51 protein-coding genes and 1 tRNA gene (2 of these 52 only partly in view) are annotated in these 57,671 nt (G+C 53.0%); 19 read left to right on the top strand and 33 right to left on the bottom strand.

Going from position 1 to position 57,671, the window contains the following annotated elements:
* The 5 genes in view from pafA to QP400_RS06055 are tightly spaced (at most 5 nt apart) and all read right to left on the bottom strand, a layout consistent with a single transcriptional unit that may run on beyond the window.
* On the bottom strand, positions 1 to 1,183 hold the 5' portion of the coding sequence (gene pafA / locus QP400_RS06035; RefSeq protein WP_004805392.1) for a Pup--protein ligase. It extends 170 nt beyond the left edge of the window; the window shows 1,183 of its 1,353 coding nt (coding positions 1-1,183); its start codon is at positions 1,181 to 1,183; its stop codon lies off the left edge, out of view.
* Positions 1,180 to 1,356, bottom strand: coding sequence for a ubiquitin-like protein Pup (locus QP400_RS06040; RefSeq protein WP_004805393.1), 177 nt, complete (start codon positions 1,354 to 1,356; stop codon positions 1,180 to 1,182). Before QP400_RS06040 ends, pafA begins: the two co-directional genes overlap by 4 nt.
* 5 nt (positions 1,357 to 1,361) lie before the next feature.
* Positions 1,362 to 2,912: a depupylase/deamidase Dop gene (gene dop / locus QP400_RS06045; protein ID WP_004805395.1), complete on the bottom strand. Its 1,551-nt coding sequence runs from the start codon at positions 2,910 to 2,912 to the stop codon at positions 1,362 to 1,364.
* Complete coding sequence (arc, locus tag QP400_RS06050; protein ID WP_004805397.1) at positions 2,909 to 4,396, bottom strand: proteasome ATPase; 1,488 nt, start codon at positions 4,394 to 4,396, stop codon at positions 2,909 to 2,911. The genes dop and arc overlap by 4 nt, the downstream gene beginning before the upstream one ends.
* Positions 4,389 to 5,399 carry a tRNA (adenine-N1)-methyltransferase gene (locus QP400_RS06055; RefSeq protein ID WP_285462581.1) on the bottom strand — a complete coding sequence of 337 codons (1,011 nt, stop codon included), beginning with the start codon at positions 5,397 to 5,399 and terminating at the stop codon, positions 4,389 to 4,391. The genes arc and QP400_RS06055 overlap by 8 nt, the downstream gene beginning before the upstream one ends.
* Positions 5,400 to 5,517: 118 nt before the next feature.
* Between QP400_RS06055 and QP400_RS06060 the strand changes: the two genes are divergently transcribed.
* Entirely contained in the window at positions 5,518 to 6,330 is an 813-nt protein-coding gene (locus tag QP400_RS06060) for a RecB family exonuclease (RefSeq protein ID WP_160309230.1), read from the top strand.
* Here the strand turns inward: QP400_RS06060 and QP400_RS06065 are convergent.
* Positions 6,310 to 6,990 carry an HAD family hydrolase gene (locus QP400_RS06065; RefSeq protein ID WP_004805403.1) on the bottom strand — a complete coding sequence of 227 codons (681 nt, stop codon included), beginning with the start codon at positions 6,988 to 6,990 and terminating at the stop codon, positions 6,310 to 6,312. The genes QP400_RS06060 and QP400_RS06065 overlap by 21 nt on opposite strands.
* Positions 6,991 to 7,026: 36 nt before the next feature.
* On the opposite strand from QP400_RS06065, the gene QP400_RS06070 reads away from it, so the two are divergent.
* Positions 7,027 to 7,944 carry an aldo/keto reductase gene (locus QP400_RS06070; RefSeq protein WP_040314831.1) on the top strand — a complete coding sequence of 306 codons (918 nt, stop codon included), beginning with the start codon at positions 7,027 to 7,029 and terminating at the stop codon, positions 7,942 to 7,944.
* Here QP400_RS06070 and QP400_RS06075 read toward each other — a convergent pair.
* The 8 genes from QP400_RS06075 to imuA' form a co-directional block, all read right to left on the bottom strand.
* Entirely contained in the window at positions 7,931 to 8,248 is a 318-nt protein-coding gene (locus QP400_RS06075) for a DNA primase (protein ID WP_285462583.1), read from the bottom strand. The genes QP400_RS06070 and QP400_RS06075 overlap by 14 nt on opposite strands.
* A 15-nt stretch (positions 8,249 to 8,263) precedes the next feature.
* Entirely contained in the window at positions 8,264 to 9,358 is a 1,095-nt protein-coding gene (locus QP400_RS06080; RefSeq protein ID WP_004805410.1) for an FAD-dependent oxidoreductase, read from the bottom strand.
* 86 nt (positions 9,359 to 9,444) lie between these two features.
* The gene (locus QP400_RS06085) at positions 9,445 to 10,461 is read right to left on the bottom strand and encodes a GNAT family N-acetyltransferase (RefSeq protein ID WP_004805412.1); all 1,017 of its coding nucleotides are present in this window, start codon (positions 10,459 to 10,461) and stop codon (positions 9,445 to 9,447) included.
* Between the two features lie 52 nt (positions 10,462 to 10,513).
* A tRNA-Leu gene (locus QP400_RS06090) sits at positions 10,514 to 10,601 on the bottom strand.
* A 46-nt stretch (positions 10,602 to 10,647) separates the two neighbouring features.
* Positions 10,648 to 13,788 carry an error-prone DNA polymerase gene (locus tag QP400_RS06095; protein ID WP_004805414.1) on the bottom strand — a complete coding sequence of 1,047 codons (3,141 nt, stop codon included), beginning with the start codon at positions 13,786 to 13,788 and terminating at the stop codon, positions 10,648 to 10,650.
* 32 nt (positions 13,789 to 13,820) lie between these two features.
* A complete protein-coding gene (locus QP400_RS06100; protein ID WP_040314685.1) occupies positions 13,821 to 16,001 on the bottom strand; it encodes a DEAD/DEAH box helicase in 2,181 nt (726 codons plus the stop codon).
* A gap of 847 nt (positions 16,002 to 16,848) precedes the next feature.
* The gene (locus tag QP400_RS06105) at positions 16,849 to 18,405 is read right to left on the bottom strand and encodes a DNA polymerase Y family protein (protein WP_004805417.1); all 1,557 of its coding nucleotides are present in this window, start codon (positions 18,403 to 18,405) and stop codon (positions 16,849 to 16,851) included.
* Entirely contained in the window at positions 18,402 to 18,818 is a 417-nt protein-coding gene (imuA', locus tag QP400_RS06110; protein WP_004805419.1) for a DnaE2-dependent mutagenesis accessory factor ImuA', read from the bottom strand. Before imuA' ends, QP400_RS06105 begins: the two co-directional genes overlap by 4 nt.
* Before the next feature lie 136 nt (positions 18,819 to 18,954).
* Between imuA' and QP400_RS06115 the strand changes: the two genes are divergently transcribed.
* On the top strand, positions 18,955 to 19,485 hold the full coding sequence (locus QP400_RS06115; protein ID WP_004805421.1) for a YbhB/YbcL family Raf kinase inhibitor-like protein: 531 nt from the start codon (positions 18,955 to 18,957) through the stop codon (positions 19,483 to 19,485).
* A 15-nt stretch (positions 19,486 to 19,500) separates the two neighbouring features.
* Complete coding sequence (locus tag QP400_RS06120) at positions 19,501 to 19,962, top strand: tRNA (cytidine(34)-2'-O)-methyltransferase (protein WP_040314687.1); 462 nt, start codon at positions 19,501 to 19,503, stop codon at positions 19,960 to 19,962.
* Here QP400_RS06120 and QP400_RS06125 read toward each other — a convergent pair.
* The gene (locus QP400_RS06125) at positions 19,959 to 20,381 is read right to left on the bottom strand and encodes a hypothetical protein (protein WP_004805424.1); all 423 of its coding nucleotides are present in this window, start codon (positions 20,379 to 20,381) and stop codon (positions 19,959 to 19,961) included. The two genes, QP400_RS06120 and QP400_RS06125, sit on opposite strands and share 4 nt — an antisense overlap.
* A 156-nt stretch (positions 20,382 to 20,537) precedes the next feature.
* Between QP400_RS06125 and lpdA the strand changes: the two genes are divergently transcribed.
* Together lpdA and sucB are read left to right on the top strand one after the other, a co-directional pair.
* Entirely contained in the window at positions 20,538 to 21,914 is a 1,377-nt protein-coding gene (lpdA, locus tag QP400_RS06130) for a dihydrolipoyl dehydrogenase (RefSeq protein ID WP_004805427.1), read from the top strand.
* A 17-nt stretch (positions 21,915 to 21,931) separates the two neighbouring features.
* Positions 21,932 to 24,043 (top strand): 2-oxoglutarate dehydrogenase, E2 component, dihydrolipoamide succinyltransferase, encoded by a 2,112-nt coding sequence (gene sucB, locus QP400_RS06135; protein ID WP_101485679.1) that lies wholly within the window; start codon positions 21,932 to 21,934, stop codon positions 24,041 to 24,043.
* A 44-nt stretch (positions 24,044 to 24,087) separates the two neighbouring features.
* On the opposite strand, the gene QP400_RS06140 is transcribed toward sucB, so the two are convergent.
* Entirely contained in the window at positions 24,088 to 25,320 is a 1,233-nt protein-coding gene (locus tag QP400_RS06140; RefSeq protein WP_004805433.1) for a protein kinase domain-containing protein, read from the bottom strand.
* 123 nt (positions 25,321 to 25,443) lie between these two features.
* Between QP400_RS06140 and QP400_RS06145 the strand changes: the two genes are divergently transcribed.
* The 5 genes from QP400_RS06145 (at position 25,444) to QP400_RS06165 (ending at position 29,316) form a co-directional block, all read left to right on the top strand.
* Complete coding sequence (locus tag QP400_RS06145; RefSeq protein ID WP_004805434.1) at positions 25,444 to 26,136, top strand: DUF4191 domain-containing protein; 693 nt, start codon at positions 25,444 to 25,446, stop codon at positions 26,134 to 26,136.
* Between the two features lie 107 nt (positions 26,137 to 26,243).
* Positions 26,244 to 27,158, top strand: a complete 915-nt coding sequence (locus QP400_RS06150) for a transporter substrate-binding domain-containing protein (RefSeq protein WP_004805436.1) — start codon at positions 26,244 to 26,246, stop codon at positions 27,156 to 27,158.
* Positions 27,159 to 27,176: 18 nt separating this feature from the next.
* Positions 27,177 to 27,572 carry a hypothetical protein gene (locus QP400_RS06155; RefSeq protein WP_004805438.1) on the top strand — a complete coding sequence of 132 codons (396 nt, stop codon included), beginning with the start codon at positions 27,177 to 27,179 and terminating at the stop codon, positions 27,570 to 27,572.
* Positions 27,573 to 27,574: 2 nt separating this feature from the next.
* Positions 27,575 to 28,486: an amino acid ABC transporter permease gene (locus tag QP400_RS06160; RefSeq protein WP_004805440.1), complete on the top strand. Its 912-nt coding sequence runs from the start codon at positions 27,575 to 27,577 to the stop codon at positions 28,484 to 28,486.
* Positions 28,483 to 29,316 (top strand): amino acid ABC transporter ATP-binding protein, encoded by an 834-nt coding sequence (locus QP400_RS06165; protein ID WP_004805442.1) that lies wholly within the window; start codon positions 28,483 to 28,485, stop codon positions 29,314 to 29,316. Before QP400_RS06160 ends, QP400_RS06165 begins: the two co-directional genes overlap by 4 nt.
* A 37-nt stretch (positions 29,317 to 29,353) precedes the next feature.
* Here the strand turns inward: QP400_RS06165 and QP400_RS06170 are convergent, their stop codons facing one another.
* The 7 genes from QP400_RS06170 to glgA are packed head-to-tail and all read right to left on the bottom strand — an operon-like array spanning position 29,354 to position 37,680.
* Positions 29,354 to 30,043: a histidine phosphatase family protein gene (locus tag QP400_RS06170; RefSeq protein ID WP_004805446.1), complete on the bottom strand. Its 690-nt coding sequence runs from the start codon at positions 30,041 to 30,043 to the stop codon at positions 29,354 to 29,356.
* Between the two features lie 3 nt (positions 30,044 to 30,046).
* Positions 30,047 to 32,998 carry a bifunctional [glutamine synthetase] adenylyltransferase/[glutamine synthetase]-adenylyl-L-tyrosine phosphorylase gene (locus QP400_RS06175; RefSeq protein ID WP_004805447.1) on the bottom strand — a complete coding sequence of 984 codons (2,952 nt, stop codon included), beginning with the start codon at positions 32,996 to 32,998 and terminating at the stop codon, positions 30,047 to 30,049.
* Positions 32,995 to 34,326: a glutamine synthetase family protein gene (locus tag QP400_RS06180; protein WP_004805449.1), complete on the bottom strand. Its 1,332-nt coding sequence runs from the start codon at positions 34,324 to 34,326 to the stop codon at positions 32,995 to 32,997. The genes QP400_RS06175 and QP400_RS06180 overlap by 4 nt, the downstream gene beginning before the upstream one ends.
* Positions 34,323 to 35,222 (bottom strand): SPFH domain-containing protein, encoded by a 900-nt coding sequence (locus tag QP400_RS06185; RefSeq protein ID WP_004805451.1) that lies wholly within the window; start codon positions 35,220 to 35,222, stop codon positions 34,323 to 34,325. The genes QP400_RS06180 and QP400_RS06185 overlap by 4 nt, the downstream gene beginning before the upstream one ends.
* Positions 35,223 to 35,232: 10 nt before the next feature.
* Positions 35,233 to 35,661, bottom strand: a complete 429-nt coding sequence (locus tag QP400_RS06190; protein WP_004805453.1) for an NfeD family protein — start codon at positions 35,659 to 35,661, stop codon at positions 35,233 to 35,235.
* Positions 35,658 to 36,449 carry an ABC transporter ATP-binding protein gene (locus QP400_RS06195; protein ID WP_004805456.1) on the bottom strand — a complete coding sequence of 264 codons (792 nt, stop codon included), beginning with the start codon at positions 36,447 to 36,449 and terminating at the stop codon, positions 35,658 to 35,660. Before QP400_RS06195 ends, QP400_RS06190 begins: the two co-directional genes overlap by 4 nt.
* Positions 36,450 to 36,483: 34 nt before the next feature.
* Positions 36,484 to 37,680 carry a glycogen synthase gene (glgA, locus tag QP400_RS06200; protein WP_004805458.1) on the bottom strand — a complete coding sequence of 399 codons (1,197 nt, stop codon included), beginning with the start codon at positions 37,678 to 37,680 and terminating at the stop codon, positions 36,484 to 36,486.
* A 98-nt stretch (positions 37,681 to 37,778) separates the two neighbouring features.
* On the opposite strand from glgA, the gene glgC reads away from it, so the two are divergent.
* Both glgC and serB read left to right on the top strand, forming a co-directional pair.
* Positions 37,779 to 39,014 carry a glucose-1-phosphate adenylyltransferase gene (gene glgC / locus QP400_RS06205; protein ID WP_040314688.1) on the top strand — a complete coding sequence of 412 codons (1,236 nt, stop codon included), beginning with the start codon at positions 37,779 to 37,781 and terminating at the stop codon, positions 39,012 to 39,014.
* Between the two features lie 125 nt (positions 39,015 to 39,139).
* Positions 39,140 to 39,844 (top strand): phosphoserine phosphatase SerB, encoded by a 705-nt coding sequence (gene serB, locus QP400_RS06210; protein ID WP_486389514.1) that lies wholly within the window; start codon positions 39,140 to 39,142, stop codon positions 39,842 to 39,844.
* Positions 39,845 to 40,013: 169 nt separating this feature from the next.
* On the opposite strand, the gene QP400_RS06215 is transcribed toward serB, so the two are convergent.
* Positions 40,014 to 41,627 (bottom strand): ABC-F family ATP-binding cassette domain-containing protein, encoded by a 1,614-nt coding sequence (locus QP400_RS06215; protein WP_004805465.1) that lies wholly within the window; start codon positions 41,625 to 41,627, stop codon positions 40,014 to 40,016.
* Positions 41,628 to 41,702: 75 nt separating this feature from the next.
* Between QP400_RS06215 and ypfJ the strand changes: the two genes are divergently transcribed.
* Positions 41,703 to 42,611 (top strand): KPN_02809 family neutral zinc metallopeptidase, encoded by a 909-nt coding sequence (ypfJ, locus tag QP400_RS06220; protein ID WP_048706583.1) that lies wholly within the window; start codon positions 41,703 to 41,705, stop codon positions 42,609 to 42,611.
* Positions 42,612 to 42,679: 68 nt separating this feature from the next.
* Here ypfJ and QP400_RS06225 read toward each other — a convergent pair whose 3' ends face one another.
* Positions 42,680 to 44,050: an aspartate aminotransferase family protein gene (locus QP400_RS06225; protein ID WP_004805468.1), complete on the bottom strand. Its 1,371-nt coding sequence runs from the start codon at positions 44,048 to 44,050 to the stop codon at positions 42,680 to 42,682.
* A 289-nt stretch (positions 44,051 to 44,339) separates the two neighbouring features.
* Between QP400_RS06225 and QP400_RS06230 the strand changes: the two genes are divergently transcribed.
* Positions 44,340 to 45,230, top strand: coding sequence for a universal stress protein (locus QP400_RS06230; protein WP_004805470.1), 891 nt, complete (start codon positions 44,340 to 44,342; stop codon positions 45,228 to 45,230).
* Positions 45,220 to 46,767 (top strand): APC family permease, encoded by a 1,548-nt coding sequence (locus QP400_RS06235; RefSeq protein ID WP_004805471.1) that lies wholly within the window; start codon positions 45,220 to 45,222, stop codon positions 46,765 to 46,767. Before QP400_RS06230 ends, QP400_RS06235 begins: the two co-directional genes overlap by 11 nt.
* A 47-nt stretch (positions 46,768 to 46,814) precedes the next feature.
* On the opposite strand, the gene QP400_RS06240 is transcribed toward QP400_RS06235, so the two are convergent.
* Genes QP400_RS06240 through gabT form a run of 3 tightly spaced genes read right to left on the bottom strand, consistent with a single transcriptional unit; the run spans position 46,815 to position 50,884 of the window.
* Complete coding sequence (locus QP400_RS06240) at positions 46,815 to 48,290, bottom strand: NAD-dependent succinate-semialdehyde dehydrogenase (RefSeq protein ID WP_004805472.1); 1,476 nt, start codon at positions 48,288 to 48,290, stop codon at positions 46,815 to 46,817.
* 16 nt (positions 48,291 to 48,306) lie between these two features.
* On the bottom strand, positions 48,307 to 49,560 hold the full coding sequence (locus tag QP400_RS06245; RefSeq protein ID WP_048706598.1) for a Glu/Leu/Phe/Val family dehydrogenase: 1,254 nt from the start codon (positions 49,558 to 49,560) through the stop codon (positions 48,307 to 48,309).
* Between the two features lies 1 nt (position 49,561).
* Entirely contained in the window at positions 49,562 to 50,884 is a 1,323-nt protein-coding gene (gene gabT, locus QP400_RS06250; protein WP_004805474.1) for a 4-aminobutyrate--2-oxoglutarate transaminase, read from the bottom strand.
* A gap of 113 nt (positions 50,885 to 50,997) precedes the next feature.
* Between gabT and QP400_RS06255 the strand changes: the two genes are divergently transcribed.
* The 3 genes from QP400_RS06255 to tgt are packed head-to-tail and all read left to right on the top strand — an operon-like array spanning position 50,998 to position 54,364.
* A complete protein-coding gene (locus tag QP400_RS06255; RefSeq protein WP_081499151.1) occupies positions 50,998 to 52,455 on the top strand; it encodes a PucR family transcriptional regulator in 1,458 nt (485 codons plus the stop codon).
* Between the two features lie 13 nt (positions 52,456 to 52,468).
* Entirely contained in the window at positions 52,469 to 53,149 is a 681-nt protein-coding gene (locus tag QP400_RS06260) for a queuosine precursor transporter (RefSeq protein WP_004805476.1), read from the top strand.
* Positions 53,150 to 54,364 carry a tRNA guanosine(34) transglycosylase Tgt gene (gene tgt / locus QP400_RS06265; protein ID WP_004805478.1) on the top strand — a complete coding sequence of 405 codons (1,215 nt, stop codon included), beginning with the start codon at positions 53,150 to 53,152 and terminating at the stop codon, positions 54,362 to 54,364.
* A gap of 49 nt (positions 54,365 to 54,413) precedes the next feature.
* Here the strand turns inward: tgt and QP400_RS06270 are convergent, their stop codons facing one another.
* The 5 genes in view from QP400_RS06270 to QP400_RS06290 are tightly spaced (at most 10 nt apart) and all read right to left on the bottom strand, a layout consistent with a single transcriptional unit that may run on beyond the window.
* Entirely contained in the window at positions 54,414 to 54,872 is a 459-nt protein-coding gene (locus QP400_RS06270; RefSeq protein WP_004805480.1) for a metal-sulfur cluster assembly factor, read from the bottom strand.
* On the bottom strand, positions 54,865 to 55,377 hold the full coding sequence (gene sufU, locus QP400_RS06275) for a Fe-S cluster assembly sulfur transfer protein SufU (RefSeq protein ID WP_004805482.1): 513 nt from the start codon (positions 55,375 to 55,377) through the stop codon (positions 54,865 to 54,867). Before sufU ends, QP400_RS06270 begins: the two co-directional genes overlap by 8 nt.
* On the bottom strand, positions 55,378 to 56,673 hold the full coding sequence (locus QP400_RS06280; protein WP_004805484.1) for an aminotransferase class V-fold PLP-dependent enzyme: 1,296 nt from the start codon (positions 56,671 to 56,673) through the stop codon (positions 55,378 to 55,380).
* The gene (gene sufC / locus QP400_RS06285) at positions 56,673 to 57,425 is read right to left on the bottom strand and encodes a Fe-S cluster assembly ATPase SufC (RefSeq protein ID WP_004805486.1); all 753 of its coding nucleotides are present in this window, start codon (positions 57,423 to 57,425) and stop codon (positions 56,673 to 56,675) included. Before sufC ends, QP400_RS06280 begins: the two co-directional genes overlap by 1 nt.
* 10 nt (positions 57,426 to 57,435) lie before the next feature.
* On the bottom strand, positions 57,436 to 57,671 hold the 3' portion of the coding sequence (locus tag QP400_RS06290; protein ID WP_004805488.1) for a non-heme iron oxygenase ferredoxin subunit. 97 nt of this gene lie beyond the right edge of the window; only the last 236 of its 333 coding nucleotides appear in the window; the start codon falls outside the window, past its right edge — the gene reads right to left on this strand; it ends in the stop codon at positions 57,436 to 57,438.

A 57,671-nucleotide genomic window follows, 5' to 3' on the forward strand; every position in this document is an offset into this window, starting at 1 on the left:
AAGCTCGGGTAGTTTTCGGAGGAGCCACCTTCGCTGCCTGCACTTTTTCTTCAGTCACAACCTGACTAAGCAATCCTTTTCGCACCATTACCTGCCCGATTCCAGCATCAGTTATGTCATGGTATGCCAAATCTAATCTGGCAATGACTGGTGAAGACAACGGTAATTTGTGGCGAGTGCTGGCCCGCTCAAGGAGTGCTTTCTTGGCTACCCAATCTATGTGGGTGCGCAGAGGTTCCAAATCTGACTTTGCAAGGCAGGTCAGCACCTTGTCCCATAACGTCAGAATATCCCTAGCTTCTGGGGTATCAGACTGATCCGCCGCAGCCGCATAGTCAAGGAAGGAACGCTGCACATCGAGGGCGTTCATTGCCTTACCGGTACTCATTTCAAACTTTTCAGTTGCCGTTAGGTCATGGTTTATCTGTCTGATTGCGCGCATGGGATCAGAGATCTCGAGAGCATCAATCTTCACCCCTTGATCAATCGCATTTAGGAGCAAGTGAGTCATGCCTACTTTTAGCCAAGTAGTTGTCTGACACACATTCGAGTCTCCAACAATGACATGCATGCGTCGATATAGGTCAGAATCGGCAAGAGGCTCATCACGGGTATTAATTATTGGTCTAGACCTGGTAGAAGCAGATGACACAGCATCCCACATGATGTCTGATCTCTGCGAAAACGCGTATTGCCCCTCGGGACTCACCCAGCCTGCCCCGGTAAGAATCTGTCTGGTTACAAAAAACGCAACTAACGAATCGGCCATCGCTCGAAAATCGGCGCGCCTGTGCAACATATAGTTTTCGTGGCACCCACACGAGTTGCCCTCAGAATCCAGATTGTTCTTGAACAGGTGGATTCGACCAGGGATACCTTCGCTAGCAAATTTCTTATTCGCTGCCGCGGCCAAATCGGACAGCATACTAGTGCCCGCTTGATCCTGAGCGACCAGATCGGCCAACCGATCACACTCAGCAGTGGCATACTCAGGATGCGCACCTACATCTAGGTAGAGTCTTCCTCCATTTTCCAAGAACAGATTGGTGGATCTGCCCTTCTCCATTAAAGGAGCGAAGAGTTCTCTTGCAGCGTGTTCAGCGTCAAGAGGTGGTCTGCCGCCCTCAGTGGAAGCACAAGTAATGCCATACTCGGTTTCTATACCGATAACTCTGCGAGTCACTGTCCGCCCTTTTGCACAAACCCCTGGACGAAGGACTGGGCATCAGTAGCCAGTACGGAGTCGATTTCGTCTAGCAGATCATCGATCCCCTGGTCATTTTGCTGTGCGGAGACATGAATCTGTCCGCCCTCTTCTGCGTTTTCGTCTTTGCCACCGTAAATCTGTTCTTGCATCGAAACTATTTTTCCTTCCTCATTTTGGCAATGAATCCCTCAGCTTCACCCCGGCGAGCAGCTTCTACTGCTTCTTCGTTGTCTCGCTCATCTGGTTCGGGTAGCCGCATGCGCAGTAGCTGTTTTCCACCGGGATCTATTACAAGACTGCCCCAAGATCCTTTTATAACTTGCACTAGGCCGCGCACAGCATGGCCCCGCAACCTAGCTCGTCCCTCGCTCGGCGGCTTAATGGCAGCTTCTTCAATCTGCGACTCAGTGAATAGGTGGTCAACTCTCTTGCTCATCTTGTGGGCAAGAGACATTCCCGGCCTCAAATCGGACCACTGCAAATCCATCGCCGCTAAGACGGGATCATCCCAGTCAGTGTTTCTGCGCTTGCGCATTGCCTCCATTAGGTTGTATTTGGCCACCCATTCGACTCGTCTGCCAGCAAGTTTTCGGTCAGAGCGAAGATCTTCAAGGGTCTCAACCCAGAGGTCGTGTATTTGCTTATTTTCGCCCTCCAGCAGTCCGCGCTTAGAGAGTGCCTCCCCTATTAGTTCGGCAAGAGTTAGCTGGTGTTCAACCGGGGTCAACTCCGCACCAGACCGAACTGGGATTCGCATGTCCAAACCCAAGTTATGCGAAATTGCAGCAGCATACGGAACCGGGTCGCCGCTGATCCCTATTGCTTCAAGCTCTAGGCCGCCTCCCCCGCTTTCAAGATAGCTCAAGACTAGAGAGGTAGTTCCTAGCTTCAACAAGATGGAGTAGTCCAGCATGTTGGCATCTCCTACAATTACGTGCAGGCGACGCCACTTATCAGCGCTAGCATGTGGCTCGTCACGAGTATTAATAAGCGGCCGATTAAAAGTAGTTTCCAAGCCAACATCGTTCTCTATGTAGTCTGCCCTCTGAGAGATCTGGAAACCAGGCTTGCTAGAGCGTTGCCCAATCCCCACTCTTCCAGCACCGCAAATGATCTGGCGCGTCAAGAAATGCGGTAGCAGCACCTCAATTACGTCTTCGAACGGGACTTCTCGTTTCAGACAGTAGTTCTCATGGGAGCCATAGGAGGCACCTTTACCATCTACGTTGTTCTTGTAAAGAGCAAGGTTCTGTCCGTCTCGTTCAGCCTGGAGTATGGCCTTGCGAGCTACCGCTTCCCCTGCTCGGTCATACAGAACCGCCTCCCTTACAGTGGTAGTTTCTGGGGAGGAATATTCGGGATGGGCATGGTCAACATACATTCTTCCGCCATTTCCCATCGCGAGGGCGGGCGCCCTCACTAACTTCCTCTCGGCCTCTGAAGGCCGTGCCAGGTATTCAAAATCTCCGCTGGGAGCTGGCCGAAGCGGATCGTCAGTTAGTTGAGAGGGGTGGGCACTAGCTCTATCTAGCCGCATTCCTCTCATGTCATTTAGAGGATCTTCTCCGGCATAGTCCCAATCAACGCCAACTCGCGAAGCCTCACGGTAAGCATTTACGGCCGCAGCTGAAAGAGCGATGGCGCCAGCATGCGGATCCGTTGGATCACTTACCCCATATTCGGTCTCTGTTCCGATTAGCCTCATTGGCCCTCCCACGGAATTATCTTAGTGACCTTTGCACCGAACATACCCATCCATTCTTCGGCTAGTGCAGCTCCTCCCATCTCACGGGCAGAAGATACTTGCTCTTGGACGGCTGCTCGAATGTGAGCGGCGGTCATTGCCTGCCCTTTACCGGCCAACGCGTCTTTAATTGCCAACCGTTTGGCTGCTTCGACAACGGCAGCGATGGTTGCTCCCGTTACGGTATCCGCCAAATAAATCTGTTTACGAGGTGCAGACGAGGTCTCCACGGCAAATATTTCTGTACGCTCAGACTTGTCGTAGAGCAGTTCCATAGCGAGCTCTCGCAACTTAGCGACGGGCTCTTGCGATGGCAGCGAGTCGGGAAGATGGATCCGCAAAATCTCGCTGGCACCCTGCTCGCTGGGTCGATCAATCCGAATATGGACGTCCAATCTACCAGGGCGTAGAACTGCCGGATCAATCATGTCTTCCCGGTTCGAGGCCCCGATAATAATGACATTATCGAGCGATTCCATCCCATCCATCTCGGCGAGCAGCTGGGGCACGATCATAGTTTCTACGTCAGAAGAGATACCGCTACCTCTGGTTCTGAATAGTGCCTCCATTTCGTCAAAGAAGATCACCACAACTCGACCGGAGTCCGCAAGAGAGCGAGCCCTGGCAAACAATGCTCTGATCTGCCGTTCAGTTTCACCTACAAACTTGTTCAGCAATTCTGGACCTTTGACCGACAAGAAGCAGGCTGGCTCCTTAGCACTGCCAAGTGAATTAGCCACGGCTTTCGCGATCAGAGTTTTACCGCATCCCGGAGGACCGTACAGCAAAATTCCTCTGGGTGCCCTAAGCCCGAAAGACGTGTACAGCTGGGGATGCTTGAAAGGCAGTTCGACGGCATCTCTCACCCGCTCAATTTGATCGTCTAATCCCCCAATATCGGCGTAGGTAACGTCTGGAATTGAAGGAGTTAGCAGCTGCTCTACGTCCTCTCGAATCAACTTCTCGAACACTGTACCTGCGTTCGCGTCGACGAGCACGGAGTCTCCTGAGGTAATTCCTCCATGCCGCAAACGGCCTGCCAAGACCAGAGTTTTTTCTCCCCCAGTGCTTGTGGCAACCACAACTCGAGAGCTTGGCAAGGTTTCGCGAACCGTAGCCACTTCGCCCTCGGCTGGATAGCCAAGCGACCCCAGCACGATAAGATCCTCGCTCAATCGGACTCTCATCCCCACGCTCAGCTCCGTTGGGTCTACTGTGGGCGCATATCCGACACGCAGTTGCTTTGCTCCTAAACGCACTTCCAACTCATCAGATTCTATTGCCACCAACGTCGCAATCTGAGCCGGGGGCTTCGTTATCTGCTCCAGCTGGCTACGCATCATTGCGAGCTGCCCCCTGGCAGCATGTAGCGCTTTGGAAAGACGACCGTTCTTTTCGGTTAGCGAAACGATCTGCCTATGCGTATCACTTTCAGCCTCACTCATGCGGATCCTCCAATCCCGCCAGCTCTGCTCGGCGCATTAGGTCTCGCGTTACCTTCCGGACTTTCTTATCTGCAATGGTGCGTTCCCCAAGATCCTTAGCTTCCCAGGTGTCAACGTGGTCCCACTGGCCCCCCTGTCCTTTCGCAGCTGGTGCTGGCCGTAGTCCCCGACGTGGTAGCTTCTGTCCTTGCGCCAACGTGCGAGCGGTAATTAGGAAACCGGTGTGTCCCACCATGGAATGCTCCGGACGTACTGACAGCCCTTCGACATGCCATTGCCTCTCCGTCGTTTCCCAAGCGTGCACCGCAACCCACTTCTGCTGATTCTTCATCGCTTCTATGGTGCGTGACATCTGTGTAACAGTAGCTATGTAAATACAAAGAACTCCGCCAAAAACCAGCGCATCGTAAGCGGCAGGTAAGCACTCCCACGGTGCCAGCATGTCCAATACGACCCGGTCCCAACAGTGACTTCCCAAAGTGGGGGCAACCTGTTCAAAATCTCCTACTTGAACGTCCCACGCCGGATGACGGTAACCAAACCACATATCCGCATTAGCTTTCGCGATGGTGGCAAAATCCTGACGACGTTCGATAGAGGTTAGCTTGCCGTCAGCCCCAATGGCGCTCAACAGTGACATTGACAGCCCGCCCGAACCTACACCGGCCTCTAGCACGCGGGCACCCGGAAAGATGTCAGCGTATTGCACAATCTGAGCGCAATCTTTCGGATAAATGATGGTAGCCCCACGCGGCATAGAAAGAACGTAGTCCTTCAATAGAGGGCGAAGGGCCAGAAATTCGGTTCCCTCTCGTGCCGTAACTACTGTGCCTTCAGGCTTTCCGATTAGGGCAGAATGCGGGAAGGAGCCCCGAGAGGAATTGAAGAAACCCTTCTCACTAAGTTGAATCGTGTGCAGCCGACCCTTCGGATCGGTCAGCTGGACAAGTTCCCCAACCTTAAATTGTGCACGGGCTCTGTGCTGCACCTTCTTTGACTCCATTGCCCCATCGTATCTGTGGTCGGTAAACCTTTCGAATTAGGAACGCCCAATATTGTTTTTTATAGGGGCTAAGGCGGCCCGAACGCCATATGACATACAGCTGCGCTAATTTATGACCATGAGTTCTTTTGCCCTATCTCCTTCGCGCGCATTGGATTTCGTATCTTGTCCTCTGAAGTTCCGCTATCGAGCAATCGACAAGCTGCCTGATCCACCTTCTGAAGCAGCTTTGCGTGGCACCCTGGTACACGCAGTGCTCGAGCAGATGTATAAGCAGGCTCCAGAGGGGCGTACCCAGGAGCATGCGTTTTCTTTACTGGGACCGGAATGGGAAAAACTGTCTCAGGAGGAGTATGCAAGGCAAGTGGTGCCTACCGAGGCAGCTGAACAAGAACTGCTAGAAGTATCCAGAAGCCTGTTACAAAGCTACTTCCGCATTGAAAATCCACAATTGCTGGCGCCAGCAGCCATGGAGCAGTTCATCCGCACAAAAATTGGCAATCTTAACGTCTGCGGATTCATAGACCGTGTCGATTTATCGCCCACTGGGCAGGTGCGGATTGTAGACTACAAAACCGGCAAATCGCCCTCTGTTCGCTTCCAAGACGACAAGATCTTCCAGATGCTTTTCTACGCCATGATGTGGCAATCAGATCGAGGGGCACTGCCTGCTAGGTTGCAGCTAATCTTCCTAAAAGATGGCAAGGTACTTACCATCGATCCCACCCCTCAGCAGGTCGAGCAGATGCAAGAACGCGTCCTTGGAATCTGGAACCAGATAGAAACAGCTGCAAGACAACATGCATTTCGGCCTCGTAGATCACCGCTGTGTAGATGGTGTGCTTTTAAAGATTATTGCCCCGCCTTCGGAGGAACGGAGCCACCTCAGCCCGAGGACGCAACCGCGCACCTACTCAGCGCTGCTGATTAAAGCTCGTGCTGCGTCCAGATCAAGACTGCTTAGCGAATCTAGATATGTGATCCCCTCGTAGTCGTCGATCTTCGCGACTCCTTTGACAGCCACGACCTTCGCGCCCGAGGCAATTCCAGCCTGCAAACCCGAATTAGAGTCCTCAACAACGATGCACTTCTTAATATCAATCCCTAGTTTTTTTGCAGCCGTCAAATACGGTTCCGGGTCCGGCTTACAAGACTGCACCTCATCGCCTGCCACCGTGGCAACAATCGTCTTGTCCGGCGCATCCTTGGCAACTGCCTCTACCAAAACAGCCGGGCTAGACGAAACGATACAGATTGGCACTCCAGCGGCAGCGAACTCCCGGAGTCTCTCGCGAACTCCTGCGATCCATGGAGCACCTGAGCGTTCGTAGTGTCGTTCCATGTTCGAAATTATCTGATTGGATACTTCCTCGGCAGAAGCCTCAATCCCCGTCTGATCGATCATTATCTGGGAGGCCACACGGATTGCTTTTCCAACTAGCTGCTGTCCGTCGCGGTCTTGCCACACCTTTCCATAGGCATTCATAGTTTCCCGTTCCGAGGCTATCCAGTAGGGTTCCGAATCAACTATCGTGCCGTCCATGTCTAAGAGCAGACCTGCAATTTCAGTGGTGTTCGCCTTCTGTGTCATGGCCCTATGGTATCGATCTCGCGTAAGCTTGCAGATATGGACTATCGGTTTGTAGGTAAATCCGGGCTGCGCGTTTCCACCCTTGGACTCGGAACACTGAATTGGGGCCGAGACACCGACGCCGCCGATGCTGCCAGCTGCTATGACCTTTTCCGGGAAGCCGGGGGAAACTTTTTCGATACCTCACCCGGATACGGCGCCGGGCTTGCTGAAAAAACATTAGCCCCGTTAATAGCTGGGGAACGGGACGAGGTAGTAGTTGCTACAAAGGTCGGAGTAAATGCTGGGAGAGTTGATGCCTCTCGCGGATCTATTTTCTCTTCGTTGCGCGCTTCGCTGAAACGTCTTGAGACCGATTATGTTGACCTGTTGCTCGTACAATCTTGGGATGATTGTGTACCAATTAGCGAGACTCTAAGTGCACTCGCAACTATCCAGCAGACAGGGCTGGCTAGATATGTCGGTTGGTGCAATCTACGTGCCTGGCAGTTCGCCTACCTTGCCGCCCGTAGCCCAATTCCACTTGTGTGTCTACAGAATGAGTATTCACTTCTCAATCGCGATATAGAGGACGCAGCCATCGATGCGCTCGATTTCTCAGGCGCCTCCCTACTGGCTTGGGCACCGCTGGGAAGAGGAGTATTAACTGGCAAGTATGCTACCTCTACCCCTCCCGATTCGCGGGCTGCTGCAAAACATCTTGCTGGTTATGTCGCTCCTTACTTAGATGAGGCTTCACGCCGCAAAGTTGATGCCGTTATCACTGCAGCAAATGGACTAGAGAGGTCGCCAGCCGAAGTCGCTCTAGCCTGGGTACGCGACCGCCCGCAGGTATCATCTGCGATTGTGGGGGCACGAACCCCCGCTCAGCTACAGATAGATCTGCGGGCGGACACTTTGACGCTGCCAAGACAAATAGAAGAAGCCCTGGCAGACGCCACTAGTCATCTATAGAAAACTCTTCGAACTCGTTTTCATCGTCGTCGAAGTAGTCCTCTTCGTCCTCTTCGTCATCGTCGAGCTCATCATCTAAGCCGTCATCATCTTCATCGTCGTCTTCTTCATCATCAACGATGTCCAATGTCAGCTCTGCCTCGTAGGCAGTGAAGAGCGCGTTGTCGTAACGGAAAAACGCATCTTCAAGAGCGCTCTCGGCTTCATAGACCTGATCCGAATCGGGATCGTTGTCACGGGCAGCATTGAAGTGCACCCTCAAAGCATCAATCAGGCGTTCCAATTCCAATGACGGATCGGGCATGATAACTCCTTAGTTTTACTGCAGATGCAATTGATTACGGACCATAGAAACCATCAAGTCAGTACCCTTGATGTCAGCCGTTTCGCGGGGACCGACCACTTCTATGGTCCCATCCCTTGTGACCAACTGACTTGCACCACCATCAGGACCTAACGGCAGAATAACCCATTCCTTGCCAGGCTCGTAAGACGTAGTCATGTTCTGCCCAGCGATCAAATCACGAATATTGGAAATAACTACCCGTGCGTGAGCCCTTGCAGCATCTGCACGTTTGGATTCCTTCACATCCGTAATGTCACCGACCGCGAAAATGCCCGGATGATCTTTTACCTGCAAGTGCTTATCCACATTGATCTGCCCATTGGGTCGCATCACATTGCCGAAGCTCGAAACCAAGTAATCGGAGTTAGTGCGAGCCCCGTAACACAAGAACCAGATGTCGCCCTCGATCTTCTGGCCATCGACGGTTTCAACCTCGAATGGCGATAGAACACCCACGTCAGAACCAGGCATATACGCCAACGGAGATCCCAATACCAGACGCACGCCACGTTCGCGCAGCTGACCAGTAATGGTGTCGCGGAGTTCGTCGACATAGCCCGGAGTGCCTAGGATCGTGTCAGCCTTGTCTACCATGACGATTTCGGTATCGGGGAAGTTAGACGAGATTTCCCCGGCAAATTCCACGCCTACGGTGCCGGCGCCAACCAGCATCACGCGACGTGCTCGGGCCAAATTTTCGCGTGTCTGGCTGAGGCGCGCCTTTGCAACCTCGGATTCAGTCACGTTGTATTTGGCTGGGTATGGGTAAGACGTACCCGTAGCCAGTACCAAATAATCCGCCTCAATCGGCTCATGACCCGAAACGTACACCGTATGCCCATCGACACGCTGCACGGTACCGTGCACGACATTCCCGTTAGACACAAGCTTCGAGTACGGCATGAAGATGGTATGTCCCCACCCCGAATCAACAGCAGCCCTGAGGGCAGCCGCGTGATGGACGAACTGATCCCTCTTCTCGATTAGTGTGACGTCAGCTACGTCATCAAGACCACCAGCAACAGTGATGCCGCCGTAGCCACCACCAATCACCACAACTTTGGCCATAACCCCTCCAAATATGTATCTAACTCGCCTACAAGTTTAGCGAACAAGATGCCGCACAGGCACCCGGAAGTCCTATGTTTTTGTGCCTAGAGCTCGGCAGAAAGTCCTTGTGCCAGGCCACGCGCGATATTTGGTACGAAAAATCCCGGCCCTTTAAGTACTTTTCCGTCCTCTCGGTAGATAGGTTTGCCGTCCTCGCCCAACTTAGACATGTTGGAAGACTGCACCTCAGCTAAGACTGCAGGGAGGTTGATACCGCATTCCAGCGCCATGCCGTAGATGACATACACCAAGTCAGCCAAAGCATCAGCGCTCTCGATGATGTCACGCTCGCCATCGTCTGCCGCTACTGCTTCTTTCACAGCATTTTCAAGAATTTTTCCAGCGGACTTGCCATAAACCGCAGTAACGAGCTCCGTTGCCTCTTCCAGAATGAGGGACATCCTCATATGCACTCGCGAAGGTCGATCCACCGAAGGAGTGTCAGTTTGAATTGGGAGTCCGTATACCTGATGGAATTGGCGAACCAACGCCTCCGGATCCCTGGAATCGGGAAGAGCCTGAGCGCCGGAGCCGCTCCAGGGCGCGACCGGGGTACGTGCATCATCAGCAAGTAGGGAATATACCCATACACCATCCGCTTTCCCAACTCCCCGGCGAATTCCCTCGTAGGTGAATCCGTTACGCCAAGCGACTTTACGGGATGCCCAATTCCCCTTCTCTGCCTTCCACTCGACGCGCCTTGCGCCAGTTGCGAATATCTCATCTAATGTCAGATCCAGAGCTTTATCTATGTAGCCATTGCCTCGTACACTTTTAGCTAGCCACGTGCCGGCTTCATAGCCATCGGCAGTTTTTCGATACTCGAAAGATCCCACAATCGGGCCATCTGCATGCTCACGAATGACCCAGGAGGCCCCACCCTCCTGCCACACCCTTGGGATGTAAGTGTTAATCCAATACCGGGCGTCGGCCTCGCCATATCCTTCAGGCACGGTGGTCCATTTACTAATGGAAGGATCAGAAAGAACCTGCACAAGTTGGGGAATATCTGCCTCGCTAGGCTGATTTAGAACAATTTTGCCAAAGATCTCTGACTGCATCCTGCTCTCCCGGTAATACAAGAAAACCCCGGCGAACCGGGGTTATTCCTAGTGCGCGGAGGGGGACTTGAACCCCCACGACCGTTTAAATGGTCACTAGCACCTCAAGCTAGCGCGTCTGCCTATTCCGCCACCCGCGCAACAAGGAAAAACTTAGCACACATTCGACGCCTCACACCAATCCGCTCACCTAAAATCCCGCGAATGGACTGGAACAACATCTAAAATCTGTACCAACTTATTCGCTACCACCGCTACTACTCCATCTCCTTTTTCTATTACTCCCCTCACAACTAGAGCGTGCGAAGTAGTCGCTACCTGCCGATATCTTTCCCAAAGCCCTGGCGAGCAGACCACGTTAGCAAGTCCGGTTTCATCTTCTAAAGATAAAAATGTGGTTCCTCTCGCAGTATGGGGTCTTTGCCGATGAGTGACCAATCCCCCAACCCAAACTTGATCGCCATCTGCACGCTCCGACAACTCTGCAATTGGATAAACACCCCGCTTCGTCATTTCTTGGCGCAAAGGACTGAAGGGATGAGTAGACAGCGAAATGCCCATAGTCGACATGTCTGCAACCATGCGTTCTTCAATCCCCATTCTTTTCAACTCCGGCACCGATACCACTGGAGTTGTTCCCGGCAAATACGGCTGATACTGGCCTTTCCTTGAAATTGGGTTAGCCACAGCAGCGGCGGCCCACATAACCTCGCGCCTAGAAAGTCCCGTAAAAGACAACGCTCCTGCCTGCCCCAACGCCTCAATTACACTTGCCGGAGCTCCGCTACGCTCAGCAAAATCCCGCAGAGATAAGTAAGGACCAAAAAGGTCTCTCTCACTCACGATCCGGTTGGCCCAGAAACTCCCCACCCCTTTGACTGCTTCAAGGCCCAGGCGTACTAGTCGATCTGTGCGCACATCCAGTTTGACTGGTGACGTATGCAGATCACGACCTATAGAACCTTTTTGCACTGTAGGACCGGTTTGAGACACGTTGCAGTCTGGCCCGCCCACAGCTACCCCATGTCTTCTTGCATCAGAGATCAGCGACTCCGGAGAATAAAAGCCCATTGGCTGGGCACCCAAGATTCCAGCGTAAAAGTATTCTGGATAGTGCACCTTGAGCCAAGCGGAAGCATACACAATATAGGCAAAGGAAAAAGCATGCGATTCGGGAAAACCAAACTCGGCAAATCCGCGTAACTGAGAAAAAATTTTTTTAGCTACGTCCTCGCTAATGCCCCGCTGTTCCATCCCCGAAAGAAGTTCTGGTTCCAGAAGTTCCATTTTTTCTACAGATCTTTTTGCCCCCATAGCCTTTCGCAGCTCGTCAGCACGAGCGGGACTAAGACCTGCAGCATCTACCGCGATCTGCATCAACTGCTCCTGAAATAGCGGCACCCCCAACGTCTTTTCCAAGGCTGGTTTCAAAAGAGGATGAAGGTAAGTCACCTCTTCTCTACCATTCCGCCTATTTATGTAGGGATTGACGGCCTGTCCCTGAATAGGTCCGGGCCGAATGAGGGCCACCTCCACGACTATGTCGTAAAAATTGCGCGGCTTCAGTCGGGGCAAGGTGTTCATCTGCGCTCTAGACTCAACTTGAAACACGCCCACGGTGTCAGCACGCTGCAGGAGCTCATAAACGCGCGGATCTTCGGCAGGCATATTGTGGAGCGCAAGCGGTTTCTCCCTTTGCTCGTCCTCTTGAATTGCGTCAAAAGCTAGCCGCAAAGCAGTAAGCATGCCGAGCCCAAGTAGATCAAATTTAACCAAGCCAGCATCCGCACAATCATCCTTATCCCACTGCAACACAGACCGATCTTTCATTGCAGCCCACTGCACAGGACATACCGAGGTTAAGGGCTGGCGAGTAAGAACCATCCCTCCAGAATGAAGCCCCAGATGTCTAGGCAGTTGTAATAACTGATCAGCCATCTGCGCCACATCCTGAGGAATTCCTTCTGCGCGAGTAACCTTCTTCCGTTTCCCCCCAAATGCATATTTTGTCCAAGCGCTTGCCCTGCCCACCGGATGGCCGAGCGCTCTGGCGGCGTCACGCACCGCCGAACGGGGACGATATGTTTGAATTGCAGCGACTTGCCCAGCATGATGGCGACCATAGGTGGCATACACATACTGGATAACTTCCTCACGCCGTACAGCTTCAATGTCCACGTCTATATCGGGAGGCCCAGAACGAAGCGGAGAGAGGAATCGCTCGAACATCATCTTGTTGGCAACGGCGTCCACGGCAGTAATACCCAAGACGTAACAAACTGCGGAATTTGCTGCGGACCCGCGTCCTTGACACAAAATATTTTTGCGTTTACAGAACTGGACAATATCCCAAACAATCAAGAAATATCCAGGAAAATCGAGTTTCTCAATTACCGCTAGTTCGTGATCCAACTGCGCATAAGCCTGCGGATTTTCCCTCTTTGAACCGTAGCGTTCTTGCGCTCCCAAATACGTTAAATGGCGTAACCAACTAGCTGGAGTATGCCCTTCAGGAACCGGAGGCCGAGGTAGATCAGGAGCTACCAACCTAAGATCAAACGCGCACCTCTCGCCGAAATACGCAGTATTCTCTACTGCCTCAATATGCGTCCGGTGAAGCTGACCCATCTCGTTAGCAGAACGCAAGCAAGCCCTGGCTGCCGGCAGGAACCCCTGCGCCTCATCTAGAGTTTTATTCATACGGGTAACAGCTAACACGTCAGCTAGAGGGCGATCTCTCATGCGTGCACACCGGGCGGCAGTAGTAGCCACCAACCGCAAGGACTCCTGTTTTGCCAGTTGCGCAAGATAATCTGCCCACTCTGCTTCTCCGGATACTCCATAAAGAGTGCACTCCACAGCAATATTATCTTTGGGGAAAAGATCTTTTAGACGTCGCAAAGTAGCGCGATCTACGTCCTCCCCCTTCCCTAGTAATCCGTTTTTGGTGCCTGTAAGTATTACCGCTTCATCAGCTAATTGATCACTGAGCTGCCCCAACGTATATTGAGCTTTCTTACGCTCACCTAACGCCAAATTAGCCTTAGAAATAAGTTCACTGAGTGCACTGTACCCCTTAGGCCCACGAGCGATCACCGGAATACAAGCGCCTTCAACAGTTAGTTCTGCACCATACAGAGCATTTATCCCAACACGCCTACTTGCCATATTCGCCTGCACAGCCGCATACAGCCCATCCGTATCAGTGATCGCTATTCCTTCTAGTCCAAGCGTGGCAGCCTCTTCGACTAGGGCTGCTGGCGAACTAGCACCATCTAAAAACGAGTATGCCGAGTGAGCATGAAGCTCATAGTACGGAAAATACACCCCTCAAGAGTATCGAACACCTGTTCGAATGGCTAGTTGGCGATTCCTAGAATTTGCGCAATATCTGCAGTGTCCAAGTTCTGCCCGCTAGCTCCGAAAACCTGTCCAAGCAATTGCTGCTTTCGCTCTTTCAGCTCCATCACCTTCTGCTCCACAGTGTCAGTAGCTACCAGCCTGTAGACGTTTACCGGTTTGGTTTGCCCTAATCTATGCGCTCGGTCGATAGCCTGTTCTTCCACCGCTGGATTCCACCAAGGATCCATTATGTAGACATAGTCAGCCTCAGTGAGGGTCAATCCTGTTCCGCCTGCGCGCAAGGAAATACAAAATACTTGCGCGTCCCCTTCAGAAAATTGCGCTATTGCTCTCGGCCTATTGGTAGTAGCTCCGTCCAAGTAGGAGGTCTTCATGCCAGCCGCCTCAATTTGCGCCCTAACCCTCTTTAGATACTTGGTAAATTGCGAGAAAACCAGAGCTTTGTGGCCCGACGGAATAATCTGGCTCAGCTGCTGAATGAGCGCCTCTGTCTTGGCGGATGGCACATTCGCCTGTTCCTGCACCAAAGAAGCGTCAATTGCCATCAATCGAATCTTTGTGAGGGAGGAAAGCAGCGACACTCTTGCAGATGGATCATCTATCAACCCAAGCGCCTTAGACCGCTCGCGGGTAAGGAGTTTGTCGTAAAGATGCCGATGCTGATCTACGAGTTCTACTTCTAGGACTTGTTCACTCTTTGGAGGCAGATCAGTTGCTACTTCTTCCTTAGTCCGACGCAAGAAATGAGGCTCCACCCGCGCTCGAACGGCCTGCAAAGGTAATTCTTCCCCATCTTTTTCAACCGGCAATACTACTTTTGAACGAAATTGCCGCGCAGATGGCAACAGGCCAGGAAGCGCCAAGGAGGTCAGAGAATGCAGGTCAGACAGGGAATTTTCAATTGGCGTACCAGTAACGGCAAAACACCAGCCCACGTTCAAGTTCTGCAGGGCTTTAAAAGTGGCAGTATCAGAGTTCTTTACAGCCTGAGCTTCATCCAAAATCAAGCCAGCCCACCCAAGTTTGGCGTATCGCTCCGCTTCTAGACGAACCAGGGTATAGGTCGTAACTAGAATGTCTGCCCTCTGCGCCATATCCGATAAAGATTCATTTCTTCTCCGAGCAGTTGTCTGCACCGAAGCCACGTTTAGATCAGGCAAGAATCGTTCAGCCTCGTGAACCCAAGTAGCTACCACAGAGGTGGGGGCAACTACAAGCACTGTTCCTTCCGTTCTAGACAACTTAATTGCGGAAAGGAGCTGAACTGTCTTTCCAAGCCCCATGTCGTCTGCCAAAATTCCGCCCATGGCATTCTGCATTCTATGGGCCAGCCAACTTACTCCGTAACTCTGATAATTCCGCAGTTTCACCCGCAGCCCTGGCACTTCTTCCACTGGCCTTATGTCGTCGGAAATGCAGGGAACCTGTCCCATTGTGAAATCGCCAAGCTGACGCGCCCTCTTTATCCATTGCACATCAGTTTTTGGAATCAGCAGTCCTTCTTCCCCAGGACGCAATAACTTGGCTTCTTCGATCAAATCTCGCAACTTCTGCAGCTCGGGACCGGAAAGGTCTACCCAACGTCCATCTGGAAGACGAAGCGCGGGCATAGCAGAATCCAAGGCAGCAAAAAGTGTCCCCAGCGGAATCTCAGCATCTCCTATGAGTACACGAACTTTCAGATCCAGCCAATCTTTATTTGAAGTGCCCGCAAAGGTCACATGTATCTTTTCGTTATCTAGATGCGCCTCTTGAGCTGCCTCGTTGAACGATATTGAAATGCCAATATCTTCCAGAGTCGGAATAACCTGTCGCTTCCACGCCGCAAGTTCGGGAACGGTGAGCGTCTTTTTATCTATATCGGGAACAATCTGTTTTATTTGCTCCCACGTTTGGGTGAGATCGCTCGGAACGTGCAAGAGCTCATCCTCTTGAGTTTCCTCGGGCCACTCTTTGCGTAGCTTCCACGAAAGCGTTGCTTCGTCCTCGCTAAGATCTATTGCCAGCCCAATAGATACCTCGGCAGCGATGTTCAAGGCCATGGATTGGTCGGAAGAAAAAACCTCGTAGGCGAGCTTTAGTTGCGGTAGCCAATGAGACCTAAACTCCCCTACTTGTGCCTTGGGAATGGTTACGGGTTTTGCCGTATCTAGCCACCGCAACGGTCCAATAGTCATTCCGGAAAGAGATACCAATAAGCCTCTTCGTGGTAATAGGGCGCATGCCGGTCCTAGCCACACCTCTGGAGCTGGGTAAAATTCATCCTCTAATTGGAGACCTACTTGCAGCGTTAGCTTCTCTTGGGCGCGCACGTCGATTCCGCAATGGCCCCCCTGCACAAACTTCACGGGGCGTAGATCCTGCGCACCTACAAATATTTGCACCCCTCTCCCCAGCAACTCACGTAACGCTGGGATTGCGCCTGTCCCGAGTGAGATGAGGTTAAGTCCTGTTTGAGGGCGGGCCATATGCGCTTTTAGACACAGCTCATGCAATGCAGCAAGATGCGTTTCGTTCATTCCCGTCGGAATGGCAGCTCGGCTCGTCGAAGCAATCTGTCTCCAGTTCAGAGCCCGATCAGACCATCCTTCTTCTGACTTTCGAAGAGGTCGAAGTGATAGTCCTTTCTGCCGATTTTTCAAGTCAAAACAGACGGCAAGGCTGTCCCCTTCTTCGCCTATCGGGCTCGTGCCGGATAGTGCTTCCAGTTCTTCTTGCCAATTGGCTGAACTTAGACTGGACAGTAGCAGCGCTACCCCGTGCGCACACCATATTCCGTCTTCACATTCACAGTCCCAGTGAAGATGCTGATTAGGAAGGTTAATTTTGGGTATGGAGACAGTCACTCCATACGTCTTCCCGCTCTCGAAAACTTTGCCCGATACTGTGCCGTTGCCCCATTCTATTCGTGACACCCTGCCCGCTAACTCCGTAGCTTTTTGCCACATACGCGGTCCTACAAGTGCGAGTAGCTGCTCAAAAGAGACGTTTGCAACTTTCCCAAAGTTTCCGCTCATCCCGCTCCTAAGTCTTCCTCCCAATTTTACTTTGTTCCCAAAAACCGTCCACCCACCATTTTTTGTCTATCCACACTGCCAGCATGTCTATTCCTGCCGAACGCAAACGCAGATAAGTTCGTGGAGAACGCTCCGAAGCTGGCCCCCACCACCTATCCAGTACGGGATAGGGCCCTTCTACCCTTTGAATTGCCACGCTATTTCGCTCCCACCGTGCAACAACGGGATTAGCGCTAAGCGCCAACCTTGAGGTTATTTCTACCGCTCTTCCTGTTTCATCCACCAGAGTAAGCAATTTAGGCTTCTCTAAAATCCAAGCAGGGGCATGCCCTTGTAACTGACCGGGCCAGGGGCGATCCAAAGCATATTTAGGAGACCTTTCTTCTCCGACCGGAATTAGAGCTACACGGCTGCGCGGGTCGTAGCCTCCCTGCAGAACCGGGATTGTTGCACCCCGCGGCCCCAAAAGGGCCTGTATTCTGTGCGCTGCTGCCATGGCAGAGTCAGTATTTTTACCGCCAGCACTCCACAGCGCAGACTGTCGTGCAGTTAGTGTGAACAAGTCCACAGCTTCTAGAGTGATGCCCTGTACAGGCCCCGATGTTTCGCTATCAGTGCTGGTCCACGCCTCCAGCTGCCATTTGACGCGATCTGTTAAATCTTTTTCACCCCATCCGGGGTCAAGCATCCAGGTTCTTTGTAGCTCCTTTCCACGAGCGGCGGCAGCGGATATCTTTACTCGCGCACAGGTAAGGCCTTTCTGCTCCAAGGCTCGCATAAATCGCAGTATGCATATCCTTACTGTAAAGGCGGCTTGAGAGTAGCTACTTGCAGGCTCTTCACAGGGAACGCTCACGCTTACCCCTTGTTCCCCTCTTGCTGCAGGCTCTATTCGTATGTCTTTGCCGCTAGCTAAATCATGCAGAGCTAGGCCATCCATCCCAAATCGGGCTCCGACTTCGCGTCTACGCAGCTGCGCTAACTGCCCTAACGTTTCAATCCCGAATTTAGATAGTAGTTGTGCGGTTTTCGCTATTTCGGCCCCTCGTGCCCACACCGCTTCTTTTAGAGGACGGGGCGCCAAGTAATCACGTTCTTCCCCTTCTGGCACTATCACCTGTTCTCGGGCTGCCAGTATTGCACTCAGGGTTCCCGTTGCTATCCCTACTCGGCATTCCCACCCCCCAGCTTCGGCGATCGCTTCGGTCAGCCCCACGCATAGTTCTTGTTCTCCGCCATGCCACTTAGCGGCCCCCCTGGCGGGAGCAAAAAATAATCCTGGCCGCCAAGGCGTAACACCAGCCATTACACTTTCGGCAGCAATCAAGACAGGTTCAAATGTTTGTGTCAGTAGTTTTGAAGGAGAAACTTCTATCAGCTTCGGACAAAGAGACCGGGCCCATCTGATTTTTTGCCCGCTTTGCACCCCATATCTAGCCGCTGCTGGAGTAACAGTAACTATTTTGTTCGCGCTCACTACAGCTGCCGGAGCAGTAGATTCCAAATCCGCAAAAGAGGAGAACTGCCAGCCGGGCAGCCACCCCACACATCTACGCAGGCTCATCCGACCTGTCGCATTCTGGGCCAGTTTTCATCAGTCAAAAGTACGGTGTTACGAGCCCGCATACGCCCCCACAATGAGCGCTGTTGGCCAACGCTTAATGAAATTTTTCCTAACGCCACTACGTCCACACCATCGATCAGGGTTGCAAGTATCTTGGCATCCAGGCCAGTCCCAGAAGGTACTACCAGAATTCGACTCAGATCTATTCCTGCCTGTTCGGCAGCTAACCACCCCATGTCTGGAATCCCCATGACTCCAGCCCAGGCATGTTCTCCCATTGCCTTCGCTAAGTTACTCAGAAGCTTTTGTCTTCCTTGACCTAGGCGCGGTTGCCATCCTCTTTCTTGAACTGTCGGAGCTACCGCTTGCAATACCGCTCTAGCCTTGGCCAGTCTTTCTATCTGCGATGGCACGACTCCCCCTCTCGAACGCTTGTTCGAATATTGTAAGTCCTACCCCTGGCAACTATGACCGCTTTTTAGGCTCTGTGGCGTATACCCGAGCGCTTTCATACCATGAGAGGGAAGGCCAACTATTTAGGAGAAGAAAATGGATTTAACTCGCCCTCAGGCTCCCGCCCCCTATGACTTGATGCCCAAGACTCCCAGCTTCACTTTGACTTCCAAAAATTTACGTGAGGGCGAACCAATGCCAGCGGAGCATAGCGCTCCCGGAGGCAACGTATCTCCACAGTTAACGTGGGAAGGATTCCCAGAAGAAACAGAGTCTTTTCTTCTTACCTGTTTTGATCCAGACGCCCCCACTCCCTCTGGCTACTGGCATTGGGTAATAACTGACATCCCGGCTTCTGTTACAACACTCGAGGCAGGTATCGGCGAATCCGATCTTCGTCTGGAGGGGCCAGCGATGCACCTACGCAACGATGCCGGAGAACATTCTTATTACGGTGCTTACCCACCCGCCGGAGATGGACCGCACCGTTACTATTTCGCAATCACCGCTCTGGACACGCCTTCACTGGAATTAGATGAAGACACGACGCCCACCACAGCTGTATTCACCGCCAACTCGCACACGCTAGCTCGCGCGGTGCTGATGGCAACCCACGAAACCAAGTAGGTCTAGAATCTTAGGGTGCTTCACGTAATTTTTTTTGAACCTAGAATCCCCGGGAACACAGGGGCTGCAATCAGGCTATCGGCTTGCACAGGCTCGATGCTGCACCTGGTCGAGCCCCTGTGCTTCGACATGGACGACACCAAACTGAAACGAGCCGGCCTTGATTATCACGATTTGGCCCACGTGAAAGTGCACCCAAATCTAGATAGTGCGCTTGACGCGGTTCCCGGTAATGTGTACGCCTTCACTGGGCATACCAGCAATATGTACACCGATGTCCACTATGAATCAGATGATGGGCTTATGTTCGGCCCAGAGCCCACCGGACTTCCAGAATGGGCAATGGATCATCCGCGCGTAACAGAGCGAGTGCGCATCCACATGGTGGAAAATATTAGGTCGTTGAACCTTGCGAACTCAGCCTCCATAGCACTCTACGAAGCGTGGAGGCAGCTAGGTTTCCCTGGTGGTGTCTAACGCCCCACTAGGCGGCGAGGATCTGACCAGGCCAACCAGATAATTCCAATCAAGGGTAATAAGGCAGGAAGGTAGTAGAAATACTCCCCTGCCTTTTCCCATGCGAGAGCGACCGTAGTAGCTCCAGGTCGTGCTAACGCCAGCACACAAAGTAGTGCTATCAATTCCCCGACATAAGCTACCCAAGCAATCATGCGCATTTTTCTGCCATTGTGTATGAGGCCGAGTGCGCCAGCAGCGTATCCAACACTCGCCAGCAGGGCAGTAACGCGCACGGGGGCTTGCGCAACCTTGACGAATTCGGCTACTTCAACAGCTCCGATCCAAATAGTGATTGCGGCAACACAGAAGATTAATATGCGTGCCCACCCAAGAGATCTTGTCCTTGGGTCGAGTCGGTTCACACCTGCCGTATTCACTATTTTTCCTTTCGTTTCAGTCTCCTTAGGATACCCTGCGCTAGCGGATAACAGCGAAAAAGCTCTATTCTTTCCAGCGAGTTTTGAATAAAAGTGGGACAATAGACCCGAATGGCCACCGTTGGCCTCTCTTCAACAACGCCAAAGGAGATTAGCGTGAGCGAACCCCAGTACGACATTGTGATTCTAGGAGCAGGTAGCGGAGGGTACGCAGCAGCGCTTCGCGGTGCCCAGCTCGGCATGAAGGTTGCACTTGTCGAAGGCGACAAGGTTGGTGGCACGTGTCTACACAGGGGTTGCATCCCCACCAAGGCAATCTTGCACGCCGCAGAAACTGCAGACAATATACGCGAGTCTTCAAAGTTCGGAGTGAAGTCGAACTTTGAGGGCATCGACATGGCCGCATTGCACAAGTACAAGGATGCGACCATCGGCCGTCTTTACAAGGGATTGCAGGGCTTGATCAAGTCTCGCAAGATCGAATTGATCCAGGGCTGGGGCAAGCTGGTTGCAAAGGATACTGTCGAGGTAGATGGCAAGAAGATCACCGGCAAGAACATTATCTTGGCTTCCGGTTCCTATTCGAAGACAATTCCCGGGCTCGAAATTGAGGGACGGGTAATTACTTCAGAACAAGCTTTGCAATTGGATTGGGTTCCTTCTAAGGCAGTCGTCTTGGGTGGTGGCGTCATCGGAGTCGAATTTGCCTCAGCTTGGGCTTCCTTCGGCGCCGAGGTTACCATTATTGAGGGGCTTCCCCACCTCGTCGCTAACGAGGACGAAGCTATTTCTAAGGGACTCGAAAAGCAGTTCCGCAAACGTGGTATCAAGTTCGAGACCAACACCATGTTTGATTCGGTAACCCAGGATGATTCGGGAGTTCATGTAAAGACTCAGGACGGCAAGTCTTTCGACGCCGACCTATTGCTTGTTGCTATTGGTCGCGGACCTCGTACTGCTGATCTCGGATACGAGGAGCAGGGAATTAAGCTGGAGCGCGGCTTTGTCACCGTAGACCAGAACCTGCATACCGGGGTTGGCAATATCTATGCTGCCGGGGACATTGTCCCTGGCTTGCAGCTTGCCCACCGCGGGTTCGCCCAAGGTATTTTCTTGGCCGAACATATTGCCGGCCTGGATCCTGTCCCGGTAGACGAGAAAGGTATCCCGCGCGTCACCTTCTGTGAGCCTGAAATTGCCTCTGTCGGCTTAACCGAGAAGCAGGCAAAGGAAGAGTTTGGTGAAGACAAGGTAAAGGCCGTTGAATTCAACCTTGCTGGCAACGGTAAGTCTCAGATGCTGGCTACCGCAGGATTTATTAAGTTGGTCAGCGTCGAAGACGGTCCAATTGTTGGATACCATGCCCTTGGTGCCCGTATTGGCGAGCAGGTTGGCGAGGGCGAACTAATCATCAACTGGGAGGCATACCCAGACGATGTAGCAAATCTCATCCATGCTCACCCCACCCAGAACGAGGCTGTTGGCGAGGCCGCAATGGCGCTTGCCGGTAAGCCATTGCACAGCCACAACTAAGCGAAGAAGGAAACGAAATGTCTGAATCAGTGAAGATGCCCGCTCTGGGCGAATCCATCACCGAGGGCACTGTCTCTCGCTGGCTCAAGGAAGTCGGCGACACTGTAGAGGTGGACGAGCCTATCGTTGAAGTATCTACTGACAAGGTAGATTCCGAGGTTCCCTCTCCGGCTGCAGGCACCATCCTCAAAATCTTGGTTCCTGAAGACGAGACTGTCGATGTGGGAACCGAGATCGCAATCATTGGTGATTCGTCTGAGCAGGAAGAGGACTCCTCTGCTCCTGATGCATCTGGCCAGCAAGCCGATGCTCCGAAGTCTGAAGAGAAATCTGAAGGCTCGCATGCCGATGGTGAGTCGACTGATGTGAAGATGCCGGCTCTGGGCGAATCCATCACCGAGGGCACTGTCTCTCGCTGGCTCAAGGAAGTCGGCGACAAGATTGAGGCCGACGAACCGCTGGTCGAAGTATCTACCGACAAGGTCGACTCCGAGGTTCCTGCTCCGGTATCCGGCTACCTAGTAGAGATCGTTGTCCCTGAAGACGAGACCGTAGACGTAGACACAGTCATCGCCCGCATCTCTTCCTCGCAGGACGCTGCCCAGTCCGGCAGCACCGATGACATTCCTTCCTCCTCGAAGAAGGACGGAGACGAGACGATCGTACAGTGGGCTTACCCTCAGTCCGATGGTTCTTCCTCCAAGGAGGTCCCTGGGACCGCATCGGCCGAAGAGGCTACCGATGTGAAGATGCCGGCTCTGGGCGAATCCATCACCGAGGGCACTGTCTCTCGCTGGCTCAAGGAAGTCGGCGACAAGATTGAGGCCGACGAACCGCTGGTCGAAGTATCTACCGACAAGGTCGACTCCGAGGTTCCTGCTCCGGTATCCGGCTACCTAGTCGAGATCGTCGTCCCTGAAGACGAGACCGTAGACGTAGACACAGTCATTGCCCGCATCGGCGCTTCTGCAGACGCAGGTTCCAAGCCAGCGAAGGCTGCGCCGGAGGAAGAAAAGAAGGAAGCTCCGAAGGCACCTGCTGCTCCTAAGGCTCCCGCAGCCCCCAAGGCACCTACTCCGCCAGCTCCTCCGAAGGCACCTGCAGCTCCGAAGGCACCTGCTGTTCCTAAGGCTCCCGCAGCCCCCAAGGCACCAGAGGCTCCCAAACCTGCCGGTAAGCCTGCCGCAACTGGCTCAGCTGCAAAGGGAGGCTACGTAACCCCGATCGTGCGTAAGCTCGCCAAGGAAAAGGGTGTGGATCTAGCGACCGTCACCGGCACCGGCATTGGAGGCAGGATTCGCAAACAGGATGTGCTGGAAGCTGCAGCTCATCCGAAGGCCACTCCTGCTTCAGCAGATGCACCGGCCGCCAAGAAGGCATTCCGCGCAACCACTCCCGAGTGGCAGAAGGGACTTCGTGGCAGCACCCAAAAGATGTCTGGTCTACGGCGCACCATCGCCAAGAGGATGGTGGAATCGCTGCAGGTATCCGCACAACTGACTACTGTTGTCGAGGTCGATGTAACCCGCATTGCCAACCTTCGCAAGAAGGCTAAGGCCTCGTTCCAGGAGCAGCAGGGTACCAAGCTCACCTTCCTCCCCTTCTTCGTCAAGGCGGCAACTGAAGCCTTGCAGGCTCATCCCAAGTTGAATGCTCGCATCGATGGCAAGGAAGTAACCTACTTCGATCACGAGCACGTTGGCATCGCGGTAGATACGCCGAAGGGCTTATTTGTACCGGTAATCAAGGATTGTGGCGAGAAGGATATTGCTCAGATCGCCCATTCGATCAATGATCTGGCCTCCCGCACCCGCGATGGCAAGGTCAAGCCGGATGAACTGTCGGGATCGACCTTCACCATTACCAATACCGGTTCTGGTGGGGCCCTGTTCGACACCCCGGTTATCAACCAGCCCGAGGTCGCAATCTTGGGAGTCGGCACTATTGTCCGTCGCCCGGTTGTAGTAAAGGATGCCGATGGAAACGAGAACATATCAATTCGTTCCATGGTCTATTTGGCTATCAGCTATGATCACCGCCTCATCGACGGTGGCGACGCAGCTCGCTACCTCATGGCAGTAAAGCAGCGCCTAGAAGAGGGCGACTTTGCTGAAGAAGTAGGACTGTAGCAGTTCTCTTACGGTGGGCCGGTCGGATTCGACCGGCCCACTTTTTATTCCCTAGTAACCGACACTATTTTGCCGTTCCTAATTTTGAACGTTGCTTTGTACTCGACACTATTCACTCGTTGACAGGTCTGATTACACTGCTGATGACTGCTCTGGGTGATAGTGGCAACTACCTTGCCGTTAGCTTCGTGTTCACCCGTAACTTTGATCTTCAATCCTTTTGCAGTTATTCCATTCTGCTGCATCTGCCTATACAAGTTCATGTCTGCCTGTTGTGAGGGTGAATTTGGAAAACTGACGCTAGCGAGAGCTTCTTTATCCATTTTTTCAAGGGCTGCGGCCCTCTGTTTCAGCAGTTTTGAGAGCACGGACGCACCTGGAGCCAAGTCTGCTGCTCGTTTTTCTTCTGTCCGGGGGCTCTTGTGCCCCTGCACAGTGGGTGGCACAGATTCCAGCTGTTTAGCAGCACTACTTGCGACCTGTTTTGGCTCCCCTGATAACGCCGATGATTCGCTCTTTCCGCTAAGGAATGACCCAAGTACTATCCCGATGCCAGCACAGGCGATCACAACCCCCATAGATATGACTGACCACCTGGGTTTTTTAGCATGTTTATCAGGTTCGATAGTGACAGCGTCAAGTAACCCAACCGAGCGTAGTGCCGCCACCGGTTCGGGAGTGAGTGCACGTGCAGGAGGTTCTGCTGAGAAGTCCTGTAGCAGACTTTCGGCCGCCGGACGCTCCTGCGGATCTAGTGCATCCGCGCTGAGTGACGGAACACCCAGTTCCTGACATATTCTGCCCCACCCGTAGATGTCGCGCGCGGGAGTATCTGGCTCTGAAGGCACATACGAAGGCGTTCCTTTTCTTTCATTCGAAAGGTCAGGATCAATCAACGTTGCCCGCCCGCCCTCTGAAACAAGTATGTTCGCGGGAGAAACGTCTCCGTGCGTTACGCCACGCCGATGCAGCGCAGCTAGTGCCTCCAGTATGTCGGCTGCAATCCTACGAGGACGCAGGAGCTCGATTTCTGAATTGAGCGGACTCCCTTCGACGAGTTCCATTATTAGAACCCACCGGTTATCGACAGGAACCAGATCATGCAATGTGCCTAGGTGCGGCCCATCAACCTGGGAAATTGAGCTATAACGGTCCGGGTCAGGATACTTCACAAACTTTGCAGCCCATATCTTGCCCGCCTTATCCCGCACCTTCCACACGGGACCAAGACTGGCAAAACCTATGACCTCAAGCACTTCATAACCGCGAATCCTCATGCTTCTACCGAACCACGCCAATCCCCCTCGTTGTAGGGGGTACACAAATCTGTGGATAACTTTTTGTTTTAGAGGTTCTAACACGTAGAATTCAGGCTAGATACAAGCAGAAAGTAGGAATTGATGGCTAAGGACGATACTGCCGCGCCGAAACGGTCTTTTTTCGCCAACATTAAAGATGCATTTACCCTGACCAAACGCTCCTACCCTTGGGTAGGATGGGCCCTCGCGGGCGCATTTGTTATCCCCCTGCTTGTAGCAGTCCTCGTGGGATGGCTAACCTCTCATCTAGTCTTGGGCATTCTTTTTGGCATCTCGCTTGGCCTTCTGGCTACTACCGCAACTCTGTCGCGACTCATGAACCGCGCAATGTACAAGCAACTTGATGGACATGCAGGCGCTGCAGGGGCCATCATGAGGCAGATCCGGCGTGGCTGGGACATCGAAGAACAGCCCGTTGCTATGAACCGCAATCAGGATCTCGTTTACCGACTAGTTGGTCGTCCAGGAATCGTTCTTGTCTCTGAGGGAGCTCCGGCCCAGGTAGAGCGCATGCTAGCTGACGAGGCAAAGAAGGTTTCCCGAGTTGCTCCCAAGGTAGAGGTACACCAGATCCAAGTTGGACATGCAAAGGGACAAGTTCCTTTGGATCAACTTCTGCGCACTATCAATAAGCTAAAGAAGACGCTACGCAAGGAAGAAGTTCCGGTCGTAACCAACCGACTTCGCTCACTACAAGCAAAGTCGATGAACATGCCCCGAGGAATAGATCCCTCAAAGGTGAAATTCAACCGCAGGGCTCTACGAGGCAAATAGAGCACTTTTTTGTGAAACGGCTCCCACCTGGTGGGAGCCGTTTTGCATACCAATGCAGAAGTATGCATAATATTCCTAACAGTTAATATTTATAAGGAGCCACCCCGATGAAGAAAATCTTCTGTATTGCCGCAGCAACCGCCCTTTCCTTGTCTGCGTGCTCTGGTGCAGACAACGCTACCCCCGGATCGGATTCCTCCGATCCGGGTGAGAAGGGCTACGACGTATCTAAGATTCAAAAAGACGACAAAGTCGCCGCCCTCGTTCCGCAAGAAATATCTAAACGGGATCTACTGCGCTCCGTCGCCTCCGCGGACTATGCTCCTGCGGAATATCTAAAGATCGATGGTCAAACACCTACTGGTTATGACATCGACTTGGTAAATGCGATGGCCAAAGTCATGGGGCTAAAGGGCGGAAACACTAAGCATGCCGCCTTCGACTCGATTATTCCGCAGATCGGCTCAAAATTCGATCTTTCGTTGAGCTCATTCTCGATCACCCCGCAGCGCGAAAAAGAGGTCAACATGATCTCCTACGTCCAGGTCGGATCCGCCTTTGGCACCGCAAAGGGAAATCCCAACAAATTTGATCCTTCTAACCCCTGCGGCAAAACCATCGGCGTGCAAAAAGGCACCTTCCAGTACGACTACGTCGAGACCCTATCTGACAAATGCGCTGCGGAAGGCAAGGAGAAAATCAAAGTAAAGCCGCACGATCTACAAACCGAGATCGCTCCTAAAGTCGCAGGCAAGCAGTACGATGCAACCTTCGCCGACTCAACCGTAATCGGATATACCGTGAAGAAGTCCAACGGCTCTATCGAGCAGATCGGCGATGTACTCAAGGCCTCTCCCCAGGGAATTATTATCAATAAGAAAGATGAGGCATTGACCAAGGCAGTGCAGGCGGCTATGCAGTCACTCATGGACTCCGGCGAGCTAAAGAAGATTCTTGCACATTACGGTGCAGATAAGGCAGGCCTATCTAAGGCCGAGATCAACCCTGCCGTATCTGACTAACAGAAAAACGAAGAAGCCATGCGCAAGCTAGCGGAACTCGAGAGCAAGATGGGCGCTCCCATCGCTGCTCTAGCGCCCAAAAAGCTAGCTTCGCATGGCTTTCTTTACAACGCCGCAATCGGTTTGGTGAGCACGATGTCCGAGGTCGTGAAGGTAGCGGGCCAAAATACTAAATATGCCCAGTCCTCGCCTCACAAGTGCGCTGCAGACGGCAAAGTAGGAAACAGAGTTTTCACTCCCCACAAACCCCAAAAATCTCCGAAGTTGCAGGCAGGCAACACGATGCAACTTTCGCCGATTCAATCACTGTGGGATATTCAATACGAGGGACCAATGGCGACTTCACCCACGTTGGTGACACCATTGAATCTGCCCAAAAAGAATGCAGAAAATAATCCGCAAGTTAGAAAATAGGTATGGAAGAGCTACATAGGAATAATCCTCAGCCCGTGTTCAAACCGGGCCGATTGATTGGCGCAGTGGTAGTAGCGCTAATTGCACTCGCGATAATCAACTCGCTGGTGACCAATCCCAACTACCGCTGGGATGTTGTTGGCCAGTATTTGTTCCATCCATCAGTAATGCGGGGTATTGTATTCACCCTGCTACTGACGGTAGGAGCTATGATAATAGGCATCATTTTGGCTACTACCATGGCGATTATGCGCCAGAGCCAGAATCCCGTAACAAAGTCTGTAGCGTGGTTTTACATCTGGTTTTTCCGCGGCACTCCAATCTATACCCAGCTCATCTTCTGGGGGCTTCTTCCCACTTTGTACCAGACAATATCTCTCAAAGTACCTTTTGGGCCCGAGCTGTTTTCTTACTCCACCGATAAGATCCTTACTCCAGGACTGTGTGCCCTGCTCGGATTGGGGCTGAACGAGGGCGCGTATCTAGCGGAGATCATTCGCTCGGGTCTAAATTCGGTGGACCGTGGCCAGACCGAGGCAGCTACTGCACTGGGTATGAAACCGGCGAAAATAATGCGCAGAATCATTCTGCCTCAGGCTATGCGCGTGATCATTCCTCCAACCGGCAACGAGACCATTTCGATGCTCAAGACTACCTCTCTGGTAGCCGCTGTTCCCTTTACTTTGGAACTCCAGTTCGCGGTACAGGAACTCGGAAACAGGACATTCACTCCGATTCCCCTACTACTTGTAGCGGTGTTCTGGTACCTGCTGATCACTTCAATTCTTATGGTTGGCCAGTACTACATCGAACGCTACTTTGGCCGCGGTTTCGAACAGCGCTCCTCTACTGGTAGTAAAAAGACTGCAATTTCCGAGAACTCCAACACTGCATTTATGGATGTGACCCCATGAGCGAAGCAACAAGTATGGTCAAAATCGAAGGCGCCCACAAATTTTTTGGTGACCTGCATGTCCTTCAGGGTATTGACCTAGAGATCAAGCACGGCGAGGTATGTGTTCTCCTTGGTCCCTCTGGATCTGGCAAATCAACCCTTTTGCGCTGTATCAACGAATTGGAGTTTATTTCCGCAGGACGTATCTACCTAAATGGCGAACTCCTCGGAATGACCGAGGAAAAGGCCCCTAAAGGGATCCTGAATAAATGGCGCGCTCACCGCCATGGTTCAATTACCCCCGAAGGAACTCTGCTCAAGCGACGTTCTGATGGCGAGGTCGCAAAACAGCGATCTAGAGTTGGGATGGTATTCCAGCGATTTAACCTTTTCCCCCACATGACCGCGTTGCAAAACGTGATGGAAGCACCAGTCCAGGTAAAAGGTGTCCCAAAAGAACAGGCGCGCAAACTCGCTCTGCAACACCTTGATCGCGTCGGTCTGCTTGACCGGGCAGATCACTACCCATCAGAACTATCTGGCGGTCAGCAGCAGCGCGTTGCTATTGCAAGGGCACTAGCTATGGAACCAGAGCTCATGCTGTTTGACGAGCCAACGTCAGCCCTCGACCCTGAGCTAGTTGGCGAAGTACTGGGGGTAATGAAGGATTTGGCCGCCGAAGGTATGACGATGGTTGTGGTTACTCACGAAATAGCTTTTGCCCGTGAGGTCGCGGATAAGGTTGTCTTCCTAGATAAGGGACAGATCGTCGAGTACGGCACTCCCGAAGAAGTAATCGAGCACCCAAGCCAACCTAGAACTCGCGAATTCTTCGACAAAGTGCTTTAAGAATTTGGGGGAAGGCAGCTGCCTTCCCCCAAATTCTTTACGCTTTACCTTCCATTGCACGCATGGCCTGCTGAGAGGACAGTGGCTCGCCTGCATCATCGCGCACTGGCCATTCCTCTATCGGTTTGCCGGCCCACGTCAAAGCCGTAAAAGACCCGGGTTCGCCCTCTAATAAAGTCGTTTGGGTATTCGGGACGGGAAATTGCGATATTAGCTGCTCGGTAATCTGATTCGTTCGAGAGGCTGCGTATAACCGCATAACAGCGCCATGACAGACGATACCGGCGGTGCCCTCACCTACCTTTGCGTGGGCCTCTTTTACAACCTTGTCGAAACGATCAAGAATTTCTTGTCCGGTCTCTGCTCCCGGCATTCGGTAAGACAGGTCTCCCCTGACCCACCTGATCAACGTAGACAGGTACTCGGTAACTGATTCGGCATCAGTGTTCATCTCGAGTTCACCAGCACGAACCTCTCGGAGTCCTTCTCGGACCTGCAAGTCAAGGTCGAACTTCTTCGCCAGTGGAGCTGCAGTCTGCTGGGCTCGCTGAATAAAGGAACTGTACAGCGCATCGAGCTTCGGCAGCCCCCGATCCTCCCAGCCCGCGGCAAGACTGGCAGCTTGGTTCATGCCATCCGCATTCAAGTCTGCGCCCGGATAAGCTGTATCCAGCGCTCCCGCTAGGTTCGACGACGTTTGTCCATGGCGAATCAGTACTAGTTTCATTTCCTACCCGTAAAATATTTCTTCCATTACGTCTCTGCAATGTCGTGCCTTACGACGATAATCGTCAACTAGGCTACGCTCGCTTCTCTGGTATCCCAGTATCAACGATACGGCAGCTATCTCGTCATTAGTTCGTGGCAACAAATCCAGTTTAGCGCCCCCGTCACGACCAGAAGCGAGCGTATTGGCAGCTCTAATGCGAGTCGCGGCATTCCATGCGGCTTCCAGCGCTCGCGCCTGGGCGGGCGTAACCAGGCTTAGGCGTTCGGCCTGTCCCAGCGCGTCGAGCGTATTGGTGGTACGCAACGCAACGTCCTCATGCGCATGCATCAACTGGAGCAGTTGAATGGTCCACTCTGCATCCGATAGTCCCCCGGGCCCCAGTTTCACGTGCGAGCGCGGGTCCATCCCCCGGGGCAAACGTTCTGCCTCCATTCGAGCCTTCAACATCCTAATACTCTTCAATTCGTCATTGTCGAAGGAATGGCCGTACCGGAAACGGTCAATTATCTCCATGGCCTCATCCAGCACTTCAGGATCACCCGCTACTGGTCGTGCGCGGAGTAGAGCCTGCCGCTCCCATGGGGAGGCCCATCGTTCATAATAGGAGCGAGTCGATTCTAGACTCCTAGCAGTCGGACCATCTTTGCCCTCTGGGCGTAACCCCAGATCTACTTTGAACGGCCTTTGCGGGCCCACATCCGAAAGCAAGGACTTCAGCGTAGCAACTGTATGCTCGGCCTCTTCCTGTGCCCCCTCGCCTACCGGCGAGTAGACAACCATAAGATCGGCATCCGAAGCGTATCCAGGCTCTTCGCCTCCTAGACGCCCCAGCGCGATAATCCCCATCCGCGCTTTCGGAGAGGTTCCAGCACTGCGATGCGCCAGTTTCAGGGCAGCAGCCAGGGCTGCATCATTTACAGGCGTAATATATTTTCGAGCACGTTCGGGATCCACGCCGCTCAAACAGTCCGCCAGAGCTGCCCGCAATAGTTCGCGAGAACGAATCTCACGCACTAATTGTGCTGCCTCCCCTGCATCGTCATGCCTAGAAACAATGGCCATCATCTCGCCAGAAAGGCGCTCTTTCTCGCGCGCTTCCAGTTCAATAGGGTGATCAAGCCATGCCACAGCAGCCGGGAAATGTTCGAACCCATCCGCACAGTACGTGCTCGTTGGCAGTAGTTTCGCTAGGTAACCTGCGGCGACTCTAGAATCTCGCAGCATTGCCAAGTACCAATGCGACGTACCAATGATCTCGCTAAGTCGGCGGAATCTAAGCAATCCCGCGTCAGGATTTGCCCCGTCCGCGATCCATCCGATCATCACCGGTAGCAGATGTCTCTGCAATGCTGCTCTCCTGCTGACTCCAGCAGTCAACGCTTCAATGTGACGCAAACTTCCCGCCGGGTCCTTATAACCAATTGCTTTCAGTCGCGCACTAGCCGCTTCTGGGGAAAGAGCAGCCTCATCAGCGGAAAGGGAAGCCGTTGCCGGCAATAGGGGGCCGTAAAACAGTTCTTGGTGCAGAGTTCGAACATCGTGGCGAACGTGTGTCAGCTCGATCTGTAGGGAGCGGGCATTCGGGTATTTCTGCGCATCTATAGACCTTCCTATCCTCCTGAGCTCCTTTTCAGAGGACGGAATCAGCGCGGTCCTGCGAAGTCGGAATAACTGCGTTCGGTGTTCGACACATCTTAGGAAACGGTAACACCTGGCTAATTTCGCGGCTCCTTCGCGGGCAATGTACCCCTGCGCGGCTAGCGCCTGAATAGCCTCCAGGGTATGTGGTACGCGCACAGACTCGTCGTAGCGGCCGTGGACAAGCTGCATTAGCTGGATTGTCATCTCTACATCTCGTAGCCCACCCGGCCCGAGCTTCAGTTGACGTCCTTTCTGCTCCGAGGGCACATTTGCTTCCACTCGCAGTCGCATATTTCTTGCGTCCTCGACAAAACCCTCCCGAGCTGATGCTTCCCATACTAGAGGGCCCACAAGAGCAGAGAATTTTTCAGCTAGCTCCTTGTCCCCTGCCGCATATCGAGCTTTGAGCAAAGCCTGAAATTCCCACGACTGTGCCCATTTCGAGTAGTAGGTTTTGTAGGAGTCAAGAGTTCTTGCAACAGCTCCGTCTGCACCCTCTGGCCGAAGTCCCAAGTCAAGAGGCCATAGTGGCAGCTCCTCGCCGGGTCCACTGCAGATAGCTGTGAGGGCGGTGATTATCTTTCCGGCCACCTCGATTACGTCGCTCTCTGGAATGTCCGAGTTCGCCTCAGCAACAAACATGACGTCGACGTCCGAAATATAGTTGACCTCTCCAGCTCCCGTTTTTCCCAGAACGATTACTGCGAGACGAATGTTCTCTTGTGGGTCAACCTTATTCTGGGCAACCCGAAGTCCAGCTTGCAAGGTCAAGTCGACCAGGGCTGAGATACACCGACTTACATAGGAAACAATATCCAGTGCTCGATCAGACGATAGATCGGCAGACGCAATCTGGCTGAGTGCTCTGCGATACGCCCTCCGGATTTCGTCTGTGCTATCCACGCTCGCAAATAGCTGCCTGTAGTTACTTGCCCATGCCGCCGCTGCTGCCGCTTCAGCGCCAGGGTCATAGCTACCGGAAAAGATGTCAGAAAATGTCTGCGACGCAGCTGATTCAAAAACTTCCAGGTCATCGGGATGAGTGGCAAGGTGATCACTAAGTGCCTGCGAAAGTCCGAGTATTGAAAACAATTGCTTGCCACAGTGGGCCATGGCGTTCTGTGCCCGCGACGGGGCCTCCTCGCACAAACGAAGTAGCCCAAGCAACGCCATGTCCGGATCTGCAGCGTCGGCCAAAAATGGGGTCGGGTCAGCCCACTCTTCGAGTTCTTCTAACCACTTCTTCGCCCTCTGCACATCGCGCACACCAGCCTTGCGAAGTTTCAGCGAGATATCCGGTGCGATCCTCATAGGAAGAACTGGCGGAGCTCAAATTCTGTAACCTGTGCCCTATATTCTTGCCACTCGCGCTCCTTATTCGCGATGACAAATTCGAACACCTCTTCTCCGAGAGTGGCGGCTACCAGGTCAGATTTCTTCATTGCCTTTACAGCGCTGGATAGTGAGGACGGCAAGGAGGGAATTCCCAACACCCGCCGTTCCTGGTCCGTTAGAGCCCAGACATTATCCTCCGCTTCGGGGGCCAATTCATACCCGTTCTCGATACCAGCAAGCCCGGCTTCCAGTAGAACTGCAAATCCCAGATATGGGTTCACTGCCGGATCTAGCGCTCGATATTCGATCCGCGCGGATTCCGGCTTATTGGGTTTGTAGTTTGGAACTCGTACCAATGCCGACCTGTTGTTATGTCCCCAGCAAACGAACGAGGGCGCTTCTCCGCCTCCCCACAACCGTTTGTAAGAATTTACATGTTGGTTAGTTACTGCAGACATTTCTTGTGCGTGAGTCAAGATGCCTGCAATAAATGAGCGAGCAGTCCGAGACAGCTGGTACTGCCCCGACGGATCGTGGAACGCATTGCGCTCGCCCTCAAATAAAGACATATGGGCGTGCATGCCAGAACCAGGTACGCCAGCTATCGGTTTCGGCATAAAGGTTGCCTGCATATCTTCCCGAAGAGCAACCTCTTTGACCAAGGTCCGGAAGGTCATAATATTGTCGGCTGCTGTAAGCGCGTCTACCGACCGGAGATCGATCTCGTTCTGTCCCGGCCCTCCCTCGTGGTGACTCATCTCGACGCTGATGCCCATAGCTTCGAGCATTTCAATTGCTCGGCGCCTAAAATCGTTGTCGCCTCCACGAGCGACATGGTCGAAATAGCCCGCCTCGTCTACCGGCACAATTCGTCCGTCTGCGTCCCGGGTTGGCTTCAACAGATAGAACTCGATCTCGGGGTGGATTCTAAACGAGAAACCTAGTTTTGCCGCATGATCTAATGCCCGCTCCAGCACCGCCCTCGGATCTGTCTGAGCAGCAGACCCGTCGGGATTAGTTAGATCGCAGAACATTCTTCCCACGGGGTCACTGTCAGTACACCACGGCAGCAATTGGAACGTAGAAGCGTCCGGCCGCAGAATCATGTCTGACTCGTAGACCCTGCTAAGACCCTGAATAGCCGATCCATCAAAACCAATGCCTTCGGCGAACGCTCTCTCAAGTTCCACCGGGTCAATAGCAACCGACTTCAGAACACCAAGTACATCTGTAAACCATAGGCGCACAAAGCGGGTATCGGACTCAGCTATTTTTGTCAGAACTTCTTCTTCTACGGGCCTCATTTGGCGCTACCAAATCCCTTCGAGATCGCTTCCAATGCAGCAGTCATTTCGGCAGGCACTATCCAAGTCTTGTTGCCGTCACCCTTAGCAAGTTCCGGCAGCATTTGCAGATAGCGGTAGGACAGAAGTTTCTCGTCGGGATTACCTTCGTGAATGGCACGGAATACCTTCGCAATAGCCTCTGCTTCGCCCTCTGCACGAGTCACGGCTGCTTCTGCGTCACCTCGTGCAATAAGAACCGCAGACTTGCGCTGCCCTTCCGCTTCAGTCACCTGAGATTCGCGCTGCCCTTCAGCGGTAAGAATAGCAGCTCTCTTATCCCGCTCGGCACGCATCTGCTTTTCCATTGCCTCTTGGATAGATGGGGGCGGATCGATCGCTTTAATTTCTACTCTGTTGATGCGAATACCCCACGCTGTTGTGGCGGAATCCAACACCCCGCGCAACTGCGTGTTTATCGAATCGCGCGAAGTCAAAGTGTCTTCTAGATCCATAGTGCCAATAACGTTACGCAGAGTGGTCGCTGTTAGCTGCTCGATCGCGACCAGGTAGTTCGCAATTTCGTATGTGGCCTGCTCAGGGCTGTTTATTTGGTAGTAAATAACAGAGTCGATAGTTACCGATACGTTGTCTGCCGTGATAACTGGCTGGGGCGCAAAAGCGACCACCTGTTCCGACAAAGATACAACTGCCCGCTTTGAATCAATGAAAGGAATCAGCACATGCAGCCCCGGGGTCAGTGTCGTCTGGTATCTGCCCAGTCGTTCCACCACTACGGCCGTGGCTTGCCGCACCACAATAATGGACTTAGATATTGCAATCACTACGGCAAAGGTTATGAGCAGGAATATCACTATTCCGATCATTCCCGCCGGCGCTAAGGAAAAAGCTGACATTCTTGTCTCCTCATCTACTTACTGGGGCCACTACTGCGGTAGCTCCCCTTACTTCTATAACGCGGATTCCAATGCCCCGTGGAATATCGTGATCTGAGGTAGCTGACCATCGCTCCCCGTCTAGCATTATAGTGCCGCCAGCTGGGCTTACAGGCGAGGTTGTAACTCCCTCGCGGCCTTCATAGCGCGAGACATTGAATGCAACCCGAGGGGTCGATGCTTCCAGTTTCTTCTTGATAAGTGGTCTAACTGTAAGCACAAGAACCGAGGAGACTGCTGCAAACAAAAGGATGTGCAACCACCACAGATTTGGCCAAAAGAACGCGCAGATGCAGCTTGCTGCTGCACCAATCCCTAGCATCAGGAAGAAGAAATCACCGCTTAGCAGTTCCACTATCACGGCCATCAGAGCGGCCCCTAGCCAGACCCAACCAATCATTTCTTATCCGCCTTATGGGCCCACCAACGGCCCTCACTACCTCCCACGGAAAGTGGATATTCAAACAGGTTGGAAACATTCTCAGAAGTAAGGATCTGGGAAATTGGCCCGCTCTTGACGACCTGTCCTTCCTTTAGCAGGAGGGCGTGGGTGAAACCGCGGGGTATCTGCTCCACATGATGGGTGACCATGATCATTGCTGGAGCGTGCTTATCAGTGGATATCTCTGTGAGAGCTCCCAGCAAGTCCTCACGTGCTCCCAAATCGAGGCCGCGCGCTGGTTCGTCTAGCACCAATGCTTCAGGATCGGGCATCAGTGCTCGCGCAATCATGACTCGCTGCCGCTCGCCATCCGAGAGGCTGTCTACCTCACGATCTTTCAGGTGTGAAATGCCAAAAAGATGCAGCAGATCTTGTGCTCTCTGACGATCTATGTCCTCGAACGTCTGTTCCTGGCTGGAGGGAGCGCCGTACACAGAACTGAGTATTGCGTCTATAGCGTGGGTGCCCGAGGGAACTAGTTGATCAGCTACGTCCCCAATGGTGCCCACTCGGGAACGCAGTTCCGCCAGATCTGTCTGTGCCAGTTCTTCATCCAGCACGCGGACTGTTCCCGCATCGGCCTCTATGCCTCCGCTCAGCAATGACACCAGCGTAGTCTTTCCGGCTCCGTTAGGGCCAAGGATTACCCAGTGCTCGCCCTCGTTAATACTCCAATTGACCTTATCTAGGATTACGGTGGTGCCTCGGCGCACCCGTACGTCATTAAGCTCTATAACTGCTGCCATATTTTTACCCTATACGGTTCCGTTCCGGCGTGCGCTAGCGCACCAAATCTTCGTACATCGCAACGGTTTTCTTGCCAATGGACTCCCAGGTGAAATGTTCTTTACACCTTTCCAATCCTGCCTGCCCCATTCGTCGCGCCCGATCCGGATCTGCAAGTACCGCATTGATGCGTTCCGCCATGGCTCCTTCGAATTCGGCAGGTTCGAGTGGCGTTCCAGTACCGTCATCTTTTTGCTCGATTGGAACAAGGAAACCCGTCTCTCCTTCCACTATGACATCCGGGATACCACCAGTTTTCGTTCCTACGACAGGAAGTCCCAAAGCCATTGCCTCCAGGTTCACAATGCCGAGTGGTTCATAGATCGAAGGAGTAACGAACACAGTCGCGGCAGAAAGAATTGCAATGATTTCCTTGCGGGGCAGCATTTGCGAAATCAGGATTACGCCGCTTCGCGTCTCGCTAAGTTTTTCTACTAGCGTGTCTACCTCGTTAGCGATCTGTTCAGTATCAGGCGCTCCTGCACACAGCACAATTTGCGCATCTTTATCAACGTTTTGCAAGGCTTTCAGTAGATGAGGAAGCCCCTTCTGCCTGGTAATTCTGCCGACAAAAACTATGGTCTTCCGATCGGGATCGATGCCGAATTTTTTCAGTACTTCCCCTACCTGAGCATTATCTTGTGGGCGTTTCCAGACTTCGAGGTCGATACCGTTATGGATTACCCGCACTTTTTGTTCATCAATACTTGGGTAAGAGCGCAAGATGTCTTGGCGCATACCATTTGAGACCGCAACGATCTGATCAGCGCCCTCGTAGGCAGTTTTCTCGGCCCATGAGCTGAGGTGATATCCGCCCCCGAGTTGCTCTTCTTTCCACGGCCTCAGCGGTTCCAAAGAATGAGCAGATACCACGTGCGGTACGTCCCACATCAGTGCTGACCAGTGGCCAGCCATATTCGCGTACCAAGTATGCGAGTGCACCAAATCAGTCCCTTGCGTATTCGGCACCATTTGCAGGTCAACTCCGAGTGCCCGCAAAGCCCCGTTGGCCTCCTTTAGTTCGGCAGGATAGTCGTAGCCGTATACCCTGTCTTGCTGACGAGGCCCATCAAAGGCATGCACTCTAAGATCTATGCTCCGCCTCAACACCTTGGCTAATTCTTCGACATGCACGCCAGCACCACCGTAGACGTGAGGGGGGTATTCGCGGCTAAGCAGATCAACGCGCATGGGAGGCTCCTAATCCGATCATCTCAATTGTGAACACCATTACTTTATCGAATTCCAAACCCGTGCGCGGGGTGTTACTTGCCCGCTAAAGTTGAAGCATGTCCACACCACGCGTATTAGCTTTCGTCCTTGCCGGCGGCGAAGGAAAACGCCTTATGCCTCTTACTGCTGACCGCGCCAAGCCAGCGGTCCCTTTCGGAGGACATTTTCGGCTGATTGACTTCGCCCTTTCCAACATGGTGAATTCCTCCTACACCAAGGTAGTGGTGCTCACCCAATACAAATCCCACTCTCTGGACCGCCACATCTCCAAGACCTGGCGAATGTCAACCCTGTTAGGCTCTTACGTAACACCTGTGCCCGCCCAGCAGCGCAAAGGTGCCCACTGGTACCTAGGCTCGGCCGATGCCGTATATCAAACTCTCAACATCGTCCGAGACGAAAAGCCGGATTACCTAGTGATAGTCGGCGCCGACAATATTTATCGTATGGACTTCTCCCAGATGGTCCAGAAGCATATCGAAACCGGGGCTGCGCTCACAGTAGCGGGTATTCGCCAGCCGATCGAACTTGCAGATCAATTCGGTATCCTAGAAACAGACGGCGACAAGATCTCTGCGTTTGTAGAGAAGCCTTCTTCCACTCCGGGGCTTCCGGATGATCCCAGCAAGGTACTTGCTTCAATGGGTAACTATGTTGTCACCACGGATGCCTTCGTCAACTTCCTCGAACAGGATTCTCTAGATAAGAAATCCGAGCACGACATGGGCGGAGACGCGGTTCCATACTTCGTTGATCGAGGCGAAGCAGGCTTCTACGACTTCATCGACAATAACGTCCCCGGATCTACCGATCGAGATCGCGATTACTGGCGTGACGTCGGTACCTTGGACGCTTATTATGACGCCAATATGGATCTGATATCTGTCCACCCGATCTTCAACCTTTACAACCAGGAGTGGCCTACTTACACGCAGATTGAGGGATCGACTCCGCCTGCAAAGTTCGTCTTTGACGACGAGGGACGTCGCGGTCTAGCTGTGGATTCACTGGTTTCTCCGGGAGTCACCATCTCTGGCGGGCACGTCGAAGGATCCGTACTCTCTCCGGGCGTGTATGTGCACTCCTACTCCCGTGTCGACGACTCCGTGGTGATGCACAACTGCCGGATAGGTAGACATGCCCAGGTCCAGCGAGCCATCCTAGACAAGAACGTCGTGGTTGAGCCCGGCGCCAAAATTGGATTCGATCACGAGCACGATCGCGCTCGCGGTCTTTCAGTGACTGAATCTGGCATCGCCGTCGCTCCGAAGGGTTTGGTAATCCCCCAGTGACGAGGTTCGTCCGGCTCGTCTGCCCAGATTCAGCATCGCTAGGCATCGCACTCGCGGAGGTTCCAACTCCCCGCGCAATAGCAACGGAGGCAGACTTCGCGGTTGCTTCCTGGGAACGTCAATCGATGGAGCCTTGCCCATGCACGGCTACTGCATCTTGGGCTGAAGTACCTGCGGGTCTGAACCGGCAACCTCTTGTAGTATCCGATGCCGACGGCACCTTGTTTGAACAAGAGGTCATTGAAGAGCTTGCCTTCGAAGCGGGCACGCTGCAAGAGGTAGCCGCGATCACTGCCGAAGCCATGAACGGCCGCATGGATTTTGCCGAGTCCTTGCATCGACGGGTAGCTACGCTAGAGGGGCTTGACGAGGAGGCCTTCGCAAGAGTCCGCGCTCGAATGAGGGTCAGCACAGGAACTAACTCACTCATAAACCGAACTCACCAGGCTGGAGGGAAGTTCGCTGTCGTCTCTGGCGGCTTTGTCGAGGTTGTTGATCCAATAGCAAGCGGGCTGGGAGTGGATTACGTGCTCGCCAACAGGCTAGAAGTTAGCGGTGGAGTGCTTACCGGTAAGCTTGCCTCTGAGGTAGTCGGCCCAAACCAGAAGGTGTGGGCAATTGCTAGCTGGAAAGCTTCTAGTACTACCCCGGTAGTTGCTATCGGAGATGGTGCAAATGATATTCCTATGCTTTCCGCTGCCAATTTCGGCGTAGCGTTTTGTCCAAAGCCCGCGCTTGCTAGAGTAGCTGACACAGCAATGCCGTGGCGAAACCTTGGATCGGTTTGGGGGTTCATAGGAAATGAAATGTTCAGCCAGACAGTGCACTGAGCCTGCAGCATACGCCGTGTGCTGGAGAAATCCGAAATTGCACTACGGACGCGAGAAAGTCTGGTTAGCCTGCGAAGGACATCGTGATTTCCTTGTTGAGTATGTAAAACTCCGGGACTTCCCAGTCCGCGCAATCACAGTTGAAGAGTATCTAAAAACAGAAGAATAGCTACTTAAGTTCTACTAGATCCATATAGGATTCGTCCCACAAATCCTCGTCGCCATCGGGAAGCAGAATCACTCTATCTGGTTCCAGAGCCCGAACAGCGCCCGCATCGTGCGTTACCAGGACGACTGCCCCTTCATAGTTTCCAAGGGCATTCAGGATTTCTTCGCGAGAGGCTGGATCCAGGTTATTAGTGGGCTCATCCAAGAGCAGAACATTCGCTGCAGATACCACCAGAGTTGCCAGGGCAAGCCGGGTCTTCTCGCCGCCAGAGAGAACTTTGGTCGGCTTATATACGTCGTCTCCGCTAAAAAGAAATTGTCCCAGCACATTGCGAACATGGGTGTCATCCAGGTCCGGGGCGGCATGAGTCATATTTTCGAGCACAGTCGCTTCCATGTCCAAGGTCTCGTGCTCCTGGGCATAATAGCCAAGTTTCAGTCCGTGCCCGTCCACTACCTCACCCATGTCAGGTTCCTCAAGGTGCGCAAGGAGGCGCAAAAGGGTTGTCTTACCGGCACCGTTGAAGCCAAGAACTACAACTCGCGAGCCGCGATCAATCGCAAGGTTCACCCCCATGAATACCTCCAGCGAGCCATAGGTCTTGGTAAGGTCTTCGCCACGCAGTGGTACTTTGCCGCAGGAAGCGGGTTCAGGGAACCGTAACCTGGCCACTTTTTCCTCTTGCCCAACAGCACCGACAGAAGCCAACAGTTCATCAGCACGCCTGAGCATCTGCTGTGCCGCGACAGCCTTAGTCGCCTTGTAGCGCATCTTTTCGCCTTGGGCGCGCAGTGCTTCCGCCTTCTTCATCGCATTTGCCCTCATTCGAGCGCGACGTTTTTCGTCATCACTGCGCTGGCGCAAGTAGGTATCCCAATCAGTCTGGTATATATCTATGACTCCCCTAGCTGCGTCCATGTAAAACACCTGATTCACGGTGTCCTTCAGCAATTGGACTGAGTGGGTTATTACCATGAACCCGCCCGCATAGGATCGCAGATAGTCGCGAAGCCAAATAATAGAATCATGATCAAGGTGGTTGGTCGGCTCGTCCAAGAGCAAAATGTCAGCTTTTGAAAACAGCACCCTAGCGAGCTCAACCCGGCGTCGCTGACCGCCAGAAAGCGTGTGAAGAGGCTGCTTCATAACCTCTTCGCTAAGTCCTAAATTGGCGGCAATCTGCGCAGCTTCCGCTCTTGCCGCATAACCACCTGAGATAGTGAACTCGTGGTCTAAACGCACATAGCGATTCATGGCCTTCTGCTGGCGTTCCCCAGTCAGTTCAGCCATCTGTTTTTCCGCAACCGCAATTTTGTGCAGCATTCGCGCCAAATCACGTGCCTGCAGGACCCGTTCCATGCCACTTTGCTCGGGGTCACCCACCTTGGGATCCTGAGACAAGTAACCGACGGTACCGGAGTTAGATACCTGACCGGAGTAGGCAATGGTGCCTTCTTGCTCAGCCAAACCTGCTAGAAGGGTCATAGTCGTGGTCTTGCCGGCACCGTTCCGCCCCACAAGACCAATGCGGTCGCCTTTCCGAATGGAAAAGTTGGCACCGCTAACCAGCTGCCTATCACCGATAGAGATCGACAAATCCTGCGCAGTAATCACTGCCCCATCCTAAAACAGCCGCGCTGCAGAGGCTAAAAAGAAGCCAAAACCGGTGAGGTAATTTACCATTTGTATATGAGCTTCAATGACAATATCCAGTTAGATCCCGGGCGAGTCAGTACCTCCAAAGGCGGAAGGGGCGGACGCGGACTAGCTATTGGTGGCGGCGGCTCCCTTTTTGTCGTAATCGCCCTAGTGGTCATCTCCCAACTCACAGGGGTAGATCTAATTGGTGGCTTGACCGGCGGCGGCCAGCAACAACAGCAAAGCCAATCCGCGCAGCCAGGAATTGACTTGTCGCACTGCACCACTGGTAAGGCAGCAAATGAAAAAGACGAGTGCCGAATGGTTGCAACTGCACAGTCTCTAGACGCGATGTGGGCAGAACAGTTGCCCGAGCAAGCCGACGCGGATTATAAGAAGCCTGGCTTCCAGATATTCCAGGATTCTGTCAACACTCAATGCGGTGCTGCTTCAGCGAATGTGGGACCGTTCTACTGCCCCGGCGACAGCACTGTGTATCTTGATCTAAGTTTCTTCAACCAGCTAAGCCAATTCGGCGCAAAGAACGGGCCGCTGGCACAGGAATATATCGTTGCCCATGAGTTCGGCCACCATATTCAGAACCTAACCGGACAGTTCAATGCTCATGACACCCGCCAGCAGGGGGACGGCTCCGCCGCAGTACGCATGGAGCTGCAGGCTGACTGCTACGCGGGGATATGGGTTAACCATGCCTCCCAAACTGTTGACAAAAATAGCGGAGAAGCTTTCCTGAAGAAACCCAGCGATACTCAAATTGCTGACGCACTTGGCGTAGCAGCAGCTATCGGAGACGATCATTTACAGGAGCAAAGCCAAGGTGGAGTTAATCCAGATTCCTGGACCCACGGTTCCTCCGAACAACGCACCAGGTGGTTTAAGACCGGCATTGAGCAGGGATCCATGAAGGCCTGCGATACCTTTAGCGCCGACTCTCTGTAAGCTCAACAAATTAAATTAAATAGGTGTGGCCGGCGATAAGCCGGCCACACCTATTTAATAATGAGGTTCTACTTTGTAACCTCGGCCAGTAGCGAGTCGAGAGCGTTTACATACGCGTCAATCGCGGCATCATCATGCACAACTGACAGCGTCCACTCTTCCTCACGACCCGGAGTCATGAAAATACCGTGGTTCATATTCCACAGCCATGCCAGATCAGTGATTCCACCAGACTGGTGCTCAGCATAGGACTCATAGTCGACGATCTTCGCATCAGAGAATGTCACGCATCCTTTAGAACCAATTCCGACGGTGTAGGCCGCAATGTCGTATTTAGCTATGACTTCGCTACAGCCCTTCAGAATTCGATCATTTAGGTGGTCGAGGTGTTTGTATGCATCCGGCGTTAGTACCTGCTCGAGCGACGCGCGCGCAGCAGCCATCGACAGCGGGTTTCCAGAGTAGGTGCCCACCTGGTTTACGGTGTGATCCTCAACAACACTCATAACCTCAGCGGTGCCGCCGATACCACCTGCTGGTAGGCCGCCGCCTAGGGCCTTCGCTAACGTAACCATGTCTGGAGTTACGCCAAAGCGTTCAGTTGCCCCGCCAGCGGCTACGCACAGCCCGGTCTTAACTTCGTCAAAGATCAGCACTACCCCATGTTTCTTGGTAATTTCACGTACTGCCTCTAGATACCCCGGCTCAGGAAGCACCACACCGAGGTTCATCATGGCCGCTTCCATGATTACACACGCGGGTTTGCGCCCTTCCTTGTCGAGTTCAATAATGCGCGCCTCCATAGCTTCCGCATCATTGAACGGCACTGGAATAGTCAGCTCTACGGTCGACTCCGGGATGCCGCCACCATACGGCAGTTGCTTATAGTGATCGCGCGGACCAATATCGTCCCAAGCCACCCCGATCGATACCATTACCGCGTCATGATGACCATGGTATGAGCCGAATATTTTCATTATCGTGTCTCGGCCGGTATAAGCCCTGGCAATCCGAATTGCATCCATGGTTGCCTCGGATCCCGAGTTAGTAAAACGCCATTTCTCGAGCCCAAAACGTTCGGCCAGAATATTAGAGACCACGATGTCGTCTTCCGTAGCTGCACCAAAGTGAGAGCCTTTTGGCCACCGTTCAGCTAGTGCCTTTCCGATAGCCGGGTGACCATGCCCCTGCACCATCGAGCCGTAGCCGTTATGGAAATCATAGTACTCATTTCCATCTACGTCCCAGATTTTCGCGCCAGAACCACGATCAATATAGATTGGCCACGGATCACGCGCCTGGTACGCAGATGCTACCCCGTTTGATAGATGGTCCGCAGACTCGAACATCTGCTTGGACTTTTGAGTGTTGTCATTGAGAATCTTTTCCTGTTCCTCAATGAGTTTTTGAATTTTATTTTCATCGAGCTGTACAGTCATTTACTCCTCCGTTTTGGCTGCCATAGCCAATAAACCCTTATAAAGCGTTCGTAAACACTGAAGGTTTCTAAAACCTGCCACACTTATGGGACTTACGGCCTACACTAGTTGTGTGGTACATACTTTACACAATTTAGAAGATTTGTGCACTATTTCATAACAAACATTCTAAGTTACCCTTGTTCCGCCCCCTCCCCTCGGTGGCCCACTGTGGGGTTATGGGGTAGCGTGAACCCCACCAGTTTCGCTGCCTATCCAGGCCAGCACCAGGCGGAAGGAGCTAAGACGCATGTCCGTACTAGTTGGATATACCAGCGAGCCAAGAGGAAAAGATGCCCTGAAACTTGGCTGCATATTTGCTCGATCTTTTGATGCAAAAGTCGATATTGTGATGATCATTTTGCGCGAGCGGGCAAGCGTGGTCATGCCTGATGCTTCCTACGATATGATGGTCGAGGAACAGGCGCAGGCATGGATGGAAGAAGCTATCGAGGGATCAAACCTAACAATCAGAACCCATATACGATACGCCGACAGCGCCGAGGAAGGGCTCCTCGATGCCGTAGTAGAACTAAAACCAACCATGCTAGTGATATCCGGGTCGAAACGAAGTATGCTCGGGCGGCTCTCTTTGGGATCAGTCGGTCAAGCTCTCATGGCCACCTGCCCTGTTCCTCTAGCATTAGCTCCCCGCGGAATGCGTGATCTAAAGATAAAGGCACTGACACGTGTAACCGTGGGCGCAGACAACCGCCCAGGCAACAAAGATCTGTTGGCTTACGCCTGTTCAGTAGCCAAGAGGAGTGAAGTTCCCCTCCGAATAGTCTCCTGGGTAGCTACTCAAGACCTTCCAGATGTGCCCTCGCACAGCCGCGTACAAGAAAAGGCAGAGCAGCACATTCAAGATGTCCGAGAACAGGCAGAAATCCTCCTAGGAGCTGATTACCCGATAGAGCTCGAACTGACCGAAGGAAATTCCATCGAAGAGGCCGCTACTAATACAGATTGGCGTGAATCTGGACTAGCAGTCTTAGGTTCTTCACAACTGGCACAGCCTCGTAAGCTTTTCATGTCCTCGGTCGCATCTAAGATAATGCGCGCCATCCCCGTGCCATTGGTAGTTGTCCCCCGCGATGGGGCAGATCCAATCTCTGTTCTAGGTGATACCCATGGCGAATGAGGCAAAGACACCGTCCGCGAAAGGACTATCGGCAGATTCCGTTGGCCTTGTCGGCGCTATCGTTATCGGCCTTTCCTGTATCGCTCCCCCATATACTCTGACCGGCGCAATCGGCCCGACTGCCGCGGCAGTCGGACATCAGCTACCCGCGATCCTACTGATTGGATTCGTCCCGATGTTGCTGACCGCCTTCGGCTACAGGGAGCTTAACTCAGCTATTCCAGACGCAGGCACATCATTCACTTGGGGAGTGCGAGCTTTCGGCCCCTATCTGGGATGGATGAACGGGTGGGGACTTATCATTGCTACTACGGTCGTACTGTCGAATCTTGCCGGTATAGCAGTGGATTTCTTCTATTTAGCCGTTTCCCAAATTACTGGTAGACCTGAAATCGCCCAGCTTTCACAAAATATCGGGATAAACATCCTTACCTGCCTCGTTTTCATGGCAGTGGCAACCTGGATCTCCTATCGCGACATGCAGACAGCTCAAGTAGTTCAATACGTCCTCGTTGGCTTTGAACTTCTCATCTTCATCGGGTTTGGTGCTGTCATGTTCTATCTTGCCTACTCGGGCCAGGCCTATCATTTCAACCAGATTCAGCTCTCCTGGTTTAACCCATTTGAGCTCGGTTCAATGGCCCAGCTAGCCGCAGGCGTGTCGGTAGCCTTATTCATCTACTGGGGATGGGACGTAACCCTAACCATGTCCGAGGAAACCAAAGGTTCCGCTTCCACTCCTGGTAGAGCTGCAACTCTTACCGTGACAATAGTGGTCGTAATTTACATGTTCGTGTCCTTGGGGGCCATGTCTTACGCAGGCGTAGACCCAGCAGACGCTCTCGGACTGGGAAACCCAAAAATTGCTAACAATGCTTTCTTCGCCCTCGCTACCCCCGTCTTAGGCTCCGGTGCCATCCTAATCTCGCTAGCGGTCCTAGTCTCTACAATGGCTTCCCTACAGTCCACCGCGGTATCTCCGGCTAGAACAATGCTCTCTATGGCATATTACGGTGCAGCTCCCGAAAAGCTTGCATCAATTCATCCAAAATACTTCACGCCCGGATTTTCCACAGTTGTTGCAGCCGTTGCAGCTGGCACTTTCTACACTGTAATGAGGTTCCTCTCGGAGAAAGTACTGTGGGACACGGTAGCAACTTTAGGTGCGATGATTTGCTTTTACTATGGCCTCACTGCCCTAGCTTGCGTGGTCTATTTCAGGAAACGGTGGTTCACGTCCCTTGGAAGCTTCCTGATGACATTCCTATTTCCGGGCCTAGGCGCAGTCATGCTATTTGGCCTATTAGCAATCACTACCTATGATTCGTTCGACCCAAATTTCGGATCCGGTTCCGAGATAGGCGGCATAGGATTAGTCTTCATCCTTATGCTGTTTCTTCTAGGCCTCGGGGTTGTTCTAATGCTCATCTGTCGGTTCAGATACCCCGATTTCTTTGCAGGGAAATCGCCCTTACACAAATCGGTGGCCCCTGTGACAGGCCAGGAGGAACCTCCAACCATGATCGCAAATAGTTAGGCAGTTGTGGCCCTCATATAGTTGGACCACAACTGCCTAATCCAGGGCTACCAAGCTACGCTAAAGTACTGCGTCTCTTGGAATTCGCGGACTCCCTCACGGCCGCCCTCGCGCCCTATTCCAGATTGCTTTACTCCACCAAACGGAGCCGCAGGATCGGAAACTAGCCCTCGATTGACGCCAACCATGCCAGCGTCAATCTTCTCGGCAGTCCTCAATGCCCATTGCAAGTCTCCGTATATATAGGAGGCCAGCCCCATCTCGGTAGAATTTACATCCTTCAGCATCTGTTCTTCATCCGACCACACCAATATTGGCGCAATAGGACCGAAAATCTCGTTTTGGAATAACGAGGAGGAATTATCCTTTACCTCAATTACCTGAGGAGGTAGGAAATATCCCTCGAGATCTGGAAGCTCAGCCGAAGCAAGCACTTCAGCACCTTCAGATTCAGCATCGCGTAAAAGCTGATGCAACCCATCTAACGCCTTGCGATTCACCAACGGGCCGATTTCGACACCCTCGGTAAACGCAGACCCAACCTTCAGATCTTTCACCTTCGCGCACAGTTTTTCCTTGAATTCCTGGGCTACGGAGGCATTAACGTACAGCCGGTTTGCTGCCGTACAAGCCTGTCCCCCATTACGGAATTTGGCGACCATCGTGCCCTCCACCGCGGCGTCAACATCTGCATTAGCGCCTACGATGAAGGATGCATTGCCACCAAGTTCCATAGACGAATTGACGATTCGCTTCGCAGCCTGCTGCATAAGCAAGGATCCTACTGCTGTGGAGCCTGTAAACGAGATAATACGGACTCTAGGATCAGCCAACCAGGTCTCGGATATGTCAGCCGAGCTTTGCGATGGCACCATGTTGACAACACCATCTGGCACCCCGGCTTCCTTCAATATCCGCATGACCGCCAACGCGGTAAGTGGTGTTTCAGAGGCCATCTTTAACACCACTGTGCAACCTGCTGCAAGAGCTGGTGCGATCTTCCTGGTCGCCATGGCTGCCGGGAAGTTCCACGGGGTGATCAGTGCAGCTATTCCGATCGGTTTATGCGTCACCATAAGACGGGTTCCGCCAGCCGGCGGAACCGCATAGTCCCCATCTGACCGGACGGCTTCCTCGGAATACCACCTGAAAAATTCCGCCGCATAGGTTACTTCGCCCTTCGCATCGGACATAGCTTTGCCGTTCTCCCAGGCCATTAGCCCAGCCAACGGTTCAGCCTGCTCGAGCATGAGTGTGAAGGCCTTGCGAAGAATCTCGGCTCGCTCACGCGGAGAGGTATCTGCCCATCCCTCGAAAGCAGCTTCTGCTGCATCCACCGCCGCAGAAGCGTCCTGCCTAGTGCCGGAGGAAACCGACGCTATGACCTCAGTGGTAGCCGGATCATAGACAGGGAAGGTCTTGCCATCGCTCGCCGCCCTGGCTTTGCCGGCAATCCATACACCTTCTTCAGGATTAAGACCCCGGACAAACGCCTGCAACGAACTTGGTATCTCTACAGACATCTCTATAACCTCTCGATCACGGGTATAGCCCGCGTAGTTTGTGAGCATGCAAGACACGATCCACAGCCAACGCCGTGGCAGCTACTCGCAGAGTCACATCCTTTTCAGTCGCATACTCATCGACCTCTTCCCAGGCAGCCAACATGCGCCGAGATTGTTCGTTCTGCACTCGCTCGATGTCCCAGAAGAAGTTATCCCTGGACTGCACCCATTCGTAGTACGAAACTAGTACGCCACCGGAGTTAGCAAGAATATCTGGAACGATGAGTTTGCCTTCCTTATTCAGGATCTCATCTGCATCAGAAGTTGTGGGACCGTTTGCAGCTTCGACGATAATCGGAGCCTTGATGTTCTTCGCGTTATCTTCGCGAATCACACCTTCAATTGCTGCGGGAACCACCACGTCTACATCCAGCATCAAGACGTCTTCGGGATCCATTGCCGATGCTCCCGGGAAGTCAACCACCTTTCCGGTCGCGTCAACATGTTCGCCCAGCGCCTTGACATCGATTCCTTCGTCATTGCGAATAGCGCCATATACGTCAGAAATGGCAACTACCTTAATGCCGGCTTGCTCCATAAATTTCGCGGCGCCGCGACCTACCTTGCCAAATCCCTGCACCGTTGCAGTAGCGCCCTCAATATTCACGCCCAACTTCTGCAGGGCAGCTTTGACCATGAGGAACACGCCCAAGGAGGTGGATTCTGCTCTGCCGAGCGAGCCTCCCAGCTCTACCGGCTTACCGGTGCACGCGCCGGGAACCGTGTATCCGACAGACTGCGAATAGGTATCCATCAGCCACGCCATTGTCTGTTCGTTGGTTCCTACGTCTGGCGCAGGAACATCTTTTTCTGGACCTATGATCGGCAAAATTTCCGCGGTGAACCGACGAGTAACCCGTTCCAATTCCGCCTGAGAGTATTGGCTAGGATCGATTCGGACGCCACCTTTAGCGCCGCCATACGGAAGTGACAGCAGTGCGCACTTCCAGCTCATCCACATTGCCAGTGCCCGGACTTCGTCGATGTCAACTTGCTTTGCGAATCGAATGCCGCCTTTGGCAGGACCGCGAGACAAATTGTGCTGCACTCGGTAGCCGTGAAGTACTTCCCGAGTACCATCGTCGCGTTTCACGGGGATCGCAACGCTCATCTCACGCCGCGGAATGGCCAAGAGGTCGTAGTCAGCATCTGAAAACCCAAGGATCTCCTGAGCCTTCTTAAGCTGATTCTTCGCATCCTCATAAGGCCCCTGTGCCTTCTGAGTCATGTTATATCTCCTTTAGAATTTCTTCGATAACGCCCAAAGCCTCTTCAAGTAGCTCTTCGGGCATTGAAAGCGGAGGCAACATTCGAATGACGTTGCCTTCGGTACCACAAGAAAGCAGGATTACTCCTGCCTGGTATGCACGCTTCTGGATCTCTTTTGCGAGGGCGGCGTCCGGAGCTCCAGCTTCATCGACGAGCTCGATTGCCATCATTGCGCCGCGTCCACGCACATCGCCTATGCGATTGTCCCTAGCAGCCAAATCGCCCATGCGTTTAGAAATAATTTGCTCGAATTTCTGAGCAACCTCGAGCAGCCCATCGTTCTTTATCGATTCAGCTACTGCGAGCGCTGCCGCACAAGATACCGGGTTTCCTCCGTAGGTACCGCCGAGGCCACCCGGAACGCCCGCATTCATTATCTCCTCGCGACCGGTAATTGCTGACAGCGGCATGCCCCCGGCAATTCCCTTCGCAGTGCAGATGACGTCCGGTTCAATGCCTTCCCATTCTGAGTCGAACATCTTGCCAGTTCTGCCGTATCCACACTGCACTTCGTCAGCTACAAAGACAACGTCATTTTCCTTTGCCCACTTAGCCAGATTCTGCAAGAAGCCGGGAGCTGGAACGATAAATCCGCCCTCCCCTTGCAACGGCTCTATCACTATGCAAGCTAAGCTCTTAGCCCCAATCATTTTCTCGAGCCAATTGATAGTGCGTTTGGCTGCCTGATCACCATCTAGCCCGTCACGATAGGGATTAGACATTGGCATGCGATAGATTTCCGGGGCAAATGGGCCATAGCCTGACTTATAAGGATCTACCTTCGCCGTCATTGCCATAGTCAAATTCGTGCGTCCGTGGTAGGCGTGTTCGAAGGCGGCAACAGCGGGCTTGCCAGTGAAACGCCTAGCGACCTTGACGGCGTTTTCGACCGCCTCTGAGCCAGAGTTGAGCAGTACCGACCGTTTAGGGAAATCACCCGGAGTCGCCTGATTCAAGAACTCGCATACCTCGACATACCCCTCATATGGAGTAGTCATAAAACAGGTGTGCGTGAACTTGTCAGCCTGTTCCTTAATTGCTTTAGCGACTCGTTCGTTGCTAGCACCGACGGTAGTAACCGCGATGCCTGACCCCATGTCGATAAAGCTGTTTCCATCTAGGTCAACAATGACGCCTCCCCCTGCATACTGCGCATAAATAGGATTTTGCGTAGCAACACAGGCCGAGACAGCATCTTGCTTCCGTTTTGCAAATGCTTCCGATTTAGGTCCCGGCAGGTCAGTAACAATGTTACGTACCTGTGGGAATGGTAGTTTCGACATCTTCGTCCTCCAACATTTAGTAATGCTGTCAGACATGAGACTATGGTCCCACTCACATTCCCGCTACTGTCAAAGTGCACATATTTTTAAATACTTTTGTGCACAATTGATACATGGCGAGCATTTCAGACGTTATCCACCACCCAAGTATCAAACTGGTATCGCTCTGGTGTCCGCACCCTCACGCCTCAATAAGGTGGGTAGCAGTAACAGAACACCTCAATCCCACCCCTTTTTTAGAGGGCGGAGAACTAGTGCTCACTACTTCCTGCGGATCCCCAAAAACTGAGCACCAATGGGAGGAGTATGTAGAGCGACTAAACAAAGCACACGTATCCGCCCTCGCCTTCGGTGTTGGTCCCTGGCAGAGGCAAGTCCCCAGGGAACTTTTAACCGCCGCTCGCGAGCACGGACTAAATCTTATCGAGGTGCCAGAAGCGACTAACTTTGTGCGGATCTCACGCTTGGTCGCAGACCTCCTAGAGGCCGAAGCAGTTGCTTCTGCTCGACTTCTTGGGAAAGCTCAGCAAAGCTTGATCCAAGCCGCGTCATCACAAAATCCCCTTGCGACGATCATCGACCGATTAGCACGAATAACGCGCGCCAACACGGCACTTGTCACTGCCGAAGAGGTCATAAGCGCAGCAGGCAATCCCTCACCGAGCAAACGTATATTATTGGAGACGGTGCAAAACTGTCAGGCCGCAGCTATTACTGAGCAAAGCCCAACCGGCGATACCATCGTTCTTCCCACAGCAAGTTTCAAAGGCCACGATGCATATCTGGTATTGCAAACCCAACGCCCTCTGCTCAGTTGGATGCGAAACGCTATTTCCACGAGTGCGCTACTACTTCAGACTTCACTGACCATTACCGAAAGGTTGGCAGAGAGTCGCCTAGCATTGTCAGCACGATGTTTAGAACTCTTCCTATCAGGTGACAGGCATACTGCCCGTGAAATCTATTCGCTCGCATACCCACGCGCCAATCGACTCGCCCCTAAATTGGCATTTGTTGCGGCAAAAGGAGATCGATCTGAGTTAGCCCGGGCACACAAACAAATAGATTCACACTTTTCCGTTCCACTCAAACTGACCAAGAATCGACTGCAAATATTGGTCCCCTCCGACGGTATGCCACTTTTGCTGTCGAAATTGGCAGATTTTGACCTACAAGCTGGCATCGGGGCTGTGCGTCGCCAAAAAGAGGCCGACGATTCCGCGCAAACCGCTGAGCTTGCCCTAAAGAAAACTTCTCCCACCCGCAAGCAGGTTACCTGGGATGAGATCTCAGGTAACGCCATGATGGCATTGGTGGGCGCCAAAGATGCGCGACTGTGGGCCAAGGACTTCCTTGCGGCGGCGAATGGAAATGATGAGATGCTCTCGCTACTAGACGCCTTCATCTCCACAAATGGCAACATCGCGCAGGTGGCAAAGGAAACCGGAATGCATCGCAACACTGTGCGGGCAAAACTTGGAGCTGCCGGACGTGCGTTAGCTATCAATCTTGATGACCCGGCTGCACGTGCACAGCTGTGGTTTTCGCTGCGAGCACTATCAGAAAGGTAATAAAATCGCCTACATGGCCTCAGTGCGATACCAACCCAGAAATTCCTCCCGCTTCTACGATCTGATCGCGATTTTTTTCGTATCTTTTCTGCTGCTCTCGAATATCGCGGCAACCAAATTGATCTCGGTCGACACCCCCATTGCAGGATTTTCACTGATCTTCGACGGGGGCGCAATTCTATTCCCATTCACTTACATCCTGGCAGACGTGCTCTCTGAAATATACGGCTACCGGGCAGCGAAACGAACGATCATCGTGGGATTCGCTATGTCCATCCTGGCCTCAGCAATCTTCTATCTAGTCCAAGTTGCTCCAGTTGGCCCCGGATACGAAAACCAGGCAGCTTTTGAAGCCGTGCTCGGCTTTGTACCGCGAATCGTCGCTGCCTCAGTCTGCGGATACTTGGTGGGGCAACTACTCAATTCAAAAGTCCTGGTAGCAATCAAAAACCGCTTCGGCGAAAACCACTTGTGGGTGCGCCTGATCTCGTCAACACTCGTCGGTGAGCTGGCTGACACAACTATCTTCTGCACAATAGCGTTTTATGGGATCATTACCGGTGCCCAGTTCCTAAACTATGTACTGACTGGGTACGTTTATAAATGCTTACTCGAAGTTGTACTGCTACCAGTTACGTACACAGTCATTCACCTACTGAAAAAGGCTGAGACAGAGTACCTGGAGGCTAAATAAGTGACAAGTTTCGATATCGGTGCACGGCTCGATGGGAAATTAGGACGCACGGGGATTATTCATACTCCCCACGGTGATATTCCCACGCCTGCCTTTATTCCAGTAGGAACTAAAGCCACTGTAAAAGCGGTGCTTCCGGAATCAATGAGGTCGCTAGGTGCCAATGCCCTACTTGCTAACGCATACCACCTATACCTCCAGCCCGGCCCTGAGATAGTCGATGAGGCCGGGGGGCTGTCCAAATTCATGAACTGGGACGGCCCCACCTATACAGATTCTGGCGGCTTCCAAGTTCTTAGTCTGGGAGCTGGCTACAAGAAGGTACTGTCGCAAGAGTTTTCAGGGAAAACTACTGCCCCGGTGTCGCAACCGCAGCTAAAAAATAGGGCGAAGGTAGACGAGGACGGGGTAGTTTTTCGTTCCCATCTAGACGGTTCCAAGCATCGCTTCAATCCAGAAGTGTCTATGCGTATACAGCATCAGTTGGGAGCAGACATTATGTTTGCTTTCGACGAGCTCACCTCGCTGGTACACCCATACGACTATCAGGTCACGTCCCTAGAGAGGACTCGCAGGTGGGCGGAGCGCTGTCTAAGTGCCCATGCCAAGCTCACCGAAGAGAGAGCTGACAAGCCCCATCAGCAACTATTTGGGGTTCTGCAAGGTGCCCAGTACGAGGACCTCCGCCGCAAGGCAGCTCGCGATCTAGGTTCGATGGAAATCGACGGGACCACATTTGATGGTTTTGGTATTGGGGGCGCGCTCGAGAAGGAAAACCTCGGCACCATTGTCGGCTGGGTATGTGAAGAACTTCCAGAAGACAAAGCCCGCCACCTTCTGGGCATTTCTGAACCTGATGATTTCTTCACTGCAATAGAAAACGGTGCGGATACCTTCGACTGTGTGAACCCCTCCCGGGTGGCTAGGAATGCAGCGATCTACATGCCTACTGGCAGAGTCAACATCACCCGAGCCGAATTCAAGCGGGATTTCCGTCCTCTGGATGACAATTGCACCTGTTATACATGCACTCACTACTCCCGCGCCTATCTGCATCATCTATTCAAGGCCAAGGAGATGCTCTCGGCTACCCTGGCCACTATTCACAACGAACACTTCACTGTTCAACTGGTGGCAAATATTAGGAAGTCAATTGAAGAGGGATACTACGAGGACTTCAAGACAGAGACCCTAGGCCGTTTTTACGGAAATTAAAAGTAAATGGTGCCGCAAGAGCGGCACCATTTACTTTTAAGTACAGGATCTAAACGTTGAATCCAAGAGCGCGCAACTGCTCGCGCCCCTCCTCAGTGATGCAGTCCGGTCCCCATGGCGGCATCCACACCCAATTGATTGCAACAGCGGACACCATCGAAGCTAGCACCGTAGCAGCCTGGTCCTGAATCACATCAGTGAGCGGGCAAGCCGCAGAGGTCAGCGTCATATCCATTACAACTGCATTATTTTCGTCAATATGGACCCCGTAAACAAGACCAAGGTCAACGACGTTGATCCCAAGCTCCGGATCGATCACGTCTCGCATTGCCTCTAGGACGTCCTCTTCCGTAATAGTAGCGCCCTCAGCTACTTCGTTGGTCACCTCACGAAAACTCTGTTGCGGTGCATGATCGTGACTAGCCTGATGGGCATCGGCTAGAGAGGCTGGTCCAGGCTCTGTAAAGCGTTCTGGCACCGGATCAGGGTTAGCCATAGGGTTAGTCATTTGAGCTCCTTTGTGGTTCACATCCAGCGTGCGGGGCACTTCCACTCGCTTCGCCTTTGCCACCTGCCTGGGCTTTCGAAATGGAGTCGATAAGAGCCATCCATCCCAGTAAAGCGCATTTGATGCGAGCGGGGAATTTCGCTGTGCCCTCAAAAGCAGCCAGATCTTCTAGCAAGTCAAGATCCTCCTCGCTGGGAGAAGTTCCTTGACCGTGCATCATTCGCAGGAATGCCTCGTATAGCTCCCTTGCATAATCCACTGATTGGCCTTCCACCATCGAGGACATAATCGACAGGGAAGCTTGAGAAATTGAGCAACCGCTCCCATCCCAGGACAGTTCAGCAATCTTGTTCTCGTCTGATAGGGACAACCCCAGAGTGACCTCATCACCGCATGTGGGGTTGACCTGATGAGAAACGCCATCCCCATCTGAACCGCCACTGCCGTAACGCAGGCGGGCATGGTCCAGAATCACCTGCTGGTACATCTGTTCCAGATCTGACATTCACACTCCAAAGAATTTGCGGACTTGTCCAAGCGCGTCCAGGAATCGGTCAATTTCCTCAGCGGAGGTTATCAGAGAGGCCGATGCCCTTGCAGAGGCTCGAACACCAAAATGCTTGTGCAACGGGATAGCACAGTGATGGCCAACCCTAATCGCGATCGAGTGCGAGTCCAGAATTTGGCCCACGTCATGCGGATGAACACCATCCACGACGAACGAAACAACCGCAACGCGGTTATCCGCCTCTTTAGGCCCCAGCACATGCACCCCATCTATCTGCTTGATCCCTTCCAGAAGCTGGCGGGTAATCGCCGCCTCATGAGCGGCAACACGCTCCATTGACACCTCGGATAGGTAGTCAAGTGCAGCCTTGAAACCAACGATCTGTCCAACCGCCTGCGTGCCAGCCTCAAAACGAGCTGGAGCAGCATGGAAAGAGGTCTTCTCCATCTGCACATCAGTAATCATGGACCCGCCGGTCATGAATGGAGGCAGTGCATCCAGTAGCTCCTTGCGGCCCCACAGAACGCCAATACCGGTAGGACCACAGAGCTTATGCCCCGACAGTACAGCGAAATCGGCTCCTAATTCACGCACGGAAATTGGCATGTGTGCGGCAGACTGCGTAGTGTCCAGCACAACCAGCGCGCCAACTTTCCTAGCTGCCGCCACAATCGCCTCAACGGGGCTGATAGCACCCGTTACGTTAGAAACATGCGTAAACGCAACCACTTTCGTATTTGGAGTGATGACGTTCAGCGTGTCCAGATCGATGCATCCGTCGCTGGTTAGATCCAACCAAGCAAATTCTGCGCCAGTACGTTCCGCCAGCTGCTGCCACGGAACGAGGTTCGCGTGATGCTCTGCCCGAGTCACCACGATTCGGTCTGCGGGACCAATCTTGAACTGTTCGGCCTCCGCTCCTCCAGCCCCAAGCGAAGCATTCAGCATAGAGTAGGCCAGAAGGTTCACGCCCTCTGTGGCGTTGCGCGTCCACACGACCTCCTCAGACGAAGACGCGTCGATAAACTTCGCTACTGCGTCTCGTCCCTTTTCGTAAGCAGTTGTCGACTCGTCTGCGAGTAGATGAGTGCCGCGATTTACTGCCCCATTGTGGCGGGAGTAAAACTCTGAAACAGCGTCCATCACCCAGATAGGTTTTTGTGCAGTTGCAGAAGAGTCAAGGTATGCCAAGGGCTGGCCGCCCCGCCCGATACGGGCAGTGATCGGGAAATCTTTACGCAGGCCAGCCAGCTCTTCGGCAGTAAAATCCACCCTTTTTTCCGAAGTAGTCATTATTTACCGGTGAACCGATCGTAGCCTTCTTCTTCTAGACGGTCTGCAAGCTCAGGTCCGCCCTGCTCTACGACGTGGCCATTCACAAACACGTGTACAAACTGCGGTTTGATGTAACGCAGAATTCTGGTGTAGTGAGTGATCAACAAAATACCGCTGCCGACTTCGTCATGGACGTGGTTTACGCCCTCAGACACGATACGCAGCGCATCCACGTCGAGGCCGGAGTCAGTCTCGTCAAGTACAGCAAACTTGGGACGAAGAATGCGCATCTGCAAGATCTCATGGCGCTTCTTCTCGCCGCCCGAGAAACCTGCGTTCAAGTCACGGTTGGCGAATTCCGGATCAATACGAAGGTCCTCCATTGCCTGCTCCAGTTCCTTGGTCCAGGTACGCAGTGCCGGCGGCTTCCCATCAACTGCTGTGCGCGCAGTCCGCAAGAAGTTGGACACCGATACACCGGGAACCTCGACCGGATACTGCATTGCCAAGAAGAGCCCAGCGCGAGCACGATCATCAGCAGTGCCTTCCAGAATGTTGTGACCGTCGAGCAACACTTCGCCATCATTGATCGTGTATCCGGGATGGCCAGCGATCGAGTAAGCCAAGGTGGACTTGCCAGACCCATTCGGGCCCATGATGGCGTGCACCTCACCGGAATTGATCGTCAAATCCACCCCGTGGAGAATTTGCTTCGGACCCTCGTTGGTCTCGACAGAAACCTTCAGGCCTTTGATTTCAAGAGTCGACATTTTTCTTCCTTTACTTGCTGGCATCGACGTCGACAAGAACATCGTCGCCGTCAAGAGTTAGTTCGTACACGGGTACAGGCTCAGTGGCAGGCAAAGTCGGCTGCCCAGTTTCCAGATCAAACTGTGCGCCATGCCCCCAGCACTCGATGGTGCCATCCTCGACGTCACCCTCGGACAAAGGTACGTCGCCGTGGGAGCAGGTATCACCAATGGCGTGAAAGATACCGTCGCTATCGCGAACGACAG

This window comes from Winkia sp. UMB3158, assembly GCF_030217145.1.
Lineage (GTDB): Bacteria > Actinomycetota > Actinomycetes > Actinomycetales > Actinomycetaceae > Winkia > Winkia anitrata.

What these genes read in the sequence shown, in the direction of transcription:
- QP400_RS06270 (WP_004805480.1), bottom strand. Translation starts at nt 54,872, where the DNA reads ATGACTAACCCTATGGCTAACCCTGATCCGGTGCCAGAACGCTTTACA.
- QP400_RS06180 (WP_004805449.1), bottom strand. Translation starts at nt 34,326, where the DNA reads ATGAGGCCCGTAGAAGAAGAAGTTCTGACAAAAATAGCTGAGTCCGAT.
- QP400_RS06070 (WP_040314831.1), top strand. Translation starts at nt 7,027, where the DNA reads ATGGACTATCGGTTTGTAGGTAAATCCGGGCTGCGCGTTTCCACCCTT.
- serB (WP_486389514.1), top strand. Translation starts at nt 39,140, where the DNA reads ATGGAGCCTTGCCCATGCACGGCTACTGCATCTTGGGCTGAAGTACCT.
- QP400_RS06145 (WP_004805434.1), top strand. Translation starts at nt 25,444, where the DNA reads ATGGCTAAGGACGATACTGCCGCGCCGAAACGGTCTTTTTTCGCCAAC.
- gabT (WP_004805474.1), bottom strand. Translation starts at nt 50,884, where the DNA reads ATGTCGAAACTACCATTCCCACAGGTACGTAACATTGTTACTGACCTG.
- QP400_RS06280 (WP_004805484.1), bottom strand. Translation starts at nt 56,673, where the DNA reads ATGACTACTTCGGAAAAAAGGGTGGATTTTACTGCCGAAGAGCTGGCT.
- QP400_RS06185 (WP_004805451.1), bottom strand. Translation starts at nt 35,222, where the DNA reads ATGTCAGCTTTTTCCTTAGCGCCGGCGGGAATGATCGGAATAGTGATA.
- QP400_RS06075 (WP_285462583.1), bottom strand. Translation starts at nt 8,248, where the DNA reads ATGCCCGATCCGTCATTGGAATTGGAACGCCTGATTGATGCTTTGAGG.
- QP400_RS06175 (WP_004805447.1), bottom strand. Translation starts at nt 32,998, where the DNA reads ATGAGGATCGCACCGGATATCTCGCTGAAACTTCGCAAGGCTGGTGTG.
- QP400_RS06240 (WP_004805472.1), bottom strand. Translation starts at nt 48,290, where the DNA reads ATGTCTGTAGAGATACCAAGTTCGTTGCAGGCGTTTGTCCGGGGTCTT.
- QP400_RS06260 (WP_004805476.1), top strand. Translation starts at nt 52,469, where the DNA reads ATGGCCTCAGTGCGATACCAACCCAGAAATTCCTCCCGCTTCTACGAT.
- QP400_RS06060 (WP_160309230.1), top strand. Translation starts at nt 5,518, where the DNA reads ATGAGTTCTTTTGCCCTATCTCCTTCGCGCGCATTGGATTTCGTATCT.
- QP400_RS06105 (WP_004805417.1), bottom strand. Translation starts at nt 18,405, where the DNA reads ATGAGCCTGCGTAGATGTGTGGGGTGGCTGCCCGGCTGGCAGTTCTCC.
- QP400_RS06255 (WP_081499151.1), top strand. Translation starts at nt 50,998, where the DNA reads ATGGCGAGCATTTCAGACGTTATCCACCACCCAAGTATCAAACTGGTA.
- QP400_RS06195 (WP_004805456.1), bottom strand. Translation starts at nt 36,449, where the DNA reads ATGGCAGCAGTTATAGAGCTTAATGACGTACGGGTGCGCCGAGGCACC.
- QP400_RS06100 (WP_040314685.1), bottom strand. Translation starts at nt 16,001, where the DNA reads ATGACTATTGGACCGTTGCGGTGGCTAGATACGGCAAAACCCGTAACC.
- QP400_RS06085 (WP_004805412.1), bottom strand. Translation starts at nt 10,461, where the DNA reads ATGCAGTCAGAGATCTTTGGCAAAATTGTTCTAAATCAGCCTAGCGAG.
- QP400_RS06160 (WP_004805440.1), top strand. Translation starts at nt 27,575, where the DNA reads ATGGAAGAGCTACATAGGAATAATCCTCAGCCCGTGTTCAAACCGGGC.
- glgC (WP_040314688.1), top strand. Translation starts at nt 37,779, where the DNA reads ATGTCCACACCACGCGTATTAGCTTTCGTCCTTGCCGGCGGCGAAGGA.
- QP400_RS06165 (WP_004805442.1), top strand. Translation starts at nt 28,483, where the DNA reads ATGAGCGAAGCAACAAGTATGGTCAAAATCGAAGGCGCCCACAAATTT.
- QP400_RS06040 (WP_004805393.1), bottom strand. Translation starts at nt 1,356, where the DNA reads ATGCAAGAACAGATTTACGGTGGCAAAGACGAAAACGCAGAAGAGGGC.
- ypfJ (WP_048706583.1), top strand. Translation starts at nt 41,703, where the DNA reads ATGAGCTTCAATGACAATATCCAGTTAGATCCCGGGCGAGTCAGTACC.
- QP400_RS06225 (WP_004805468.1), bottom strand. Translation starts at nt 44,050, where the DNA reads ATGACTGTACAGCTCGATGAAAATAAAATTCAAAAACTCATTGAGGAA.
- QP400_RS06235 (WP_004805471.1), top strand. Translation starts at nt 45,220, where the DNA reads ATGGCGAATGAGGCAAAGACACCGTCCGCGAAAGGACTATCGGCAGAT.
- QP400_RS06170 (WP_004805446.1), bottom strand. Translation starts at nt 30,043, where the DNA reads ATGAAACTAGTACTGATTCGCCATGGACAAACGTCGTCGAACCTAGCG.
- arc (WP_004805397.1), bottom strand. Translation starts at nt 4,396, where the DNA reads ATGAGTGAGGCTGAAAGTGATACGCATAGGCAGATCGTTTCGCTAACC.
- sufU (WP_004805482.1), bottom strand. Translation starts at nt 55,377, where the DNA reads ATGTCAGATCTGGAACAGATGTACCAGCAGGTGATTCTGGACCATGCC.
- QP400_RS06065 (WP_004805403.1), bottom strand. Translation starts at nt 6,990, where the DNA reads ATGACACAGAAGGCGAACACCACTGAAATTGCAGGTCTGCTCTTAGAC.
- sucB (WP_101485679.1), top strand. Translation starts at nt 21,932, where the DNA reads ATGTCTGAATCAGTGAAGATGCCCGCTCTGGGCGAATCCATCACCGAG.
- QP400_RS06140 (WP_004805433.1), bottom strand. Translation starts at nt 25,320, where the DNA reads ATGAGGATTCGCGGTTATGAAGTGCTTGAGGTCATAGGTTTTGCCAGT.
- QP400_RS06190 (WP_004805453.1), bottom strand. Translation starts at nt 35,661, where the DNA reads ATGATTGGTTGGGTCTGGCTAGGGGCCGCTCTGATGGCCGTGATAGTG.
- glgA (WP_004805458.1), bottom strand. Translation starts at nt 37,680, where the DNA reads ATGCGCGTTGATCTGCTTAGCCGCGAATACCCCCCTCACGTCTACGGT.
- QP400_RS06055 (WP_285462581.1), bottom strand. Translation starts at nt 5,399, where the DNA reads ATGGAGTCAAAGAAGGTGCAGCACAGAGCCCGTGCACAATTTAAGGTT.
- sufC (WP_004805486.1), bottom strand. Translation starts at nt 57,425, where the DNA reads ATGTCGACTCTTGAAATCAAAGGCCTGAAGGTTTCTGTCGAGACCAAC.
- QP400_RS06230 (WP_004805470.1), top strand. Translation starts at nt 44,340, where the DNA reads ATGTCCGTACTAGTTGGATATACCAGCGAGCCAAGAGGAAAAGATGCC.
- dop (WP_004805395.1), bottom strand. Translation starts at nt 2,912, where the DNA reads ATGAGGCTAATCGGAACAGAGACCGAATATGGGGTAAGTGATCCAACG.
- QP400_RS06080 (WP_004805410.1), bottom strand. Translation starts at nt 9,358, where the DNA reads ATGGCCAAAGTTGTGGTGATTGGTGGTGGCTACGGCGGCATCACTGTT.
- QP400_RS06115 (WP_004805421.1), top strand. Translation starts at nt 18,955, where the DNA reads ATGGATTTAACTCGCCCTCAGGCTCCCGCCCCCTATGACTTGATGCCC.
- QP400_RS06155 (WP_004805438.1), top strand. Translation starts at nt 27,177, where the DNA reads ATGCGCAAGCTAGCGGAACTCGAGAGCAAGATGGGCGCTCCCATCGCT.
- QP400_RS06150 (WP_004805436.1), top strand. Translation starts at nt 26,244, where the DNA reads ATGAAGAAAATCTTCTGTATTGCCGCAGCAACCGCCCTTTCCTTGTCT.
- QP400_RS06245 (WP_048706598.1), bottom strand. Translation starts at nt 49,560, where the DNA reads ATGACTCAGAAGGCACAGGGGCCTTATGAGGATGCGAAGAATCAGCTT.